50 protein-coding genes are annotated in these 57,671 nt (G+C 53.4%); 31 read left to right on the forward strand and 19 right to left on the reverse strand.

Annotation, left to right across the window (positions count from 1 at the left end; translation table 11 throughout):
• The first annotated feature begins 456 nt into the window (after positions 1-456).
• The 3 genes from IDH45_RS17315 to IDH45_RS17325 are packed head-to-tail and all read left to right on the forward strand — an operon-like array spanning position 457 to position 3,531.
• Positions 457-1,410, forward strand: coding sequence for a D-alanyl-D-alanine carboxypeptidase (locus IDH45_RS17315; RefSeq protein ID WP_190929387.1), 954 nt, complete (start codon positions 457-459; stop codon positions 1,408-1,410).
• 28 nt (positions 1,411-1,438) lie between these two features.
• The gene (locus tag IDH45_RS17320; protein WP_190929388.1) at positions 1,439-2,149 is read left to right on the forward strand and encodes an ABC transporter ATP-binding protein; all 711 of its coding nucleotides are present in this window, start codon (positions 1,439-1,441) and stop codon (positions 2,147-2,149) included.
• Complete coding sequence (locus tag IDH45_RS17325) at positions 2,140-3,531, forward strand: ABC transporter permease (protein WP_223836743.1); 1,392 nt, start codon at positions 2,140-2,142, stop codon at positions 3,529-3,531. The genes IDH45_RS17320 and IDH45_RS17325 overlap by 10 nt, the downstream gene beginning before the upstream one ends.
• A 189-nt stretch (positions 3,532-3,720) precedes the next feature.
• On the opposite strand, the gene IDH45_RS17330 is transcribed toward IDH45_RS17325, so the two are convergent.
• The 5 genes from IDH45_RS17330 to IDH45_RS17350 all read right to left on the reverse strand — a co-directional run bounded on the left by IDH45_RS17330 (position 3,721) and on the right by IDH45_RS17350 (position 10,156).
• A complete protein-coding gene (locus tag IDH45_RS17330; RefSeq protein ID WP_223836744.1) occupies positions 3,721-4,887 on the reverse strand; it encodes a YheC/YheD family endospore coat-associated protein in 1,167 nt (388 codons plus the stop codon).
• 91 nt (positions 4,888-4,978) lie between these two features.
• A complete protein-coding gene (locus tag IDH45_RS17335) occupies positions 4,979-6,133 on the reverse strand; it encodes a YheC/YheD family endospore coat-associated protein (RefSeq protein ID WP_317891229.1) in 1,155 nt (384 codons plus the stop codon).
• Positions 6,134-7,504, reverse strand: a complete 1,371-nt coding sequence (locus IDH45_RS17340; RefSeq protein WP_190929390.1) for a YheC/YheD family endospore coat-associated protein — start codon at positions 7,502-7,504, stop codon at positions 6,134-6,136.
• 124 nt (positions 7,505-7,628) lie between these two features.
• Positions 7,629-8,771 (reverse strand): YheC/YheD family endospore coat-associated protein, encoded by a 1,143-nt coding sequence (locus IDH45_RS17345; protein WP_190929391.1) that lies wholly within the window; start codon positions 8,769-8,771, stop codon positions 7,629-7,631.
• Between the two features lie 14 nt (positions 8,772-8,785).
• Entirely contained in the window at positions 8,786-10,156 is a 1,371-nt protein-coding gene (locus IDH45_RS17350; protein ID WP_190929392.1) for a YheC/YheD family endospore coat-associated protein, read from the reverse strand.
• Between the two features lie 295 nt (positions 10,157-10,451).
• Between IDH45_RS17350 and IDH45_RS34100 the strand changes: the two genes are divergently transcribed.
• The 4 genes from IDH45_RS34100 to IDH45_RS35295 all read left to right on the forward strand — a co-directional run bounded on the left by IDH45_RS34100 (position 10,452) and on the right by IDH45_RS35295 (position 13,142).
• Complete coding sequence (locus IDH45_RS34100; RefSeq protein ID WP_223836745.1) at positions 10,452-10,658, forward strand: cytochrome c oxidase subunit 2A; 207 nt, start codon at positions 10,452-10,454, stop codon at positions 10,656-10,658.
• Between the two features lie 22 nt (positions 10,659-10,680).
• Positions 10,681-11,151, forward strand: a complete 471-nt coding sequence (locus tag IDH45_RS17360; RefSeq protein WP_190929393.1) for a cytochrome c oxidase subunit II — start codon at positions 10,681-10,683, stop codon at positions 11,149-11,151.
• An 81-nt stretch (positions 11,152-11,232) separates the two neighbouring features.
• Positions 11,233-12,900, forward strand: a complete 1,668-nt coding sequence (locus tag IDH45_RS17365; protein WP_190929469.1) for a b(o/a)3-type cytochrome-c oxidase subunit 1 — start codon at positions 11,233-11,235, stop codon at positions 12,898-12,900.
• Positions 12,894-13,142: an SDR family oxidoreductase gene (locus tag IDH45_RS35295; RefSeq protein ID WP_397327082.1), complete on the forward strand. Its 249-nt coding sequence runs from the start codon at positions 12,894-12,896 to the stop codon at positions 13,140-13,142. The genes IDH45_RS17365 and IDH45_RS35295 overlap by 7 nt, the downstream gene beginning before the upstream one ends.
• A 683-nt stretch (positions 13,143-13,825) precedes the next feature.
• On the opposite strand, the gene tnpA is transcribed toward IDH45_RS35295, so the two are convergent.
• Positions 13,826-14,026, reverse strand: a complete 201-nt coding sequence (gene tnpA, locus IDH45_RS34105; protein WP_223836746.1) for an IS66 family insertion sequence element accessory protein TnpA — start codon at positions 14,024-14,026, stop codon at positions 13,826-13,828.
• A gap of 71 nt (positions 14,027-14,097) precedes the next feature.
• Here tnpA and IDH45_RS17380 point away from each other — a divergent pair, with 71 nt between their 5' ends.
• Complete coding sequence (locus IDH45_RS17380; RefSeq protein ID WP_190929394.1) at positions 14,098-14,283, forward strand: AraC family transcriptional regulator; 186 nt, start codon at positions 14,098-14,100, stop codon at positions 14,281-14,283.
• Positions 14,284-14,520: 237 nt separating this feature from the next.
• Here IDH45_RS17380 and IDH45_RS17385 read toward each other — a convergent pair whose 3' ends face one another.
• The 3 genes from IDH45_RS17385 to IDH45_RS17395 all read right to left on the reverse strand — a co-directional run bounded on the left by IDH45_RS17385 (position 14,521) and on the right by IDH45_RS17395 (position 18,810).
• Positions 14,521-15,399, reverse strand: a complete 879-nt coding sequence (locus IDH45_RS17385; protein WP_190929395.1) for a sugar phosphate isomerase/epimerase family protein — start codon at positions 15,397-15,399, stop codon at positions 14,521-14,523.
• Positions 15,400-15,522: 123 nt separating this feature from the next.
• Complete coding sequence (locus IDH45_RS17390; protein WP_190929396.1) at positions 15,523-17,274, reverse strand: sensor histidine kinase; 1,752 nt, start codon at positions 17,272-17,274, stop codon at positions 15,523-15,525.
• A 15-nt stretch (positions 17,275-17,289) separates the two neighbouring features.
• Positions 17,290-18,810: a response regulator transcription factor gene (locus tag IDH45_RS17395; protein ID WP_190929397.1), complete on the reverse strand. Its 1,521-nt coding sequence runs from the start codon at positions 18,808-18,810 to the stop codon at positions 17,290-17,292.
• Between the two features lie 220 nt (positions 18,811-19,030).
• Between IDH45_RS17395 and IDH45_RS17400 the strand changes: the two genes are divergently transcribed.
• The 7 genes from IDH45_RS17400 to IDH45_RS35300 all read left to right on the forward strand — a co-directional run bounded on the left by IDH45_RS17400 (position 19,031) and on the right by IDH45_RS35300 (position 26,142).
• Entirely contained in the window at positions 19,031-19,993 is a 963-nt protein-coding gene (locus IDH45_RS17400) for an ABC transporter permease (RefSeq protein ID WP_190929398.1), read from the forward strand.
• A 113-nt stretch (positions 19,994-20,106) separates the two neighbouring features.
• Positions 20,107-20,961 (forward strand): carbohydrate ABC transporter permease, encoded by an 855-nt coding sequence (locus IDH45_RS17405; RefSeq protein ID WP_190929399.1) that lies wholly within the window; start codon positions 20,107-20,109, stop codon positions 20,959-20,961.
• A 38-nt stretch (positions 20,962-20,999) separates the two neighbouring features.
• A complete protein-coding gene (locus tag IDH45_RS17410) occupies positions 21,000-22,487 on the forward strand; it encodes an extracellular solute-binding protein (RefSeq protein ID WP_190929400.1) in 1,488 nt (495 codons plus the stop codon).
• Between the two features lie 83 nt (positions 22,488-22,570).
• Positions 22,571-24,466: a heparinase II/III domain-containing protein gene (locus IDH45_RS35000; RefSeq protein ID WP_190929401.1), complete on the forward strand. Its 1,896-nt coding sequence runs from the start codon at positions 22,571-22,573 to the stop codon at positions 24,464-24,466.
• A gap of 74 nt (positions 24,467-24,540) precedes the next feature.
• The gene (locus IDH45_RS17420) at positions 24,541-25,302 is read left to right on the forward strand and encodes a phytanoyl-CoA dioxygenase family protein (RefSeq protein ID WP_190929402.1); all 762 of its coding nucleotides are present in this window, start codon (positions 24,541-24,543) and stop codon (positions 25,300-25,302) included.
• A gap of 179 nt (positions 25,303-25,481) precedes the next feature.
• Positions 25,482-25,724: a Stf0 sulfotransferase family protein gene (locus IDH45_RS34695; protein WP_263364829.1), complete on the forward strand. Its 243-nt coding sequence runs from the start codon at positions 25,482-25,484 to the stop codon at positions 25,722-25,724.
• Positions 25,725-25,830: 106 nt separating this feature from the next.
• A complete protein-coding gene (locus tag IDH45_RS35300; protein WP_397327083.1) occupies positions 25,831-26,142 on the forward strand; it encodes a Stf0 family sulfotransferase in 312 nt (103 codons plus the stop codon).
• A gap of 330 nt (positions 26,143-26,472) precedes the next feature.
• Here the strand turns inward: IDH45_RS35300 and IDH45_RS17430 are convergent, their stop codons facing one another.
• Complete coding sequence (locus IDH45_RS17430) at positions 26,473-26,952, reverse strand: hypothetical protein (RefSeq protein ID WP_190929403.1); 480 nt, start codon at positions 26,950-26,952, stop codon at positions 26,473-26,475.
• A gap of 522 nt (positions 26,953-27,474) precedes the next feature.
• On the opposite strand from IDH45_RS17430, the gene IDH45_RS17435 reads away from it, so the two are divergent.
• The 4 genes from IDH45_RS17435 (at position 27,475) to IDH45_RS17450 (ending at position 32,674) form a co-directional block, all read left to right on the forward strand.
• Entirely contained in the window at positions 27,475-28,791 is a 1,317-nt protein-coding gene (locus tag IDH45_RS17435; protein ID WP_190929404.1) for an ABC transporter substrate-binding protein, read from the forward strand.
• 51 nt (positions 28,792-28,842) lie between these two features.
• The gene (locus tag IDH45_RS17440) at positions 28,843-30,114 is read left to right on the forward strand and encodes a sialidase family protein (protein WP_190929405.1); all 1,272 of its coding nucleotides are present in this window, start codon (positions 28,843-28,845) and stop codon (positions 30,112-30,114) included.
• A gap of 154 nt (positions 30,115-30,268) precedes the next feature.
• Complete coding sequence (locus IDH45_RS17445) at positions 30,269-32,275, forward strand: glycosyl hydrolase family 28-related protein (RefSeq protein WP_223836747.1); 2,007 nt, start codon at positions 30,269-30,271, stop codon at positions 32,273-32,275.
• Positions 32,276-32,395: 120 nt separating this feature from the next.
• The gene (locus tag IDH45_RS17450) at positions 32,396-32,674 is read left to right on the forward strand and encodes a hypothetical protein (RefSeq protein WP_223836748.1); all 279 of its coding nucleotides are present in this window, start codon (positions 32,396-32,398) and stop codon (positions 32,672-32,674) included.
• Positions 32,675-32,834: 160 nt separating this feature from the next.
• On the opposite strand, the gene IDH45_RS17455 is transcribed toward IDH45_RS17450, so the two are convergent.
• On the reverse strand, positions 32,835-33,071 hold the full coding sequence (locus IDH45_RS17455) for a hypothetical protein (protein ID WP_190929406.1): 237 nt from the start codon (positions 33,069-33,071) through the stop codon (positions 32,835-32,837).
• Positions 33,061-33,273, reverse strand: coding sequence for a hypothetical protein (locus tag IDH45_RS17460; RefSeq protein ID WP_190929407.1), 213 nt, complete (start codon positions 33,271-33,273; stop codon positions 33,061-33,063). The genes IDH45_RS17455 and IDH45_RS17460 overlap by 11 nt, the downstream gene beginning before the upstream one ends.
• 284 nt (positions 33,274-33,557) lie before the next feature.
• On the opposite strand from IDH45_RS17460, the gene IDH45_RS17465 reads away from it, so the two are divergent.
• Positions 33,558-34,889 (forward strand): DRTGG domain-containing protein, encoded by a 1,332-nt coding sequence (locus IDH45_RS17465; RefSeq protein WP_190929408.1) that lies wholly within the window; start codon positions 33,558-33,560, stop codon positions 34,887-34,889.
• Positions 34,890-35,021: 132 nt separating this feature from the next.
• On the opposite strand, the gene IDH45_RS17470 is transcribed toward IDH45_RS17465, so the two are convergent.
• The 3 genes from IDH45_RS17470 to IDH45_RS17480 form a co-directional block, all read right to left on the reverse strand.
• Positions 35,022-35,315, reverse strand: a complete 294-nt coding sequence (locus tag IDH45_RS17470) for a YtpI family protein (protein ID WP_190929409.1) — start codon at positions 35,313-35,315, stop codon at positions 35,022-35,024.
• Between the two features lie 178 nt (positions 35,316-35,493).
• Positions 35,494-36,021: a hypothetical protein gene (locus IDH45_RS17475; RefSeq protein WP_190929410.1), complete on the reverse strand. Its 528-nt coding sequence runs from the start codon at positions 36,019-36,021 to the stop codon at positions 35,494-35,496.
• Positions 36,018-36,350 carry a YtrH family sporulation protein gene (locus IDH45_RS17480; protein ID WP_190929411.1) on the reverse strand — a complete coding sequence of 111 codons (333 nt, stop codon included), beginning with the start codon at positions 36,348-36,350 and terminating at the stop codon, positions 36,018-36,020. The genes IDH45_RS17475 and IDH45_RS17480 overlap by 4 nt, the downstream gene beginning before the upstream one ends.
• Before the next feature lie 151 nt (positions 36,351-36,501).
• Here IDH45_RS17480 and IDH45_RS17485 point away from each other — a divergent pair, with 151 nt between their 5' ends.
• The 7 genes from IDH45_RS17485 to IDH45_RS17515 all read left to right on the forward strand — a co-directional run bounded on the left by IDH45_RS17485 (position 36,502) and on the right by IDH45_RS17515 (position 47,032).
• Entirely contained in the window at positions 36,502-40,167 is a 3,666-nt protein-coding gene (locus tag IDH45_RS17485; RefSeq protein WP_190929412.1) for a DNA polymerase III subunit alpha, read from the forward strand.
• A gap of 1,286 nt (positions 40,168-41,453) precedes the next feature.
• Positions 41,454-41,978, forward strand: a complete 525-nt coding sequence (locus IDH45_RS17490) for a phosphatidylglycerophosphatase A family protein (protein ID WP_190929413.1) — start codon at positions 41,454-41,456, stop codon at positions 41,976-41,978.
• A 98-nt stretch (positions 41,979-42,076) separates the two neighbouring features.
• Complete coding sequence (locus tag IDH45_RS17495) at positions 42,077-42,265, forward strand: glutamate decarboxylase (protein ID WP_138880633.1); 189 nt, start codon at positions 42,077-42,079, stop codon at positions 42,263-42,265.
• Positions 42,266-42,390: 125 nt separating this feature from the next.
• Positions 42,391-43,269, forward strand: coding sequence for an acetyl-CoA carboxylase, carboxyltransferase subunit beta (gene accD, locus IDH45_RS17500; RefSeq protein WP_190929414.1), 879 nt, complete (start codon positions 42,391-42,393; stop codon positions 43,267-43,269).
• Positions 43,262-44,245 (forward strand): acetyl-CoA carboxylase carboxyltransferase subunit alpha, encoded by a 984-nt coding sequence (locus IDH45_RS17505; protein ID WP_190929415.1) that lies wholly within the window; start codon positions 43,262-43,264, stop codon positions 44,243-44,245. The genes accD and IDH45_RS17505 overlap by 8 nt, the downstream gene beginning before the upstream one ends.
• A 48-nt stretch (positions 44,246-44,293) precedes the next feature.
• Positions 44,294-46,048, forward strand: coding sequence for a pyruvate kinase (gene pyk / locus IDH45_RS17510; RefSeq protein ID WP_190929416.1), 1,755 nt, complete (start codon positions 44,294-44,296; stop codon positions 46,046-46,048).
• A gap of 153 nt (positions 46,049-46,201) precedes the next feature.
• Entirely contained in the window at positions 46,202-47,032 is an 831-nt protein-coding gene (locus IDH45_RS17515; protein ID WP_190929417.1) for an HAD family hydrolase, read from the forward strand.
• Here the strand turns inward: IDH45_RS17515 and IDH45_RS17520 are convergent.
• Positions 47,022-49,154, reverse strand: coding sequence for a helix-turn-helix domain-containing protein (locus IDH45_RS17520; RefSeq protein WP_190929418.1), 2,133 nt, complete (start codon positions 49,152-49,154; stop codon positions 47,022-47,024). The genes IDH45_RS17515 and IDH45_RS17520 overlap by 11 nt on opposite strands.
• Before the next feature lie 383 nt (positions 49,155-49,537).
• On the opposite strand from IDH45_RS17520, the gene IDH45_RS17525 reads away from it, so the two are divergent.
• Entirely contained in the window at positions 49,538-50,887 is a 1,350-nt protein-coding gene (locus IDH45_RS17525) for an ABC transporter substrate-binding protein (protein WP_190929419.1), read from the forward strand.
• Between the two features lie 129 nt (positions 50,888-51,016).
• On the opposite strand, the gene IDH45_RS17530 is transcribed toward IDH45_RS17525, so the two are convergent.
• Entirely contained in the window at positions 51,017-51,274 is a 258-nt protein-coding gene (locus IDH45_RS17530) for a zinc ribbon domain-containing protein (protein ID WP_190929420.1), read from the reverse strand.
• Between the two features lie 65 nt (positions 51,275-51,339).
• A complete protein-coding gene (locus IDH45_RS17535; protein WP_190929421.1) occupies positions 51,340-52,293 on the reverse strand; it encodes a helix-turn-helix transcriptional regulator in 954 nt (317 codons plus the stop codon).
• A gap of 144 nt (positions 52,294-52,437) precedes the next feature.
• Here IDH45_RS17535 and IDH45_RS17540 point away from each other — a divergent pair, with 144 nt between their 5' ends.
• From IDH45_RS17540 to ppk1, 3 genes are all read left to right on the forward strand, one after another.
• Positions 52,438-52,944 carry an acyl-CoA thioesterase gene (locus tag IDH45_RS17540; RefSeq protein ID WP_190929422.1) on the forward strand — a complete coding sequence of 169 codons (507 nt, stop codon included), beginning with the start codon at positions 52,438-52,440 and terminating at the stop codon, positions 52,942-52,944.
• Between the two features lie 2 nt (positions 52,945-52,946).
• Positions 52,947-53,342 (forward strand): FxsA family protein, encoded by a 396-nt coding sequence (locus IDH45_RS17545; protein WP_190929423.1) that lies wholly within the window; start codon positions 52,947-52,949, stop codon positions 53,340-53,342.
• A 220-nt stretch (positions 53,343-53,562) separates the two neighbouring features.
• The gene (gene ppk1 / locus IDH45_RS17550) at positions 53,563-55,647 is read left to right on the forward strand and encodes a polyphosphate kinase 1 (protein WP_190929471.1); all 2,085 of its coding nucleotides are present in this window, start codon (positions 53,563-53,565) and stop codon (positions 55,645-55,647) included.
• Here the strand turns inward: ppk1 and IDH45_RS17555 are convergent.
• Positions 55,616-57,145, reverse strand: a complete 1,530-nt coding sequence (locus IDH45_RS17555; protein ID WP_190929424.1) for a Ppx/GppA phosphatase family protein — start codon at positions 57,143-57,145, stop codon at positions 55,616-55,618. The two genes, ppk1 and IDH45_RS17555, sit on opposite strands and share 32 nt — an antisense overlap.
• Positions 57,146-57,671: the final 526 nt, after the last annotated feature.

The following is a 57,671-nucleotide window of genomic DNA, read 5'->3' on the forward strand; positions in this document are numbered from 1 at the left end:
ACTCTTAAAATCAGCGAAAAGGGTGCACCGCCCGCCAACTGGTTGAAATAAGGGGTGCAAACCGCTTCTATTCGCCTCGGCCATGGTGAAATGCCGAAAATAAAGGGTGCCAAAGACCCTTATTTGGCGATTTAACCTGATTTTGGCCATACGCAGTTCGTCTCAGCTAGGCCAGTTATAGACCCCCATACCTATATAACACGTTCAACGAGGCTGCACCTCCTCTTGATGACACGACTTCAACGAGCGGCAGGAGCGAAGCGAAGGTAGCTATTCCCCTCTCGGGGTGGAACGGGTTTGCCTGGCAAAGAATAGACCGGACGTTTTTGGCGTACCTATTTCCCTTCCCATAACGATCTGAAGAGAATGTTAAGGAATATTTAAACCTTTCTTCGTTTTCGATTAAACATTGTCCGTTACACTGGGTAACGATCAAAGCGGAGAGGGAGCTGAAGAATGAAACGTTTAACGGTTGCCGCGCTCGGCATCGCACTGCTAATTCTGGTAGCCGGCAACACGTTCGGCGAGGAATACATGTCCAAGGCTAAACGATGGATGGACCGCACGATCGGCGGCGGAGGAGCGATCCTCGCTTCGGATGGCATTCAGGCCAGCCACGCCCTTGTCATAGATGCGGCAAACGGCAAGACACTCTATTCCAAAAACGAGCGGGAGCGGGCGTATCCGGCAAGCACGACCAAAATCTTAACCGGTTTGCTCGCTCTGGAGCTGGGCAAGCCCGATGAGCTGGTCACGGTCGGGGAGGAGGTCGCACCCGAAGACCCGGAGGAGAGCCGGGCGGGGCTGCGTCCGGGCCAGCGGCTGAAGCTGTTCGATCTGGTGGAGGCGGCGCTGCTGCCGTCCGGCAACGATGCGGCGCGATCGATTGCGGTGTACATCGGGCGGAAAGCGGCAGGTAATCCGAAGCTGGGCATCCGAGAAGCGCAGCTTGAATTCGTCAAGCTGATGAACAAGCGGGCCAAGAAAGCGGGCGCCACTCATTCGAACTTCGTCAACGCTACGGGCTTACACGAGAGGAAACATTATTCCACGGCGCAAGATTTGGCGCTGATCGCCAAAGAAGCGATGAACAACAAGCTGTTCCGGCAGGCGGTTCAGCCGGCCAGCTATACGGCCGCGGTGCAGACGTCCGCGAATCCGTCCGCGAAGCTACAGCTGACGAATACGAATCTGCTGCTTCAGCCGGGGGGAGCCAATTATTTGAAAGAAGCTACCGGCATCAAAACCGGGTTTACCGACCAGGCGGGGTATTGTCTCGTATCTTCCGCTTCCAAGGACGGGAAGCAGGTGATCGTAGTCGTGCTGCAATCAACGAACAAAGATGTGTACCCGGACGCGAGGAAGCTGCTCCAGCAAGGACTGGAGAAAGCAAGCCGGCCGGCCAAATAAAGAGAAAGCAACAGGAGGAGAGGCAGCTATGATCGAAGTGAACGGAGTAAGCCATCAGTTCCGCATCGGCAAAAGAGGCAGCGAGCGCATCGTTCCGGTCCTTCATCAAATCGATATGCGGGTAGGAGAAGGGGAGATTGTGACGATTGTCGGCCGAAGCGGCTCGGGCAAATCGACGCTGCTCAACCTGATCAGCGGTTATATTCGCCCTACGACCGGTGGGATCCGGATCGCCGGACAAGAGGTGACGCGGCTTAGCGAAGGGCAATGGGCGGATTTCCGGCTTGCCCAATTCGGATTTGTATTCCAGAGCTTTCAACTGATTCCAAGCATGACCGCATACGAGAATGTGGAGCTGCCGCTTATTCTGAAGGGGGCGAGCGAGAAGGATCGTAGACGGAAGACGAGGGCGATGCTGGAACGCGTCGGACTCGAGTCGTTCGGGACCCATTATCCGGGCGAGCTGTCAGGCGGTCAGCAGCAGCGGGTCGGCATCGCGCGGGCGCTGATCGCGAATCCTCCGATCCTGCTCGCAGATGAGCCTACCGGCAGTCTGGATTCGGACAACGAACGGTCGCTGCTGGAGCTGATCCGCGAATTGAACCGGGACGAAGGCAAGACGTTTCTGATCATTACGCACGATGACCAGGTGGCTTCGATCGGACACCGCACCTTGACGATTCGCGACGGCCGGCTCGAAAGAGTGCCGCTGCAGGCGACGGGAGGAGGATGGCTGTGAAGTGGAAGGACAGGTTCCGGTTTGTCCGGCAAAATATGAAGAAAAACCGGTCGCGGGTATTTATGACCGTGCTCGCGACGGCGATCGGCTGCTCCTTCCTGATCGTGCTCGCTTCCGTCGGCTTCGGCCTGCAAAAATCGGTCGTCGCGGATATAACGGAGGGCAGACTGCTGACGCAAATTATGGTGCACGGCGTGAAGGAATCCGAGAAATCGTTCCGGCAGATCGGCGATGACGAGATCGGGTATATGGAATCGCAGGACCATGTCAAGGCGGTGACGAGACGATACGGGGTCCAGCAGTCGGCGGAATTCCGGATCGGCGAGCTTCAAGGCCACGGACAGGCGGTTGTCGTCGATATGCCGTCCGAGGCGAAGGCCGGCTTCGAGCTGGCGGAAGGGCGGATGCCGCAACAGGACTTCGAGATTGTCATCGGCTTCAACTTTGCGGAATCGATGCTGACTCCCGAGGAACGGAAGCAGATGGAGGAGCAGCGGCAAGATAACGCGGATGCGGAAGAGCCTGCTGCGGTCAAAGGCGAAAAAACCGTATCCGACAAGGCGAAGTCGTTAATCGGGAAAACGATGAATGTACAGGTGGTGCAGCGGTTCGGCGAGGAAACGAAAAGTTTCGCGGTTCCGGTCACGATCGTCGGGATCGGCAAAGCGCCCTCCCGGGAATGGCTCCAGGATCGTTACGTCTACATCCACGAACGGGTCATGAAGCAGATCGAATCGTTCACACAGACCGCATACGGCGCCATGACGTCGAAAAATCCCGAGGACCCAGCTCCCGAATCGCTCGGACAACCCCGGATATACAACGAAGTCTATGTGTATGCGGACCGTGTGGAGAACGTCAAATCGATCGTCGAGCGGCTTAAGACGGCAAACTATGCGACGTATTCGATCGTTGATCAGCTCGATCAGGTCAACGCGGTGTTCCTCATTATGAAGATCGGCCTCATCCTCGTCGGTACGATCGCCGTATTGATCGCATCGATCGGCATCTACAACACGATGACGATGGCCGTCACCGAACGAACGCCGGATATCGGCGTAATGAAAGCGATCGGCGCTCATCCGAGGACGATCAAAAGCGTGTTTTTGATCGAAAGCGCCTATATCGGAATTATGGGAGCGGCGATCGGGACGGCGGTCGCTTACGCCGTCAGCTTTGCCGTCAATCTGGCGCTGCCCCAGATCGTCCGCGGCCTGCTGGACAGCAATCCGCCGGAAGGTCTGCGCTTCTCCGACATTCCTCCGGCGCTAACACTGATCTGTGTCGCGATCAGCCTGCTCGTCGCCATTCTGTCCGGCGTGCGTCCCGCTGTCCGGGCGACGCGGGTCGATGTGCTGAAGGCGCTGCGGCGCGATATTTAAAACGCCGGCATGCCGGAACGGGACTGTCTCCAAAGTCGCTTGGCGATTTTTCGAACCTTGCCTCGAACCGATGTTCCTCTAGAAAAAGGACCTCAGCCTCCACGTGTTGCAGTGTGGAAGTTGAGGTCTTTTCGTTTGAAGATGGGGACATCCCCGTTTTTATTGCAGTCGCGGCAGCGCCTGACGGATTTATTTGCGTCCTGGGACCGGACCGGAGCGGGCGGAAGAACGCCGCCGCTTTCTCCGCAACGAAGCGGACGAAACCGTGTCCTGCTTATGCAGCCATAGTGCAAACTCGAGCGGGCGAGAGATCGCTTTCTCGTACGTTTCCTTTTCCCCGATCCGGGCAAACACCTCGCGTGCCGGCTTCGGATTGAGCTCGAGCACCCACGGATGGCCGCTCGGATCGATCGCGATATCGATGCCAAGCTCGCACAGCCGGCCGAAATGACCTTCCACCGATTTGGCGATCTCCTCGCCGAGCTCGTAAACGCTGCTGCGGATCGACTCGATCTTCTCCTCCGAATGCATCCTCCGTCGAAGCAGCTCCGTCATCGAGATGGCCTGGCCTCCGCCGTGCAAGTTGGAGGTAATGCTTTTGCGCGGACCGATCCGCCCGGCACAGCCGGTTACTTCCCATTCCCCGCTGCCGTTTTTTTGGATGAGCAGCCGGAAATCATGGACGCGGCCGTCAGGCAATCGGCTTTGGATGCCTTGCTGGATCAAGTAGCGGCCGGCTACATTCCATGAAGCGAGCTTGCCGGGCAACTGCTTCTCGGTAAGCAGCTTAGGCGCCACGATGCGGCGGTTCTGGTCCCGGCCCTGCACGTAGAACTGGCCGTTCGGCTGACGGGATATCCGGAGAATTCCCCGTCCCCCTGTTCCGTTAATCGGTTTCAGGTAAATATGCCGGTGGTTGCGTATGAATTCGGTCAAGTCGCGGTGATCGGCATATTGCTTCGTGGCCGGCAGATGCGGACGGATCCGGCTGGATTTGGCCAAAAATTGATGCATTCCCCACTTGTTCAAGATGGGGCGGTTCAAATAAATAAGCTGGCTGTAAGTAGCCCGGAAGCGGCGGAACTGGCGGAACCGCTCCGTCGGCTGGTACCGGCACCGGTCGTAAATCAGCTGGGGAAACGAGGTCCAGCTGCGCGTCCACTTGCCGGCCGTCGGTTCGAAATGGTGGGCATAGATGCGGTGCTCCTTCGAATCCACATCCTGCGGGGTAAAGACGAAAGCCCGGATGCCCAGCTTTTTGGCCTGTACGATCAGCTTGCGGAAGTAGCTTCGCTCTTCCAGATTCGCCCGATCGCTCAAATATAACGTCATAATGCCGAGTGACGGTTCTGACAAGACGGTTCACCCACTTTGCGAATGTACGGAAGCGGACCTAACCGCCGTTTCTGCGTGCCGGTTGTCCGCTCACCGTAAAGCAGTGTCCGATTTAATTGGATTGGGCGGCGGGGTAACCCCCGCCTGCGCTCGACTTGGCCCGGATGAGAAACAAAGAATAATGAACGATCCTCTCCAGCGATTTTTTGCGGATATGGGGTTCGTCGAACTTCATCGGCTTCGAGTTGGCTTCGAAAAACCAGATCCCGCCGTGGATGTCAACCCCCATATCCATCGACATTTCGCCTAGCATATGTCCTGACTTTTTCTCGACCTGACGCGCGATCGCCAGCGCCGCTCTGCGCGTCCGCTGAATAATTTTTTTGGCTCCGTCGATGCCGAACGTGGAGGCGAGCAGCTTCTCCGGGTCGTCGATCGAGCCGCCGCGCGGCACGTGCGTCGTGATGCTCAGCTTGCCGGCGAGGCGGGCGCCGACCCCCGTCACATCCCATTGACCTTTCGCATTTTTTTGAACGAGAAGGCGAAGATCGAACGGCCGCTTCTTATGGCGGGCCAGGGAGATGCCGCGCTGCGCGATGTATTCCTCCTGTCCGATCTCCTCTTTCATTTTCGCCCACAACTGCGACATCTTCGGATATTTGTAAACGACGCTGCCTTTTGTATCTTGTACGCTCAAGCAGTATTCCAGCTTCCGGCCCAGGCGGTCGCTCATGCGATCCGCCTTCATAATGCCTTTGCCCGCCTTGCCGCCGATCGGCTTTAAGTAAACCGAGGAGTGAAGCTTAAACAAACTGTCGAACTCCTGGAGCGTCGTTACTTTTCGGGTGGTCGGAATATATTTCGCCGTTGTTTTACCTTTGCTCAGCCATTCGAACAACGACCATTTGTTAAAAAAAGCAGGATTGAACATCCGGATGTGCGGATGCCGGACACAGGCCTGGAGCGTCTGCTGCACCTCGGGCAGCGCTTCGTCCTGGCGAAGCGGAATCCGGTTATACAGAACATGGGGCAAGCCGATCGTTTGCGGAGACCACGTTCCTTTCGCCGAATCGAATACGTATCCGATCATCTTCCGGTGCTTCAGCTTTAAATCTTTGACGGTCACGACGCATACGGACACTCCGAGCTCCGAGCCGGTCCGGATAATGTCGATGAAGTTGTTCCGGTTGCCCCGAAACATTTCCGCCGGATCGTCCATCGTCAAAATGCCGATTAGAGGGCGATGGTGCTGTGCAGAAAATTCCACTTACGCTTCCCTCCTAGCCCGAAACCTGCCCAAATACAAGCTATGCTCAAAAATGAGACCGAGAGACGTCTTGCCCTGCGACTTCAAGGAAGGGTGCTTGAAGATGGAACGCCCCGGTTTGGAGTTTGCCTCGAACATCCAGATGCGCTCGTTCTGATCGATCCCGATATCGAATCCGAGCTCGCCGAGCAAGTGGCGGCTGTTTTTCTCGATCGCTTCGGCCAGCTTGATGGCCGTCTGCTTGGCATTTTGCAGAATCGTATCGGCTTTGCTGCCGAATACGCGGTCCAGCACCTGCTCGGGTGTCATTATTTGCCCGCCGTTTTTGACGTGGGTCGTCACACTCCCTTTCCCGGCCTTTTTGGCGCCGATTCCGGCGACTACCCATTCATTTTGACCGTTTTTATGAAGGTGGAAGCGGAAATCGATCGGGCAGCTGTCGATCTCGATCAACCGGATGCCTTGCTGGACGACATAATTGCGCATTCTGCCGCTCCGCGAGTTCAGCAGGTTCATCAGGCCGCCAAACTGGGCGAACCGGTACAGCACATTTTTGCCGTTGCGGCGGAACCGGGCGAAATAGCCGCGCTTCGGATGATACGTCAGCCGGTAAATGCCGATGCCGAGGCTGCCGCCGGTCGGCTTCAAATAGACGAACCGGTGCTTCTCCAACATTTCCTTGACCCGTTCGGACGTCGGATTCAGGTGTGATTCCGGCACATGCTTGAACGCTTCCTTGTCGCCCTCCAGCAAGTTGTACACGTCCCATTTATCGAAGAAGCTCCAGTTGAAGATCGGCGTCCCCCTCCGGACGAACCGCTCCTTGAAGTTTTCGATCGAAAGCGATTTTTCGGCCTTGCGGCTGGACAGCCGGTTGTAGACGACGTCAGGCAGCGGGACCGTCTTGCGGACCCAGCCGTCGCCGGACGGGAAGTAGGCGGTGACGGTTTCGGCCGCCCAGTTGACCCCGGATGGCGTAAATGCGAAAAAAAACGATTTCTGGCTGCCGGGGCCGATGTATTGCTTAAGCAGCGGGGAACGGGAGCCAAACGGCTGCACGACGCTGGCGCTCGATGCGTTCGTCAGGATGCCGACCAGCGGTCCGATCTGAATATCCCGCCCCCCGTGCGAAACGGCCATGCAAGTTCCACTTCGCGGCACGAGGAGCGCGTTTTTGACCGCAACCGGCAAATACAGATGGTTCCCGGTCTTTTTGACGATTTTGATCGGCGCAAGCAGAGACTTGCTTCCCACCTTGAGCGTTACCGGCTTCGTTCCCGTCAGCTGCAGCGACTTCATCAGGGCGGAGCTGACGTACACGGTCTTGTCGGTTCGCGCCGCAAAATGGATTGTACACGTTGTCAAACTCATGAAGTTACCCTCCTAAAAGGTTGCGAGAAGCTTGGGTGGCCATATACCGACAATGGTCGCACCAGGTAAACAGAAGCTGCCGGTTCATAAGCTTCTACATGCAGCGAGTCATTACCGGATGGCGTTATAGGGACGGATCATGACGTTTGCCGGGATTATCGATCAGAAATTTGGCGTACAGGATCGGATTGCGGATCGAGTCGAGTCTCACCTTCTTGTCGGTTAATACGGCGAAGGAGGACCGGCCCGGCTTCGAATTGGCTTCCAGAATCCAGACGTGCCCGGTGGTGTCGACGCCAATATCGACGCCGAGCTCCACGAGACGGCCGTGATACTGCTCGAGCACGTAGGGGATGCGCAGCGCCAGCTCGCGGACGGACGACTCGATCGTCTCGGCGGCCGGCCGGCCGTATTGCTGGCGCAGGAAAGGCAATGCCTCCTCGGCATGGCCGCCGCCGTGCAGGTTGGAGGTAACGCTCCCCGGTGCTCCCCGGCGGACCGCGATGCCGGTCAGTTCCCAACGGCCGGTACGGTTTTTCTGCACGAGCGCCCGGATGTCGAACGCTTCTCCCTCTGTCGTCGTCAGGATCAGGTATTGCTGGATCAAATATTTGCGTCCTCCGGTAAAAGCGGCGATCCAATCCAGCAACCGGCGCTTGGAGCGGAAACCCGAGCGCACCGCTTCGTTGCGGTGGCTGCGTCCGTTCACGGCATAACCGTTCTCCTCCCGGGTCACGCGCAGCACCCCTTTGCCCTGGCTGCCCCCGTGCGGCTTCAGAAACAGCTCCCCCTTCTCCTCCAGCCATCGCTCGATATCGGCGGGGCTCTGCAGCAGCTCCGTCTCGGGGATGTAGGGCGAGAGCGTCTCGTCGCGGATCATCATCTGATGAACGCTCCACTTGCCCTTCAGGCCGTAGCCGAGAAACCGCGTGCCGGGCGTCTGCATCAGGCGGCGGATCGGCTCCCGGAATTCGGCGAACAGCTTCGCGTCCGAGTAAAAGCAGCGGTCGTATACCGTCTCCGGGAGCGGGTATAAACGCTTCTCCCAGCGGCTTCCCGAAGCGTTGTAGCGGTAACCGAGCACGCGTCTGCGCTCCCAGTCGATCCGGTGGGGAAAAAAAACAAAAACGGCCAGCCCCAGTTTCTGACCGAGCAATGAGAGTCGGCGGTAATACTGCTTTTCGGAAAACGGCGGATCGCCCGCCGAGGGACAAACCATAATGCCGACCGTATTGCCGGATATTCGCGTCGCTGTCGTTGCTTTCATCGCTATCACCTTCGCTAAAATCCTGCCAAATAACGGGCGTATTGGACCGTCATCTTGACGGACGGCCGAATGGCGCCTTCGGAGAGCGGCGTTCCGTCATTTTTCGACGGCTTGGAGTTCACTTCGAGCAGCCATACTTTGCCGTGGGAATCCACGGCCAGGTCTACGCCGAGTTCGCCGAAATGTCCCTTGATGTGCGATTCGATTCCTTTGGCGATATCAAGGGCGGCTTTGCGCAGATGAGTGTTAACGGCGCGCTGCTGGGCGGCGCTCAGATTCGTCTTTTGCAAAGCTTCCTTCACCCGGCTGAGCGTCCCGCCTCGGGCCAGATTGGAGACGAAATGATTGCTGCCGGCGATCCGGGCGACCACGGAGGTGACTCCCCACACGCATTGCGGTCCCCGCTGCACGAGTGCGCGGAAGTCGACCGGTCTTCCTCCCGTTTCGATCAGGTGAAGTCCTTGCTGGATCTGGTAGCGGCGCTGCTTCAGCTTGCCGGATAAGGAGGAGAACAGGGCGTCGATGCTCGGGAACGACTGCCGGACCGTGCCGTTCAAGCTCGTAGACTGGCACATGTAAGACTGGCCGGCAAGCCGGCTGATCCGGATGATGCCTTTGCCTAGACTGCCGGTAATCGGCTTGAGGAAGACGATCGGATGGCGGGCCGTCATCGATTTGAGCATCTGGTAGTTTTTGAACAAATGGGATTCCGGCAAATACCGGGTCAGCGACGAATCCTGCTTCAGCGCGTCAAAGACGTCGGTTTTGTCCAAGTACGTTTCGTTGAACACGTAATTTCCGTAACGGGATTTGACTTCTTTCATAAAATGCTGCACGCTCGGCATATTTTCCAGCTTGCGCGTCGTCAGCCGGTTGTACACGACGTCCGGGATCGGAAAGCTGGATTTGCGCCATCTGCCGTAATAGGTCCAGCCCTCCAGGGACTGCTGTCCGGATGAGATGTCGCCGGGAGTAAAAAAGTAAACGAGAGCGCCGTACGTATGGCACGCGTCCACCAGTTCTTTGCAAAACCCCGTATTTGTTCCGAACGGACGATCCGGGGTACCGCTATATACCCGGCTCATCAAAACGCCGATCAGCGGACCAAGCGACAACGTTTTGCTGCTAGCCCTATACGAAACGCCGACATGGGCTCCATGGTGAACGCCCAGCCTGCGGGCCAGCGGCTCGCCGATGCGCAGGCCGTCGAGATGAGAGGCGGAGACGACCTTCACCTGCTGCTTGGAAGCGCCGAACTTAAGCGTGACGGTTCCGCTAGTCGGAATTTTGGATTGACGGACTGCGCGATCCCCGAGAACGATCGTGTGATCCTGAAGCATACCGCCCATGTTTTGCACATGGATTGTCATTTTCGTACTGGTCATGGTGTGTCTCCTTTAGAAGAGCCGTCTTGCGGATTTGATTTGCTTCCATAGACTACTCTCATCATATGAGGACATATATCCCTTGGTGAATGGGTGGACGGCGTTTCGCCCCGGCTGGGCTTGTGGAAAGTTTGCGGAGTTTGTGCATCGCGTCAAGCTGTAACAAATTGTTCACGGCTCCGGGCGGCTGCGAGTGATGCTGGTCACAGTGCGGACTTCCTCCGGGCCGCTACAATAGCAGAGTAAAGCGGGCAACAACAGGCCTTAGAAGCGGTAGGAGAGGAGGCGTTCGGATATGGGGCAATCGACTGCTCAGGAGGATCATAACCGGCAAGCCGTTCCGGCATCGCAATCGGCTTCGCAAGCTTCACAGCCGCAGCAGGACCGGCACTCGAAGTCGGAACCGTCATTAAAAGGAACGTTTGCGGCGGTAATGCTGCTCGGCGGTTTTATCGCTGTAACGTGGCTGGCCGTGTTCGTGTTGTACTTGGCTCGGAATTAACGGGGGGAAAGAGGGAATTGGCATGCATATGCACCGTTTGGAAAAAATTTGGCTGACGTTCGGGTTTTCCATGCTGGTCGTTTTTTTGCTCATATTGGGCGTGATGACGTTCTCGATGGGGATGGCTCCGCCAAGCAGCCATCATCATTCGATAGACCCGACGATGGTGAACGAGACGGCGCCTTTCGACAAGCCTGTATTAAAGAAAGTAGGCGACAACGAATATGAGGCGATCATGACCGCATTCGCTTACGGTTATGCGCCGGGTACGCTGGAAGTTCCGGCAGGGGCGACGGTGCATTTCACGATTACGAGCCCGGACGTCATTCACGGCTTTGAGATTCCGGGGACGAACGTCAATATGATGGTGCTGCCCGGCGAGGTGAACCATACGACGCATACGTTCAAAAAACCGGGAGAATATCTGATTCTGTGCAACGAGTATTGCGGAATCGGCCATGAAATGATGAAAACGACGCTGGTCGTGAAATAAACAGATCCGGCCTGGTCCGGAAAGGATGGCGATCGTATGAATATGGCAACAGACACGCAGGCGGCTCCGGCTGCGGAGCCGATGACAACGCGCGGGAAGGGCGGCGAGAAAGCGGAACGCTTCGACCGTCAGGACGGGGCGCTCGTTCTGGCGCATCTCTTATTCGCCTTCACGGCTCTTCTGCTCGGCGGTATCGCAGGTGTGCTGCAGGGGCTCGTCCGCGGCGGACTGATCGAGTTACCGGCCGGCATCGGATATTATCAGCTGCTGACGGCGCACGGCGTATTGATGGCTTTAATTTTTACCACCTTTTTCATTATCGGTTTTCTGTATTCGGGCATGTCCAAGACGCTGGGCGGCAAGCTGCTCCCGACTTCGCTGCGGATGGGATGGATCGGCTTCGTCCTGATGGTGATCGGCACCGTCATCGGCACGGTCGTCATCCTGCTTAACAAGGCGAGTGTATTGTATACGTTTTATGCGCCGCTGAAAGCTTCCCCGTTTTTCTATATCGCGCTCGCCCTCATTGTAGTCGGCAGCTGGGTCAGCGGGTTCGGGATGTTTTACAACTACCGCTACTGGAAAAAAACGCATAAAGGCAAACTGTCGCCGTTGTTTTCCTTCATGGCGGTCGCGACGATGATTTTGTGGCAGATCGCGACGATCGGAGTCGCGGCGGAAGTGCTGCTGCAGCTGATCCCTTGGTCGTTCGGCTGGGTCGAAACGATCAATGTGCTGCTCAGCCGGACGTTGTTCTGGTATTTCGGCCATCCGCTCGTTTATTTCTGGCTGCTTCCGGCGTATATTTGCTGGTATGTGATCATCCCGAAAGTGATTGGCGGCAAAATATTCAGTGACGCTTTGGCCAGACTGTCCTTTATGCTGTTCATCGTATTTTCGATTCCGGTAGGCTTTCACCATCAGCTGATGGAGCCGGGCATCAGCCCGTTCTGGAAATATTTCCAGGTCGTCCTGACGTTTATGGTTATCGTTCCTTCGCTGATGACCGCTTTCTCGCTGTTCGCTTCGTTCGAGCTGTACGGACGGTCCAAAGGGGGAAAGGGCTTGTTCGGCTGGTTTAAGGAGCTGCCGTGGAAGGATGTCCGGTTTTTCGCTCCGTTTATGGGCATGCTCGTCTTCATTCCGGCGGGAGCGGGCGGCATCATCAATGCAAGCAATCAGATGAACGCGGTCGTGCACAATACGCTGTGGGTAACCGGGCACTTCCATCTGACGGTGGCGACCAGCGTCGCGCTGACTTTCTTCGGCATTACGTATTGGCTCGTTCCGGTCGTGACCGGACGCACGCTGACGCCGCGCATGAACAAGTGGGGGATCGTGCAGACGATTTTGTGGTGTGTCGGCATGTTCTTCATGTCCGGAGCGATGCATACGGTCGGGTTGTTCGGCTCTCCGCGCAGAACGGCTTACACGACTTACGGCGATCATCCGGACGCATTATCGTGGATTCCGTATCATGTCGCGATGGCGGTATCGGGCGTGCTGCTGTTCCTGGCCGTCCTGATCATGATCGGCTGCATCATCGGCATGCTCCGGGCGCCGAAAGGCCACGAGGAGTACCCGATCGGGGAAGTCGCCGAATCGGCGGAGCCTACCCCGGCTTTGCTGGAACGGTGGAGCGTCTGGATTGGCGTCTGCATCGTGCTGATCGTCTTCGCTTATACGATTCCGCTGGTTGGCATGATAGGCAGCGGCGTACCCGGGTCGCCGGGATTTGAGATGTGGTAGTGATACGAAAGCAGGGGCTTTGCCGGTATGTTGCGGCAAAGCTTTTTTTGTTAAAGAGGTTGTTCAAAAAGTCCACTTTTGATCACGAAGGAGATCAGGAAGCCTACTCGACATCGAAGATGGAATTCGGGCAGCCGGAAGAGATCGCCGATGCGGCGCTATTTTTGGCGAGCGACGAGTCCCTCTACGTGACCGGGCACTGTCTCGTCGTGGATGGCGGTCAACTGATCAAGCTATTGTAAGAACCAAGCACCGAACCGTTGAGGGAATATAGTGTCAAAACATTTGACTTTTTGTTGAGGGACAAGAACATGTATGCTAAAAAATCCGCGTAAATCGCGGGTTTTTTCGTTTTAAGGATATAAGTTCTAGTCCTCGGTTCAAACAAGAACTTATATCCTTTGCCGTATTCGGACAAGAAACTATATTTATAGCCGAAGGTCAAATGCTTGGAAACTTCTTGGGGCAGTATTGCTTGATTAAATTTAAGTTCACTACAACACTAAATTCAGGGTGTGAATGTTAAACTATACCCTAGAACTGAACAGGAGTTGTCATGTAACGGAATAACAAGCGTAAGTCGCGGTTAATGTCGAGGGACAAGAACATGAACCCACCACGCAGGTAGTTGCAGGCGAGCATTTCATACCAGTTCAGCTTGGCGTCAGCTCGGCATTCTGCTGCTCCAGTTTAGCAAGTTGGATCGCATATTCTTCTGTTGTAGGGGAGAGTTGACCCGATTTGCAGATCGGTGGCGCCGAAAGCGAGATAGACATGGTGAGTAGCGGAAAGGCTTAACATGACGAGGCTTCCTCCAGGACACGCATGATGTCGCGAAGCAAAAGGGGGTCAAATCCCGGGCGGACGACGATACAGATTTTGCCGACACGAACAATGAGAACAGGTTCCGCGGCAGAATGAGCATCTACGACAGCAAGGGGGCCCAAACCGGCGAGGTGAAAGGTTTTACGGATGAGGATGTTCGATTGGCTTTGTACAGCCAGTATTTTAACTGGTCGATGGAGCATTGATGAGCGGAGCACCAAGCAGCCATCGTCATCCCGCTAGCGCGGAACTCGACGATGCGCTCGGCCCATAGTTGACGGAGCTGTTCTTTCGTTGACATAGAGGCAACCTCCTCGATTGGATTGCCTCTATATTCTCATGATTGGAGGTGCCGTTGAAGGTGGGTTGGGTTTGACGCTTACGGAGCAAGCGAAGCAACATTTGCGGACGACCGATATAAAGTTGAAGGATATGCTGGCACAGGTCGGCTATGTTGATCAGGCGAACTTCAACCGGAAGTTCAAAAGAGCGGAGGGGCTGACGCCGCTGGAATATCGGACGATGCACCGGCAAACCGAATCGATTTTCATTGATTGACGGGTGTTTACTGCCACAATGAACATGCGCTTGAAAGGCGCGAGAGCGTTGTGCTGAATGCAGCAGCTGGTTGTAGAAGCGCCACAAATCAATCGTCGTTCATGTGGATTCGCGGCTGACAGGATAGGCGGAGGGTAGCACAAAAAGAACTCTCCGGACTCGGAGGGTTCTTTTTGCTGTGAAAATCTAAACGCTCGCTTGAACGAGCTTCATCTTGAAAAATGCCAATAAAAAATACTATTGCTTGAATACACCAATCAAGTATCTTCCGATGTCAGCGACGTGAATAGTCATTGTTCTGCGAACCTCTAGGGGGACCGGGTTAGAGAAACCTTGAATCTCGTAAGTGAAGTCACCTTTATAGTCAATTTCTTTTAAGGTACGCATCATTCTATGCCAATCCACATGACCATAAAACGGTGCCAGATGCTCATCTGCATGGCCGTGATTATCAGCGATATGAGTCGATTTAAGTCTGGAGCCGATTAATCGAAGCTCGTCGGCCTGATCTTTTATGCAAAAGCTAATGTTAGCATGTCCGAAGTCCCAGCACACTCCTGCGTTAGATCGTTTAAACGCATCGACCAGCTCGGCAAGATCCTCCCCGTTGCATGCATATTCATACGTTCCATCCCACTGCACCATGTTTTCAAAGGAAAGTCCGAAACCCAGCTTATCTGCCTCTTCGAGAATAGGCCCGTAATAGTCCAAATTTAATTTCAAATAATCTTGTCTGGAATAGTTCTCTTTAAACTCGTGGAGAGGATGAGTAACGGCCCAATCTGCTTTGAGTATGCCTGTACCGACGATGGAGCGCTGCAAAAGCTCTCTTTCCCAACCGTGATCGGTTATTCTAGGATCATTCGGATCGTACATATGCAGATGGGTTTGCGAGAAGGTTACTCCCAGCTCATCCGCAAATTTCTTGAAGGAGACGAGGGAGTCGTACCAGTTATCTTGTGCAACCGGACGACCTGGTCTGCCTTGGTCGCAGAAGTTAAAGTCGAAAACGTTGAAACCTGATTCCAAGCCTATTTCAAGACAACGCTCAGGCGAGATGACTCCGAAATCGTCAAATACTTTGTCCAACAAGTTTGTCGATGTGGATAAACGCATTGCATGATCCTCCTTGTGGTAGAAAAATGGGGTGCGTACCTTGGAAGCTGTCATTGTACACATTTATTATTGAAAAATAATTCATGATCAACAACCTTGAAAATCAATGTACTGTCGTCATAATCATGCATTATTTTCGAAGCCATTTGTCATGCCCCTGCGAATTGGCATATTAATCATTACTCTTGTTCCTTTGCCTGGTTCAGACATTATGGTAAGCCCGTAATTTTCCCCGTAATATAACTGCAGCCGATTGTGTACGCTGGCAATTCCGAAATGTTTTTTGTTGGCGTTAATATCATAATTTCGGATTTTATTCATTAAGGCATCCAGGTTCTCTTCCGTCATTCCATTTCCGTTGTCTTCAACCATACACACAAAGTCCTGGCCTTCCTGATAGCCAGTCACTTTTATTTCTCCCTGTTTACGCCCTTTGAAACCATGCTTGAAGCAGTTTTCAACAAGCGGTTGAAGAATAAAGGAAGGCACCAACTGCTGTTGAACGGCTTCTTCAAATTCGATGGTATACGTGATGAGATCATCCTTAAGGAACGATTCCAGCTTGCAGTAGGAGATCAGCTCAGCCCACATATCCATAACGCAAATAAACTCCCGATTCGCATGAAGCGTGTGATGCAGAAAAGAGGAGAAGTTTTGAATGATGTCGACAGCCTTATCATACTCTTTGAATTTCATCGTCCATATAATAGAGTCCAAAATATTATAAATAAAATGCGGATCTATACTGTTGCGGTATATGCGAAGCTGCGTTTCCTTTTTGTATAGGCTCGCCTTGTAAACCTCATCGATCAAGCGGTCGATACGCCGCACCATATCGTTCAGGCTTTGAAACAAGAACGAGAATTCATCCTTGCGGTTTGTTACAAATTCAACCTTCTCATTATTCTTCTCATAGTTAATTTGGCGATACCTTTTGATCATCGCGGAGAGCTGATAAATTGGAGCGGTAACATGATCCAGTACACGATAGAGGAACACAAGCATCACTAAGGAAAAAACAAAAACGATGAAAAGGAGCACGGATCGCACTTTATATATTCCGGCGAAAACTTCCTTCTCCGGCAGCAATTTCGAATAGTTCCAGCCATACTTATCGGATTCTCCGCTAATGACGATATAGGACTGACCGTCAATGAATAAACGTTCTCCAGTCGGTACGCTCTTGATGATCGGCATGATTGCCGAGGGGTCCGCATTTGCGCTGTTGGCAATTACCTCATTATGCTCGTTGCTAATGATTTGAAGAGAATTGGGGTATACGTTATCCTTCACCAATATTTCCTTAAACGAATATTGCAGCATGTTGACTGAAAGCAGGGCGACAGGATTATCGAAATAGTTCTTCCTTACTTGTCCGGCCAAAGCTACGAGAGAGGCGGAGCCTGTAGCAAGGTCACGGGTATGAATCAAACCAGGATTTTTCAGCTCCTCCGCAGTAAAGCCCTCAACCCAATAGTTGCTATTATGCTTCACAATACTGGAATCGTCGGTAGAAACGATTACTCCGCTGCGAATATCTTTGAAATAAATGGAGTGAACTTTGTAATTAGAAGAAAACAACATGCTTTCAAGCTTCGTCAAAATCATTTTGTAATTAACCTCATGGGGTTCCTTGGATAATTCTTTCGTAATCTCTTTATCGAAGGAAACCGTATAGTAGGCTTGATCCAAATACTTGAACTGATCATCCATCTGCTTAATCGCGAAGTTGATCTCTAGATTTGCGTTATGAATGGCTTGCTCTTGTAGATCGCTTTCAATGATGTTATAGCTTGCAACGCCAGCCACTGTCGTCGCAACGGCAAAAAAAGCAATAATGGCGATAAATGTTTTCCACTTGATTGAATGTAGCATCCGCACTCCTTATGTTTAACCGCTCACGGGTAATCTTTTGCCTTGATACTCTTTCGGTGTCATGCCCGTAAGCTTTTTGAATAGAAAGTGGAAGTTCTTCTGCTCCAGACCGATCCGGGCGCAAACATCGCCAACCTTGGCGTAGGGATTCGCCAGATGCTTCTTGGCCAGCTCTATGCGATACATATTCATATATTCCGTGTAACCAATGTGAATATCTTCTTTAAATGCTTTACTTAAATACACGTAACTCGTATTAAGCTTGCTCGCTATAAATTTCAAATTTAAGCCGACTTCGATGTGCTCCACCGAATAGGACAAAGCCAGTTTGACGATCGGACGTATTTTTTGCAATTGTTTTTTCTTGACCTCGTTGGAAATAGTTCCGAGCACTTCAAGCATGTAACTCTTCAGCTCAGTTAGATTTGTCATCAGCTCGAAATCCGCCAGAATGGCTTCTTGAGTGAAATTTTCCATAACCGAAAGCTCCGACGATAATCGGAAGACGCACTCACTGCATTGATTAATCATGTGGGTAATACTGCTATTTGTATCCCTCCATTTCACCATCATACTCTCGATGTATTCCAATGCTTCAGCATCCCATTCCGCTTCTATGCACTTGATCAAGTAGGAGCAATCGAGATAAATCGTTTTATAGCTTTTTCGCTTCAACTGCAAGTCGTTTTGGATTTGTTCATAAAAGGTGACCAGCCCCAGGTTATGCAAAAAACCGTAACGATAAGCCTGCAGAGCGCTCTCATAGGATTCCTTGATCTGATTTGCATCGCACACGATAATTCCGGCGCCGATACGCACCTTTTTTCTGAATTTAAAGATCTTGTAAAGGCTTTCGAAATAATAGCTGTCTAGAGGCTTGTCGTAGAAAATAACCCCCGTAAGCAGAGCTCCGCATTGCATCAGCATAATCTTCTTGTCTGAATTCGCCACTTCTTCTTTCAATTTGCGCATAGAGATGTGTTCGCCGTATCCCCTAAGCACGAATACGGCGGCTATGTTGTGATCCAACTCGCTTTGCAATACTTCAAACGCTTGTTGAAGCAGGGAATAATCTACCGGTCTGTTCATCAGATAAGCCTCAAGTGTTGAAGAAAGCTCCTGCAAGGCTAGAAGCGAGGCAAGCGCATGCGCCTCCTGGTCTTTTCTGATTTGGCTAATAGCGTTAGAAACTTTATCCAGTAGCTCCTTCTCGTCGACCGGTTTAAGCTGATAAGCGAATACGCCTAATTGAATGGCCTGATGGGCATAGGAAAAACGCTCATAAGCGCTAATAATGATAACTTTGGTCTGAGGCATGCGTTCACAGATATATGCGGATAGCTCCATTCCGGTTCCGTTCTCCATCTCAATATCCGTAATGACGATATGGGCTTTGTTGCGGCTCAGAAATTCTATGGCTGCTTGTCCGGAGTCAAACGCGCCGACTACGCGCGCGTCTAAGGAAGCCCAATCCATAAGATGTACAAGCCCTTCACGAGTTACTTTCTTGTCCTCGACGATGACGATATCGAACATTCTGTACTCCTCCAATCCGAAGGTACCAGGGGGACTCGGTTAATCTAACATCAATTTATCATATGAATGTTAACGCAATGTCAACCGTTGTGTGTTCACGAATGGCTTTCATGAGATCGGTTGATTTTCGGGAGGATACATTAATGTTATGGATTGTGAGCGATGATAGCGGTTTGTTAAGCTTCAAGTGAAAGTTGGGAGAAACAAGACAAGGGAGGAGATGGAAGTTATACGTACAACTAAACTTGAGGCCAACCCGTCCATGCGGCCATCAAGCCCCAAAATAACTACAGTCATTCGGAATATATACAAGCAGCGTCAACTTTTTTACATTTTGATTATTCCGTTGGCTCTATACTTGCTATTCGAATATATTCCAATGCTGAAGCTGCGATGGGCGTTTACCAATTATGGAGAGGTTCCTTTATCCCAAGTCTCCTATATTGGATTCGATAATTTCCGAAGACTCATCGACTCGGCATCTTTTATGAACGCCTTCAAAAATACGATAATCATTAGCTTAATGAAGCTGATTTTTGGTTTCCCTGTTCCTATTCTGATCGCGCTGATGCTCAATGAGATCACGTCAAGGCTATACAAAAAAATCGTGCAAACGATTATTTATTTCCCGCATTTCTTATCATGGGTCGTAATCGGCAGTATTTGGTTTCTTATTCTCGCTCCTCAAAACAGCATTAACTCGCAGTTGGCGACTTTGATGGGCGTGGAGCCAGCTTATTGGTTTGCAAGCAAAGAGCATATTCGCGAATTGCTGGTACTTTCCGATATCTGGGCAGGAGCCGGCTATGCAGCTATTGTTTATTTAGCCGCCATTACGTCCATTGATCCTGCTCTGTACGAAGCGGCTAAAGTAGACGGCGCCGGCAAGTTGTCGCAAATATGGAACATTACGTTGGCATCTATTCGTCCGACGATCGTCATTATGTTGATCTTTGAGCTTGGGAAAATATTGAACATATTCGACCAGGTGCTCATTATGGCTGCTCCTGTCGTCTATGAGACGGCGGACGTCGTTCAAACCTACGCTTATCGGACGGGAATTGGCGAGATGAAGATCGGATACAGTATGGCTGTTAGTATTTTTAAAGCCTCCATCGGCTTTATGCTTGTACTGATTACGAATTCAATCGCCAAAAAAATTAACGATGAAGGCGTATTTTAAAAGGATTAGGATTTGTATCGCACAGCTCATAATGATTTTATAGTTCTCGGTAAACGGTGCCTCGTCCTTAAGACGACAAAGCCGTTGATCCTTGAGACAGGAGGGAGCAAGCAGTGCTGCTGATCAAGCAAACTTTAGAGGAAAGGGCAGTCAAAGCGACTTCCATTATCGTGATGGGCTTATTCGCTTTAAGCGTTCTGCTGCCGATTATGTACGTTGTTCAGCTCACATTCTCGACTTCTTCCGATGCGTCATTCCGCATATTTCCCAGAGGCTTTACTCTGGATCATTATAAATATGTACTGGAAAATAAACTCATTCAGGGGCCGTTTTTAAATTCCTTGTTCGTAACCGCGTGCAGCCTTGTCGTATCGATGGTTTTGACGATTGGAATAGCTTACCCGCTTGCAAGACGGGAGCTTGTAGGGAGAAGGATGCTCAATTTTATTGTTTTGCTTCCGATGCTGCTGAGTCTCGGATTTTTGCCCAAGTATTTGCTAGTCAAGGACTTAGGGATGCTTAACTCGTTTACGGCTTTAGTTTTTCCGGCTGCACTAAACACTTTTAACATTCTGATTATGAGAAATTTTTTAGAGAGCATACCGTCTGAGCTCATTGAGAGTGCGAGAATCGACGGCTGTTCCGAGATCAAAATACTTTTTAAAATCGTACTTCCCTTATCGACTGCCGCGCTGGCAACCATCGGATTATTTTACATGGTAGCTTCGTGGAACAACTATCTGGAGGTCATCCTTTATATTAATGACCCATCCATGCATACGCTGCAGGTTGTCTTGCGCACGCTTGTCATGGAGAACTCTATGGATTCGACCAGCGCGGAACAGACCCTGTTAAGAAACATTCAATACACAACGATTGTCGTAGCGTTAATTCCGGTTATGATTGTTTATCCGTTCATTCAAAAATATTTTGTTAAAGGTGTTTTAGTCGGCTCTGTAAAGGGCTGATCCAAAATAAATACTAAACAAAGAGGTGGAGAAGGAACATGAAAAAAATGAAAACGATGATTGCCTGTGTTTTAGCCGGTTCGATGGTATTGACCGCGTGCAGCTCAGGTTCCAAAAACACCGCCGACAAGTCAGCAGCGGAAAGTGAAGCAGGGAAAAAAAAGCTGGCTTCCATTACGTTTTTGAGCAAAGACTACTACAATACGCCCGAAGTAGCGCAAATGCTGTCGGAACAGTTTAAGAGTAAAACAGGGGTTGGACTGGATATTAAGCATGTTCCGTCAAACAACTGGGAAGATAAAGTCACGGCAACTTTTGTTTCCGGGGACATGCCGGACCTTGCACGCCTGCCCTCCAACCCATATCCGCTAGTAAAGCAGGATTTCCTCGTTCCGCTCGACGATTATATTAACGCAAACCCGAGAGTAAAAGCGATACTCGATGCCAACCCGAATGTCGTTGAGCCGTTTAAATATTTCGGAAAAACGTACGCCTTATCCGTTAACAACCAGAAATTCATGAACTTGTGGCTGCGTACGGATTGGTTACAGAAGCTTGGAGTCGGCCAGCCGAAAACGATGGATGAGTTGATTAACATTTTGACTTTATTCCGGGATCATGATCTGGATCAAAATGGGAAAAAGGATACGATTCCGTTGACTCTCTCCGCTGTATTGAAGGACCAGGAAATGTTCGCCGATTATTTCGGTACACGTAATCAGATTTATATGAAGGACGGAAAAGCTGTCGTTCCGTTCCTCACCCCTAACTACAAAGAATATATGGATTTTATGAGTAAATTATATAAAGATAGATTGATTGATCTGGAGATGCCTACAAATACGAGCTACGGCGCAGTACGAACCAAGTTTATTAACGGTCAAGCCGGTGCTATTATCATGTGGGACGATATTTACGATACGCTTAAGGAAGGTCTGGACAAAAACTTCAAGGGTGCAGATGTTGAATATCTACAGCCCTTTAAAGGGGATAAAGGGGTGTTCGGACTCTCTTACTTTGAGGCAGACTCCCCAATCGGTATTACTAGCGCGAGCAAGCAGCCTAAAGAAACATTTGATACTTTTTTCACCTGGCTGCTGACTGATATGGAAGCCATTATCGCAACTAGCCGTGGAATTAAAGGCTACCACTACGATCTGGTTGAGGGCAAACTTGTTCCGAATTCGGCTAACGGAGGCGTAGGTTTCCGGGGACAATCGTTCCCTCCATTGGACAGAAACTTCAAATATCCGTTTGCATTCGACGAGGAAACTCAAAGGGAATATGAGAACATTGTCGAAATTGCAAAGCTTGGCGATACCTTCATGGATCATGTTGTTACGGATACGCCGTCCAGCGAGTTCTCCCGCTACAGCAACATTGCAAGTGATTTGAAAGCTAAAACTACGGATTTATTCCACAACTATGTAATGGGCAAGATTGATTACGATGGCTATGTGGCAAGCTTTAACAGCTACGCCAAGGAAGTTGACCTTAACGCAGTCGTGCACGAAATCAATAAATAAAAGCGACTGGGGAGGCGAGTGGAAAGATTGGCATCCTCCGGCTGTTCTTTCCATCTTCTCTTCTTTATATCGGAGGTGAAGTGGTGCTTAAACCATTCCTATATGAGACGGAAGGTTCAGGATATACCAAAACAAAAAAAATTCCGGTGCTTCCCTTGAAGCAATTTGATCCATTTTTTCGCTACGGGGATCGAGAGCTTTGGAAATCTGTTAACAGTCAGATTCGAGATCTCATCATGGAGCAGGTTCAACCGTACAAAAGCTTTTCTTATCCGATGCTGAAGGCTACAGACTTTATGGCCTTTTTCAAAAACGGCGATCGGTCGGTCTTTGAAACGCCATATTTTGAACGAAGACACGCTCTGTCCACATTGACTTTAGCCGAGTGTTTTGCAGGCGACGGCTTGTATTTGGAAGATATTATTAATGGCGTCTGGTGTATTTGCGAGGAAAGCTCCTGGGTCGTTTCAGCGCATAACTTTATCTATGAGCCGGAGCCGATTAACGGCGAACGAACGCTGCCGGATATAGACAATAGCGCATTGGATATTTTCGCAAGTGAAACCGGAATGACGCTGGCCATGGTGTATTATCTGCTAAAAGATCAATTGGATCAGATCGAGCCGCTTGTAAGCCGCCGTATTAAGCGAGAGCTCAAACGTCGAATTATCAACCCGTTCCTGACGAGATACGATTATTGGTGGATGGGGTATAGCGACCGGAGGGATATGAACAACTGGAATCCCTGGTGTGTGGTCAACAGCTTGATCAGCATTTTGTTCTGCGAGGAGGACGACGATCTTCGTAAAAGAGGAATCGTTCGCGCCCTGGACATGCTGGATTACTACTTGCAAGGAATTGACGAGGACGGGGGCATTGACGAAGGCGCCACCTATTGGGGGAGATCCTGCGGCATGCTGTTGGAGGGACTAGCTCTCGTTCATTACGCGACCGGCGGCTCCATTGATATTTATCAAGAGCGGAAGCTCCGCAATTTCACCGATTATATCCGGAAAATGTATATCGGCAAGGGTTACGTCGTGAATTTCGCTGACGGAAGCGCAAAATATAACCCTGCAGCCGAAATCATTTATACCGCAGGCAAATATATGAGGGATTCAAAGTTGGAGGATTTCGGAGCCTACTGCTTTAAAGATCAATTGGACAACAACATTTTTCCGCTGCATTCCCTTTCCAGGGCCATGTCTTCCATCGTCCGGTCCGATGACATGGTAGAGAAGGCAATGTCGGTGACATTTGAAAAAGAAACCTTTATTCCAAGCATGGGCATCCTGGTAGCAAGGGAACTCGAAGAACCGGATCGCGGATTATTCCTTTGCGTTAAGGGAGGCAGCAATGGAGACAGCCATAATCATAACGATGTCGGGAACTTTGTCGTGTTCTATAACGCGAGTCCGATCCTCATTGACATCGGTGTTGAGGTATACCGCAGGGAATTTTTCGGCCAGAAACGGTACGATATATGGACCATGCAGTCCCAATATCATAATCTGCCGACCGTTAATGGAATCATGCAGAGCGCGGGAGCCGATTTTTATGCAGAGCAAGTATGCTACAGCTCAACCGAACATTCGGCAAGCTTATCTATGGACATAAGTAAAGCGTATGAAGCAAAAGCTTATGTGAAGGAATACAGGCGTCATGCTTCGTTGGACCGGTTGAACCAAACCGTCGTGATTCATGACCGCTATGAGCTTGAAAAAAATAAAAGCTTGTCGCATCATTTTATTACTCCTTGCGAAGTGAGGCATATCGCAGGAGGCCTATTATTCATATCCGGCAGAGATGCAGTCCAAATGTTAGTTGATACCAACAGTTTTCATATTGCAATTGAAGAGATGCCACTAACTGACATGAAACTCAAGTCGAGTTGGGGGGACAAATTATTCCGGGTTGTACTGAAGCAGAAGCAAGTAGAGCTGTGCGGTGAAGTGATGTTTACATTATTAAAAGTCTGAAAATTCATAGTATTACGTATGATCAGTCGATCGAAGGCTGGGATATAAACGAAACGACATAGGGAGTGTTAGGCATGGATCGATCCATTCAAGAGAATTTAGTGGAATTTAACAAAAACGGATATACCGTAATTAGAGGAGCGCTGCAAGTAAAAGAAGCGGAAGCGTTAAAAAGAGGTGTGCTGGAAGCAATGGACGGACCGGGTGACGGGTACAGGGACGGGCTCCGGACACGCATGTTTGAGAAGGGTGAGCAGTTCCAGCGGCTGATCATGCAGCCTGGCGTCGTCGATTTAGCGGAGGCGGTGCTCGGTCCGAAATGTCATATGTTCGCAATGAACGCGATGAGAACACCCCGAGGCAAGGGCATCGATAATTGGCATGTGGACGAAGAACTGTTCTTCCCGCTTCCGGAAGGTGTTGAATTCGATCCACGGATGCAAATGCCTACATTTCTGATCACGTGCATCTATTATCTAGTAGATGTGACGGAAAAGATGGGACCTACCCAGGTTATTCCCGGAAGTCACCGCAGCGGCCAGGAGCCTGATCCGGAGCACGATTCTCCGTTATACAAGGGACAAGGACCGGTGTCGATTTTGGCCAAGCAGGGCGATTGCCTTATTTTCACAGGACAGTTATGGCACCGGGGTGCGCGCAATGAGAGCGATGAGCCTCGAGTCGTACAGCAAGTAATGTATGGAAAGCGATGGATATCGCAACGTTTCTATCCGTTCGTCAATTATAAGATGCCTCAAGAAATCGTGGAGCGCTGGAAAGAGCACCCGCGAATGAGCCGGTTGTTGGGAATGCACCCAAGAGGGCCATATGGATAATACAAAGAACTTATAGGATGTAATCAATCAGAGGCTGCCGGGAGAACGATCGGCAGCTTCATTTTCGTTCAGCAGGTAGAGTTCAATAAAGGAGATATTTATTACGGAAATTTAACTATTTTGTGAGATGATTTTGGGAAAGAGCTGTTTGGGCCAAAACAATCAGAGAGGGTGGTACGATGAGACCGGCACAAAGCTATACGATTTGGTTTTCACAGCGAACGGGAAGCACCTTACTTAATTATGCACTTTTCTCAACGGGGGTAGCGGGCGATCCGGGCGAGTGGCTGCATTATAGTCAGAGAGATCCAGAAACGATTTCCAAGGAAGTTATGGAGCAGATTTGGAAAGAGGGGACGACCCCGAACGGAGTATTCGGACTAAAAACTTCATTTGATTCCCGCTGGATTGACTCATTCTGAACTATTTTCGATATACCTGCAACTGCCTCCAGGGCTGCGGTATGGAGCGAAGCTTTTCCAAACTGCAACAAGCATATCTTTATGACCCGGAGGAAATAAAGTACGATTGGCGGTTTCCTGGTGGAGAGCGATTGTATCTGGAGAGTGGCACAGAAAGTATGGGGAGAAGCCGCAGGAGCATGAACTTTCGGATAAGTACAAGTTTGACGCTATTAATCATTTGTTCACCGAATGCTCTCTGAGAGAAGCTGCTTTGGAAGAGTTCTTCTCCGAGGCGGGGATTGTTCCGCTAAGGCTTGTGATGCCGACCTGTCTGTACTTCTCGGGCATTGTCATCACAAACGCTATCGCTCGACAAAGTGAACAAAGTCCAAGAACTCATTTGGCTGTGCACCAGCTGTCATGCATGGGTTCATAATTCCGGACTTCCCGTTTGTTGGCGGTACCCCAAGCTTAAAAGTGCAACTCCACTGCTGGTGATAATCATTGCAAAGAAAATATATTCAGAAAAAGAGGAAATAAACGTAGTAGTCGTTTATTTCCTCTTTTTGCTTTTTCAAGGGCTTCAGAAAGTTTGGTTCAATAATGAATGGGGAGGCTGGTGGCCACCGGCTCGAGCTTTCTCATAAAAGCATCCGGGAGACAATCGGGACAATAAACCATCTTTTGAATATTGAAGTTCGGTATCTTCTTTAAAACGCTGTAATCTTCATTTGTCAGAAACTTCCCGCAATTTGGCCCGATACATCTACGGTCCACTTTTTCGTGAGGAGGAGGGGGGTTGAACTCCTCCTGGTACGGGGGCGGATCGTAGATGAGCGAGAGCTGGATTTTTGCCCCAATCATCGTTATGCTGCGCGAGGTCTCGCCATCCCATTACCCACGTATCCAGTGCTTCAATGAAGGCTGCGTTCTTTGCGCGGTCTTCTGCGTTGCTGACACCTTGAGATGTGATTTCCGCAATGGCAGATCCATCCCGAAAATATGACCCGATGTACACACGTACGACTGCCTTCACAAACGAATGTGGAATGTTAATTTCGATTTCACGGATATCTTTGCTCCATATTCCTTCTAAAACCCGCTCCAATCGATCCGTGTAGACCTGATTCGGGATATAGGCACGATTATTGTCGTTTCGAAATTTGACGGTGCCGGCTTCAAACGATTCCTTCAGCTTTTCTATCGATTGGCTGTATTGTTCATCATCCAGAGGTATCCCTCCCAAAGAATTTGGTTAAACCCAAGGGAAAAACGAATTCGGGGATTATTTCAAATTCATTTTGCTATATTGCGAAATGTAATCCTCGAACAGTTTGTACACTTGCTGCGCCAATTTTACACGCGGTGGTAAATCCCGGAGCATGTTTTTAAAATAGTTCAGCCGGAACTTCCGGTGCTCACGTAGCTGCCACTACGCTCCTCATTTCCTAGCTTCATCCCATCTTCTCGGTGCTGAAAACCGGACTTTTTGAACTCGCACTCATCCTAAACATTCTGGCGTTAAAAAGTGGGAGGTTAACCTTAAGAATTGCAATGAAGCGGTACAGGGTAAGCGTTATACTATTCCTAGGAAACGTCGTTCCGTAATAAAGAACGAATGTAAGCGGTACACATTCGGCAATCATGCGCAGGTTGCCGGAGCCGGCAAGTTGCGTTGAACGCCATCGACAGACAGACAGTTGGTTTACAGGCGTGTACGGAGTTGGCAGACGACGCTTTACCATTTTGAATGCAGGGGGATTCTACTATGTCAAAAAGATGGATTACCGGGACAATGGCCGCGCTCGCCGTCCTATCGGCCGTCGGATGCGGCGGGACGAACGGGAAGAGCGGAGGGGAACAAGCAGGCGGGGGGACGAATGCGGCGCCGGCCGACGGCTTCGATGCGACGAAGCCGGTTACCCTGAAGATCGTCGACACCGGTCTGATTACGGACGAAGAATATCAATTGTACGTCGAGGGACCAGTCAAGAAAAAATACCCTAACATTACGCTGGAACTGATCCGCCAGAAATATTCGGTTGACCGTTACGAGCTGCTGCTTGCAAAAGGTGAGAAATTCGACCTGTTGTTCGAGGCGAACCTGCTGTTCGACGATGTGATCGCAGCCAAGCTCGCCGACAATATGGAGCCGATGCTGAAGAAGCATCAGATCGACCTGAACCGGATCGAACAGGTGGCGCTCGATTCGTTCAAGATCGCGAGCGGCGGCCAGCATTTATCGGGCGTTCCTTTCACGAGACATTTCAATGCGCTTTATTACAACAAAGATTTGTTCGACCGGTTCGGCGTTCCTTACCCGAAGGACGGCATGACCTGGGAAGAGACGATCGAGCTGACGCGCAAAATGACCCGCACCGAGGGCGGCGTCGTATATCGCGGATTCGATCCCGATCTGCCGTTCCGCACCGCTTCCGCGATCGGCCAGCCGATCATCGACGAGAAGCATGTATCCACCGTAACCGGCGAGAAGTGGAAGCAAATCTTCCAAATGTACAACACGATATACGAGATCCCCGGTTATAAAGAAAAATTCGTCAATCCGAACAACTTCGGCGAATTTACGAAAGGCAATCTTGCGATGCTGGCCGGTCTGAATATACTCCCGGCGATCTCCAAGGTGGCGGATAAGCTGAACTGGGATATGGTTGCTTATCCGAGCCTGAAGGAAGCGCCGAATACGGGGCATGAGTTCGACGGACACGGCATCGTCGTCACTTCGATCAGCGACAAAAAGGATGCCGCTTACAAGGTGGTCGAAGTGCTGCTGTCCGAAGAAAATCAGCTGCTGATGGCGCGCAACGGCAAGATGCCGATAGTAAAAGCCAAAAATGTACAGGAGGCGTTCGGCCAAGACGTAGCGTTTCTGCAAGGGAAAAACGTGAAAGCCATCTACAAGACGACCCCGGCCCGATCGCATATTCCAACCCCTTACGACAGCAAGGCCCGCACGATCATGAACAAGTACAACAAGGATATATTGACCGGAGCCAAAGATTTGAATACGGCACTGCGGGAGATGGACGAGGAAATAACGAAAATGATCGCCGAAAACAAAAAATAAAAAAACGACTGCCGGATCAGGTTGGATAGCGGCGGGAAAGGATGAAGGTAAATGTCCGATTGGAAAGTCGAAGAGCTCGCGCCGGAAATGGTAAAGGTATACGAGTCGCCCGATCCGAGCACCGTGTTCGCATACAGTCCCGGACTCGCGGTACTGCCGGGCGGCCGTCTTGTCGCCACGCTCGATCTGGGCGGCCCGGGCGTAGCGGCATTGCCGGGCAGCAAGGGCGAGCTTGAGCCAGGCCGGCCGTGGCAGGGCAAAGTGTTTACTTCCGACGATCAAGGCCGCACATGGACGTTTCGGACCGACTTTCCGTTTATTCACGGAAGACCGTTCGTCGCGGGGGACGCGTTATATGTTTTGGGCCACTGCAACGATTTGACGATCATTCGCTCGAACGACCGGGGCGAGACGTGGAGTGCCCCCGTCCGGCTTACGGATGGCGAGAAGTGGCACCAGGCACCGGCGAACGTTCATTATGCCAAAGGCAATGTGTATCTCGTTATGGAGAAAATGACCGATCCGGCCTACAAAGGCTGGGGGGTCAGCGTGCTTGCCCCCGTTCTGATGCGGGCGAGCGCCGGCAGCGACCTGACTCTCCGGTCAAGCTGGACGTTCGCTTCCGAGCTGGGCTTTCGCGACGCGATCGACGAGGACGCGCTGAACGGCTTCGGCGTTCCGTTCTACAAGGTCGAACCGGGCACCGTGGCGCGCATCGCCCCGGGGCGGCCGGCCGTCCGGATCGGCTGGCTGGAGACGAATGTCGTGCAGTTTGCCGATCCGAACCATTATTTTCATGATCCGCAAGGGCGCACGTTCCATCTCTGGATGAGAGCGCATACGGGAGGGACCGGCTTCGCGAATGTGGCCAAAGCGGTGGAGCAGGAGGACGGGACGATCGCGACGATGCTGGAGACCGTTCCTTCCGGAAAGACGATCGCCTTCGTACCGTGTCCCGGCGGCCAGATGAAGTTTCATATCCTATACGATGAGACGACCCGGCTGTACTGGCTGCTCAGCACCCAGACGACGGACAGCATGACGCGGGCGGAGCTGCTTCCGCCGGAGCGCTTCGACCTGCCGTATAACGAGCGGCACCGGCTGCAGCTGCACTTCTCCAGAAACTGCATCGACTGGTGCTTTGCCGGACTGGTCGCGAAAACGGATCACCCGAAGCAGGCCCGGCATTACGCGAGCATGGCTGTCGACGGGGACGATTTGGTTGTGCTGAGCCGCTCCGGCGACGAGCGGGCGGTTACGGCTCATAACGGGAACTTTATTTCGTTTCATCGGATTCGCCAGTTCAGAAAGCTTGTTTACTAGGCATGCTGTATTTTGTACGGCGCGATCAGAAGGAGTTCCGGCGATTTTCAGGCTCATGAAGGGCGTTCGTCAGCAGTTCCCGACAAGAAGCGTACGCCTGAATCGCCGGAAGCCGGCTATAGGACTAGGACAAGATCCAAGGAGGCGTTGAGCGATGAAGAACGAGTCCGGCAGTGAGCGGCAGCCTGTTCGAACAGAACCCGAGGGAACGGGCAAACGTGTCAGCCGCAGGGAGCTTCTGCTCTCCATGGGCGCTGCGGGTATAACTGTCGCGGCGGGCGGCTTGCTGCAAGCGAGCGCAGCTTCGAATCAGACGGTGGAGCAATCATCGTATTCGGTACAGCAAGCGACATACGGCGCCGTAAACGTCAAGGATTTCGGCGCGGCGGGCGACGGGACGAACGACGATACAGCCGCGATTCAGTCGGCGATCGAGGCATGTGCCGGCGAAGGCGGGGGGATCGTCTTCCTGCCCCCGGGCATCTATAACGTGACAGGTACCTTGCAGCTGCACACGGGCGTCACGCTTGAGGGAGCGGGCGTCAGCGCGTGGGACCTGGTCTTTTCCGACCGGCCGAAGCAGCCGGCTCCGACGGAGCTGCGCTTTCTCGGCACCGGGGCGAAAACATACGAGATTGCTTACGCCACCGATATGCTTCCTTCCGGAGGGGTGCTGCACAATCCGCAGACGCTGCCGGATCATGCGGATTCCGTCTACGGGCTGACCAATTTCCGCAACGCCGATGCTGCGGGTAATCTCCCGGCGACGACCCGTACGTTTTCAGTCGGGATCTATGTGCCGAAAGGCTGCGAATTCGCTTCGATCCGAAACTTGCGCCTCGTCCCGAATTTTAACGGCATCAGCGGCTACAACGACAAGCTGACGGCTGCGCTCGGCGACGAATGGGACGTCGGGGTATTTCTGGACAACGCCCAGGATATCCTCATGCACAACGTGCAGATCGTTGGATATTGGCGGATCGCGGCGAAGCTTCAGGCGGCCGGCTCGCTCGGCAATGAGTACAAGAAAGCCGGAGCGGAAAGGAACCGATTCTACGATTGTTTGTTCCAAGGAATGACCGGCGTATGTGTGCGAGGTGGCGATATGTACCGGGTTACAGCGTTCGGCGGATCGGCGGGGCAATATTCGATCGAAATTCCGTGGACTGCAAGCAATCCGTTTCCCGTCCAAGGAACGGTGCGGCTGGCCGGCAGCTACCTCAACTACACCTCGACCAGCGTATCGGGCGACAAACTCACCCTGCACGGCATCGCGAGCAATCCCGAGGAGCTCGGGAATGTCGGGGACGGGCTGCGGTTATCCCCGTTCAGCTCGGGTTTTGCCGGGACGACCTACGTGAACTGTTATATCGCCGGTTTGGAGCACACTTCCAAAAGAGGGGCGCCGCACGGTAGTATCGGACTCGGCGTCTCCAAAAACATCGAAGCCAGCGGCAACCTGCGAGGGTTGAAATTTATCGCCTGCACCGTGCTCGGATTCGAGGATATTTTGCTGCATTTGCACGACTCGGACGACATTCAGTTTATCGGCTGTTATTTCGAGTCTGCCCGCAGGCAGGACGGCGTGCTGGGCGGCGGCCGGCTGATCGCGTCCCCGTACCGGAACGCTGCCGGAGCCAGAGGCGCTTATCCATGCGGCCATACGGAGAACGTGCAGTTTTGGGCGACCGAATTTCACGTATCCGTTGACAAAGCGCCGAAGTTCAAACGTTTGTCAGGCGTCCGCTATACCGACACCGGCTTTTTTGCGCCGCGTTACGTGTTTGACAGCTTCGAGACGTTTCCGCTGTCCGACGAGCGGGACTTTGTAATTCGCGGGCCGAAGGACCAGCGGATCAAGCTGCAAAATGCGAACGGACAGTCGGCACTGGCCGTCACTCCGGGCGGTAACATCGAACTCATCGGCAATCTGCTCGACACGAGCGGCTCCAAGCTGAAAATTTCACCAACCGCCGGAGACGGCGAATTCGCCGGCGGCGTACATCCGAAGACGGATCAGGGAGCAAGCCTCGGAAAGCCGGCCAGGCGCTGGGCGAACGTCCACGTGTCGGACGGTCTGCTGATGACGACGCCGGACGGGACCCACACGTATAAAGTGTATGTCGACAACGCCGGGCAGATTCGGGCCGATCTGCAATAGTCTTCCCCGGTGATTCCGGCACAAGCGAATTTCGTCATCGGGTCCCGCCGGGCGATGGCAGTCATACCTTGCAAGGTTGTCTCATACAATGAAGGGAGTACAACCCAAGGAGAGATTGCCATGAAAGAATGGAAGAGCGTCATCTATATGAGCCTGGCGCTGGGGATGTTGATCTACGCCGTTCCGCGTCTCGATATCGGGGGAGGTTTTACGCTGCCGACCGTATTCGGCATCGTCTGGATCGGATTCGCCCTGATGATCGTGGCGGCGCATCTGCACCGTATCTTAGGAGTGGATGAAGAAACGAAACACGAGCTCGCCCGTGTACGGAATCATAGCCGCCGGCGGCGTCAGATGTGGGTCGACAGCAAGATCCGGGCGCTCGGCACGAAAAAGTAAACAAGCCCTTTCGCAGATTAGCCTGAATCCTCGCAGGCGAAAGGGCCGATCCGGGAAGGGAACCGTCATGGGACCCCGTCCTTGGGCATGGAAAAAGACGCTTTCAAAACCACGGAAGCCGTGGAGATGGAAGCGTCTTTGTCGTATCTGCTTATGGCGGCTAACGAATTGCGGTCGCTTGGCGCATATCGCCGCCCGGACGGCGGGCGATGCCCCTCCACGCAAGATCCGATCCGCCTTTCATCGTAAAGTGGCCGCATGTTCCGATTCCGATGGCGACTTTCCCCTCGGTCGCTTTATAGAAACATAAGCCATTCAACATATCGCCGCCCGTCTGAAAGTAACGGCAGTTATAGCAGCTTGACTTCAAGTGCGGCGATACGCTTCTATAGCTCATCGTCATCATCCTCCATTTCGATCATGGTGTCTTCCGTTATGGTTTGAAATTGTTTCGCCCTCCGTGTAATTTCTCCGGCCATCTGTTGGATTAAGGCCGAATTATTCGTCTTGGTCGCCAGTTCCAGCTCGCTGTGGTAATGATGAAGCACGGTTTGAATCGCAATCTCTAAGTTTTGGCGATCCACCACGACGTTGTCCATGACGGTTCAATCCTCCTGCCGAATGGTATGGGTTCCTCCAATCTAATCATGTATTTCCAGAATAAAGGAAAATAAACGTTGTGAGTAGTGCAGTTGGGAATCTGGAATTATCGTTTACACGCCCGTTTGCTTGTGGTATAATCCTCCAATTTTGCTAGACGTTCCGGAAATCGGATTCCTATAGCGGTTCGGACGAACGCCTACGGTTGTCACGTTATCCGCCGGGTACTATAATAGAAAGTAATACAGAACGGTACAGTTTCGTAGGAATGGGGTATAACAGAATGGATGAGCTGCTTCAAGAGTCGGCCACCAAGCACGAGCAAATTTTAAAATATATCGAATCGCTGGCGATCAATACGAAAATATCGGTACGCAAAATCGCCAAGGAAATGGACGTAAGCGACGGAACCGCATACCGCGCCATCAAGGAAGCGGAAAATCAGGGACTGGTCAGCACGAGAGAGAGGATCGGCACGATCCGCGTCGAGAAAAAGCAGCGCACCAATATCGACAAGCTGACGTTTGCCGAAGTGGTCAATATTGTGGACGGGCAAGTGCTGGGAGGCTCGGCCGGTCTGGAGAAAACGCTCCATAAGTTCGTGATCGGCGCGATGCAGCTCGAAGCAATGGCCCGGTATATCGAGCCGGGCAGCCTGCTCATCGTGGGCAACCGCTACCAGGTGCACCGGTATGCGCTGGAGCACGGCTCGGCCGTCCTGATCACCGGCGGATTCGATACGAACGACGAGGTGAAACGGCTCGCGGACGAGCTCGGACTGCCGCTGATTTCGACCAGCTACGATTCGTTTACCGTTGCTTCCATTATCAACCGTGCGATCTACGACAGGCTGATCAAGAAAAAGATCACGCTGGTCGAGGACATCTTGTCTACACAGCAGCCGCCGCACACGCTCAAAGGCAACAGTACCGTAGCCGACTGGGAGAAGCTGGTGGAGGAGACGGGCCACAGTCGGTTCGCCATCGTGGACGAATGGAACAAGGTCATCGGGATGATCGCCTCCAAGGACGTGCTCGGCGTGCCGAAGGAACAGACGCTGGACAAGCTGATGACCCGCAGTCCGATCACGGTCGTGCCGCAAACTTCGGTTACGTCCGCCGCTCATATGATGGTATGGGAAGGAATCGAGCTGCTGCCGGTCGTCGATCCGAAAGGCAAGCTGCTCTCGGTGATCAGCCGTCAAGATGTGCTGAAGGCGCTGCAGGTGATCCAGAAGCAGCCGCAAATCGGCGAGACGTTCGAGGATCTGATCGTGATGGGCTTCGAGGAGATGCGCGAGGACGGCGGGCAGCTGTCTTATCGCGGGGTCATTACGCCGCAGATGACCGGGCGACTCGGAACCGTATCGGAGGGCGTGCTTACAACGCTGATGACGCAATTTGCCTATCGTTCGTTAAAGACGCACAAGAAAGGCGACTTTGTCCTCGAGCATTTCTCGGCTTATTTCCTGCGTCCCCTCCAGCTAGAAAGCGAAATCGAGATCAGGCCGAAAGTGATCGAGCTGAACCGCAAGCACGGCAAAGTCGACGTCGAGATTTACCTCGGAACGAACCTCGTGTGCAAGGCGATGCTGTCCGCGCAGGCGATCGACTGACAAGCCGCCGCTGCAAACCAGAAGACGCTTCCGGTCCCCGTGTCCATAGAGGGTGAGCCGGAAGCGTCTTTGCGATTAATTATAGAAGTTCTCGCCTACAGACCGGCGCGTCTTGCAGGAATAGGGCAGAGCCTATTCCTTGATCCGGTTGTAGATCCCGTAGTTGCGAATGCCCGCGAACAGGTTGAACAGCCCGAGCAGCAGCATGACGGCGCCGACGACGACGCGGACGGACGAACCGGTGAACAGGAACAGCTGGATGACCGAGATGGAAATGAGCATAAGACCCATGCTGATATTCATTTTGGCGGAATCGGTGCCCCGCGCTTTTCGGGAATGCTGTCTCCGGTAACGGATGCTGAAGAAGACCGAGCCGAGCAATGAAACGGCAAAGACGATCAGAAGGGCTCCTTGAAGCCACTGCATGGTAGACGATACTCCTTTGTCACAAGCTTCTGCAAGGCCAGATCTGTTGCCGCGCATCGCAGAGGCTTTGACGGCGATCCTAAAGCGGCTCCCCGGATGCCGGACGCGCCCGGGTGACCTTGTACTTGCATCTTGTTTTTCTTTCTATCATAGCAGAAACGCCCTGGTTCTACAAAAATCAGCGGAAATGAAACGAGCCGATCGAGCCGAGAGCGGCCGACGTTTTGACGAATACGATCAATTCGGTCTGGACGATCGCAATGCCCGTCGCCTCGAGTTTGTAGCTCTGATCGTTCACCGAATACTGATTCGTGACGATCTCCTGCAGCTTGCGAATTTCCGCGAGACGTTCCGATTCTTTGCCGGAGGTGAAGATCGACAGGCTGTGGCCTTCGTAAAACGGCTCGAGCTTTTTCTGCACCTGCTGCCTCAGTTCCTGCTCGACCAGCGGATCGAGGGTCGATTTCTCCAGCCGTACCGTTATTTTTTTGACTACGGACTGGCTGTGCTTGAATTTGTTCAAGTTTTGGATTTCTTTCTTAAGGTTTTCGTTTTCGTCGAAAAGTTCGGTGTTGCGTTTCACGAGCTGACTGAAGTTGGCCTGATGCATGCTCATATACAAGGCGCTGCCGATGATCATCCCGGAGAAGAGCAAGCCGGCCCCGGCAAGCCAGCGTGCGATTCTCGGATTCGGCTGCCGCTTCACGGCTCGACGCCCCCCTCGCATATCCATTTCACCAGCACCGTTCCGATATGAGCGCCCGCAAAGGCGGCGACAAAGTACATAATCTGCTTGAAAGCCGGCGACAGATGACCTTCCAGAAAGTTGGTCTCGATCACCCGGATCGGATCGATCGTCCCCCCGACGGCCGCCACCATGGCCCATATTTTGATGCGCCCGGCAATATCCAGCATTTTGTAGGATGGAGCCTGCAGCGTCAGCACCGATCCGATGCCGGCCAGCATGCAGGCGCCCAGCACGATGCCGAAGGCAACGAGGAAATCGATCGCCAGATTGGTTACAAATTCCCGCATCCGCAAATCCCCTTTCTTCCGCCTCCGGTCCGATAGATTCGCTTCCGAAAGCTTGGCCGCTCTCTTTTCACTATTGTATGGGAAACCCCTACCGGAATATGCTACAATAAGAGAAGCGAACAAAAGGCGAACACGCAAGGGGGATACGCTGGTGAAAGGGTTTGTGCACTTGCACGCACATAGCGAATACAGTCTGCTGGACGGAGCCTCGCGCATCGAGCGAATGGCGGAGCAAGCGGCACGGCTCGGCATGCCGGCTCTGGCGCTCACCGATCATGGAGTGATGTACGGCGCCATCCCGTTTTACAAAGCTTGCAAAGCAAACGGAATCAAGCCGATTATCGGCTGCGAGGTGTACGTGGCGACCGGTTCGATGCTGACGAAGGCGTCCCGGCAGGAGCAGCCTACGCATCATCTGATCCTGCTCGCCAAAAACGAGACGGGGTACCGCAACCTGATGAAGCTGGTCTCGGACGCTCATCTGCGCGGGTTTCATTACAAGCCCCGCACCGATCTGGAGCAGCTCGCGAAGCACGCCGAAGGACTGGTCTGCTTAAGCGCTTGTCTCGGCAGCGAGATTTCGCAGCATTTGCTGTATGATCGCCGGGAAGAGGCGCTGGCGGCTGCGCTAAGGTTCCGCGGCATGTTCGGCGACGATTTTTACCTGGAAATTCAGGATCACGGCCTGATCGAGCAAAAAAAGGTCATGCAGGCGATGATCGGGCTCAGCCGCGAAACTGGCATCCCGCTGGTCGCGACGAACGATGCCCACTATGTGATGGCTGAAGACCATGTCGCCCAAGACGTGCTTATCTGCATCGGGACGGGCAAGACTCTGGATGATCCCGACCGGCTCAAGTTCCATACGGAGCAAATGTACTTGAAAAGTCCCGAGGAGATGGCGAAGCTGTTCGCCCACGTTCCGGAGGCGCTGGACCATACGATCGACATAGCGGACAAATGCTCGCTGGAGCTGGAGCTCGGACAGCTGATCCTGCCGGAATACCAGCCTGTTCCGGAGGGGATGACTTCCGGGCAATATTTGCGCAAGCTGTGCGAGGAAGGGCTGGCAACGCGGTACCGCGCCTTGTCCAAGTGGGCGGATGCCGGATACAGGGCCAAGCTGGAAGACCGTCTCCTCTACGAGCTCGACGTGATCGGCAATATGGGGTATTCCGATTATTTTCTGATCGTATGGGATTTTATCCGCTTTGCCCACGAGCAGGAGATCGTTACCGGTCCCGGGAGGGGCTCGTCTGCCGGAAGCTTGGTCGCTTACGTGCTCAACATTACCGATGTCGATCCGATCAAGTACGGTCTGCTGTTCGAACGGTTTCTGAACCCCGAGCGCGTCTCGATGCCGGATATCGATATCGACTTCAGCGACGAGCGGCGCGACGAAGTTATCAACTATGTGGTGGACAAATACGGCGTGGAGCATGTCGCCCAGATTATCACCTTCGGAACGATGGCGGCCAAAGCGGCCGTGCGCGACGTCGGGCGGGTTATGAATTTGCCTTATCACGAGGTCGACCGTGCGGCCAAGCTGATCCCGAATCAGCTCGGCATTACGATCGAAGAAGCGCTGAACCAGAGCCAGGAGCTGAAGGATCTGTGCGCCAAACATCCGGGCACGGCCCGGCTCGTCGAGATGGCGATGAAGGTGGAAGGGTTCCCCCGTCATGCGTCCACGCACGCGGCGGGTGTCGTCATCTCGCGCGAGCCGCTGACCAACTATGTACCGCTCCAGGAAGGAACGGAAACCGTCGCGCTGACGCAATATTCGATGGAGAATCTGGAAGCAGTCGGGCTGCTGAAGATGGACTTCCTCGGCTTGCGTTACTTGTCCATTATCGAGCGGACGCTCCGCTGGGTCCGCGAACAGACCGGAGAGAAGATCGATTTCCATGCGGTTTCCTATGAGGATGCGGCAACGTATGAGCTGCTGAGCCGCGGCGATACGACCGGTATTTTCCAGTTTGAATCGGCCGGATGCCGGCGCGTGCTCAAGGAGCTGAAGCCTTCGACCTTCGAGGACATTATCTCCGTAGTCGCTTTATACCGTCCGGGACCCATGGAATTTATACCCAAATACATTCAGGGCAAGCACGGCCTGATCCGTGTGGAATACCCGCATCCGGAGCTGGAGCCGATCTTGCGCGATACGTACGGCATTATCGTCTACCAGGAGCAGATCATGCAGATCGCCTCCAAGATGGCGGGCTTCCGGCTTGGAGAGGCGGATGAGCTGCGCCGGGCGGTCAGCAAGAAGAAGCGGGAGGTGCTCGATGAGGAACGGGCACATTTCGTCGCCGGAAGCTTGAAGGAAGGATACTCGGAAGCGGAAGCCAACAAGGTATACGATATGATTGTCCGGTTTGCCAATTACGGCTTTCCGCGCGCGCATGCGACCGCCTACGGGGTGCTGGCGTTCCAGACTGCCTACTTGAAGGCGCATTATCCGGTGACGTTCATGGCGTCGATGCTCGCCTCGGTGATGGGCAGCCATCGCAAGGTCGCCGAATACGTCGACGAATGCCGCAAGATGGGCATCGAGGTGCTGCCTCCGGACGTCTGCGAGAGCGGCATCCAGTTTACGCCGGTGAACGGTGCGATCCGCTTCGGGCTGGCCGCTATCAAAAACGTCGGTACGCACGCGATGGAGACGATTATCCGCGAGCGCGGGGACCGGCCTTACGAGAGTTTGCTCGACTTTTGCCGGAGAGTCGATTTGCGTGTCTGTAACAAGCGGGTGATCGAATCGCTCATTCAGGGCGGGGCGATGGATTCGCTGCCCGGCCACCGCGCCCAGCATATCGCCGTGCTCGACGAGACCGTGGAGGCGGCGCAGAAGTGGAAGAAGGAGCGGGAAGATTTGCAGCTCCATCTGTTCGGGTTTACGGAGGAAACGAACTGGACGGTCGATCTGCCGGACGTCCGGCCGTATTCGCAGATGCAGAAGCTGGAGTTTGAGCGCGAGCTGCTCGGCTTGTATTTGTCGGGACACCCACTGGACGCGTACGAGGAGCTGATCGCGGAGGTGGACGCCGATCTGCTGCACGAGCTGCCGGAATACGAGGACAATGCGGAGGTGCTCGTAGCGGGCATGGTACTGTCCGCTAAGCCGCACCTGACCAAGAAAGGGCAACCGATGGGGTTTGCCGAGCTGGAGAACCGGATCGCCAAGGTGGAGGTTGTCCTGTTCCCGGAAGTGTGGAAGAAGGCGTCCACGCTTATGCAAAAAGGGAATGCGCTGTTCATGAAGGCGCGGCTCCAGCATCACGACGAGGACGTCAAGCTGATCGCAGACCGCGTCGTGCCGTTGGAGGCGCCCGATGCGTCGCAGCAGGCCCGGGCGCTGAAGCGCCAACCGGGCGGCTCGCGAAGCGGAGTCGCTGCTTCGCGCGGCGGCGAAGCGAGACGCGAGAGCGCGCCAGCGCCAGCAGTAGCGGAAGCGAGGAACGCGGCCGGGAGCGTGAGAGCGGAGCGATCGGGTGAGGGAGCCGCCGGAGGCGAAGAGCCGGCACAAGTGCGTGTGCAAACGCCGCAGGCGAAGCAGCCCGAACCTGCACGCAGCGCGCCCGGGCGGACGCAGCGGCTGTTCGTCAAAATAACCGCGGACCGCGAGCAGCCGCAGCGGCTGAGCGGGCTGCAAAGCTTGCTGCAGCGGCACGCAGGAGCGATGCCGGTCGTGCTTTTCTACGAACGCGAACAGCGCCTGCTTGCGCTGAACGAGGCGTACAATGTAAAGCCGTCGCCGGATCTGATCAAGGAAATCGGCGATATCATGGGACCCGACTCCGCTCGTGTCAAATAGCTGTAAGGCGGATGCCGATTGACGAAGATTGACGGTGCAGCAGCCGGTTGCATGGACAGACGGGCATTCGTCAAGCAGAGCCATACCGTCCCCGTCCGCAGGGCAATTCGAGAGGGGAGAACTTAGCCTGCGAGCAAGAATAAAGGCGGCTCAATAGACCAAAGCCTGTTCCAACCTAGCCCAACAATCTATCGCGGATTCGGACCGATAGAAGTCATAGAAGCATGCGTCTCCATATTTCTATGGAAGCGGATGCTTCTTTGCTTTGTTTCTGGGAAGGATAGCAGCCCTAGCTATGCCGGTGTATAAGGAGGAGCCTGCTGCTATTGAGGACACGATCCCGGGTTGCTGGAAGTGTGTGCTTTCGTTTAATGTGACATGGGAGCACAACAATTCACTGGTATGATGAGGGTTTTAACTAATATTTTCTATTAATCCTTCTTACAGGTGGGCATTTGCGCCGAACCTAACTGGAAGCTCAAAATAAGAGTTGCTAGCACCTCTTATTTTGCTCCGAATCGCCTCGCTTCTCAAAATAAGAGCTTTTTACCCCTCTTATTTTGCGGATTTCCTTTGATTTCGCTCGAAAAGCTTAGAATAAGAGCTCCCAAAAGCTCTTAATATTGTAAAAATGAACGGAGTCCGCCCATTAAGAGTCACAAACCACCCTTATCAGTTGGATTTGACCATCCTTCTCCCGCCACCCCGCTCTCGCACCAACCGTCGCTTTACCAACCACCGTCCTGCCCTCAGCCAATAGCCACTGACTAATTACCCACCACCATCCCGCCACCCGTCAATAGCCAGCCATTTAACCGTCCACCATCCTGCCCTGCGCCAATAGCCACTGACTAGCTCCCCACCGCCGTCCCGCTTCCCGCCAATAGCCATCCGCTTAACCGCCCACTATCGGTCCTGCGCCAACTAGTCACCGCCATCCGGCCCCCGTCTCCTCTCCATCCATCGCCTATCGTCTAATTGATCTCCACGCGCTTTCCGTCCCGCCGCCCGCCGCCCGTAAGGCCAATTAAACGCCCTTTCGTGTCCCCAACAATCCGCTCCCAAAAAAACGCAAAAAACGGACAACTTATCCCGAACATTCCTCGGCCGGTCTGCATACATTTAGTAAAACCCGGACGGGTGACCGGGCCCTTACCGTCCTATTTCCGATAGGCGTCGCATGGCTGAGGTGGAGGTAGGGCGGACCGCTCGCACCCTGGCAACCCGGCGCAAGAAGCTCGGCCACGCTTAGTGAATCCATATCCATATACCAGGAGGAAATGCCTATGTCCAACCGTTTGGCTTTGCATATGCTTGCCGAAAGAGGCGTCACGCTCCGGCAGGTCGCGGAGATCGTCCACAAGCTCCAACTGCCGTACAACGACGAGCTGACGGTGGAAGAGTGCGAGGAAAGCGTCATGGCCGTACTCAGTAAACGGGAAGTGCAGTATACGCTGTACACTGGAATCGCACTGGACATTCTGGCGGAGAAAGGGCTGCTGCCACAGCCGCTGCAGGAAATTATGGAAAACGACGAGTCGCTCTACGGCGTCGATGAGACGCTCGCCCTGGGCATCGTGCACGTATACGGGATGATCGGGCTGACCAGTTTCGGCTATTTGGACAAGGAAAAAACAGGCGTCATCCGTTCGCTCAACAACCACGCCACAGAGATCCACGTCTTCCTCGACGATCTGGTCGCCGGGCTGGCTGCCGCGGCGTCGGCCAGGATCGCGCATCAGAACAAAAACGCCAAGCAATATGACAGCGAGGACTCCGGCGATCAAAAGAACGAGGACCCGGCGCCATGATTCGACACCAGTTTCCTTGCGGGTAAAAGACGGAATATGGTATCATGGTTGCAATGTACACGAGAGGCGTTTCGGTAGTCAGGGAGGTTTTCAGTAGCATGTGGACGGTCATCTATATCGCTCCGACCGCGAAAATCGCAGAGCGAATCAAACAAAAACTGACGGATGAAGGGTTTTTGGTACAAGTTCGCCCTGTTAGCCTATCGAAGCATCAATTCGAAATTCTCGTTCCTGAGGGCGAGCTGGAAGAAGTCCAGGAAGTGTTGAACGCAATTTTGCACGGATGAGGTACACCCGAAGCGGCACGATAGAGGCGACTGCGCTCGCCCGGGCATGCGTCCGTTCCAGCCTCGGGCATGCGCCGGTCTGCAGCGCCGAATACGGATGACAACGGTTTTGGAGAGGTGTAAATGTGGCAATAAAAGATTTTTTCCAGAAGAAACGCAAGTACGCTACCATCCCGTCGGAACAATCGAAGCGTGAAATACCGGAAGGCATCATGAGCAAATGCCCCAAATGCGGCACAATTCAGTACAGCAAGGAATTGGGCAAAAACTTGAAGGTTTGCACATCATGCGATTATCATAACAAGCTGAGTGCCTTTGAACGAATTGAGATTACGATGGACGACGGCCGTTTTTTCGAATTCGACCGCGATATGATTTCCGAAGACCCGTTGGAATTCCCCGACTACGTCAACAAGCTGACCCGGTCGATGGAGTCGACGGGCCTTCGTGATGCAGTCGTTACCGGCGAAGGGACGATCGGAGGTTATCCGGTTATCGTGGCGGTGATGACCGCCGACTTTTTCCTCGGCACGCTCGGCTCCGTAGTCGGAGAAAAGATTACGAGAGCGATCGAAACCGCGATCCAGAAAAAGTATCCGCTGATCATCTTCTCGACTTCAGGGGGAGCACGGACGCAAGAAAGCATCCTCAGCCTGATGCAGATGGCCAAGACGAGCGCGGCGCTCGCCAAGCTTGACGATGCCGGAGGCCTATATATTTCGATCATAACCGAGCCGACCTACGGCGGAGTGTCCGCCAGCTTCGCCATGCTTGGCGACATTATCATTGCCGAGCCGGGAGCCCGCTTCGGCTTTGCCGGACGGATCGTGATTGAAGAGACGATTCGCCAGAAGCTGCCGGAAGGATTTCAGACGGCGGAATTTAACCATAAGCACGGACAACTGGACAAAGTCATTCATCGCAAGGAACTCCGCTCCTCGTTGATCAAGCTGCTGGAGCTGCATACCGTTAAACCGACCAAGGAGGCAAGTGCGAATGGCTAATGAGCTGCCCTTTGAACGTAAACTTGCCGAATTGAAAAGCAAGATCGACGATCTGCGTAAGTTCGGTGAAGAGAAACAAATCGACTTCTCCGACGAAATCGCCAAGCTGGAAGCTCGTTACGTCCAGCACGAAGAAGAGTTGTACCATAACTTGACCGCCGGGCAGAAGATGGCGATCGCGCGCCACCCGTCGCGTCCGACGACGCTGGACTTCATTCAATACCTTTGTACCGATTTTATCGAGATGCACGGAGACCGGATGTTCGCGGACGATCTGGCGATTGTCGGAGGGATTGCGAAGTTTCAGGGCGTTCCCGTTACCGTAATCGGCCACCAGAAAGGCAAAGATACGAAGGACAACATCGCCCGCAACTTCGGCAGCCCGCATCCGGAAGGATACCGCAAGGCGCTCCGGCTGATGAAGCAAGCGGACAAGTTCCGCAGGCCGATCATTACGTTTTTGGATACGAAGGGCGCTTTTCCCGGGGCTACGGCCGAGGAGCGAGGCGTCGGCGAATCGATCGCCCGCAATCTGCTGGAGATGGCAAGGCTTCGCGTACCGGTCGTCGTCGTCGTGATCGGCGAAGGCGGCAGCGGTGGCGCGCTGGCGCTGGGCGTCGGCAACCGCGTTCTGATGCTGGAACACGCAATTTACTCCGTGCTGTCGCCGGAGGGGGCAGCGTCGATCCTGTTCAAGGACGCTTCCAGAGCGGCGGAGATGGCGGAGGCGATGAAAATTACGGCCGACGATCTGCTTCAACTCGAGGCGATCGATGAAATTATCAAGGAGCCGCGCGGAGGCGCTCACCGGAATCCGGAGGAGCAGGCCGAAAGCGTGAAAGCCGCAATATGGAACCATCTGCAGCAGTTGATGAAGATGAACGAAGACGAACTCGTCTCCGATCGTTATGAGAAATTCCGCAAGATCGGCAAGTTTACGTATATGCACGAAGCAGTGGAGCAAGTTGATCATTAGGCCCCGCACTTCCCGTTAATCCGAAATCTCAGGAGGAACATAACCATCATGCGCAAAACGAAAATTGTATGTACCATCGGACCTTCCAGTGAATCTTTGCCCGCGCTGAAGCAGCTTATTTCGGCGGGAATGAACGTGGCCAGGCTCAACTTCTCCCACGGCGATTTCGAGGAGCACGGCAACCGGATCAAGAACATCCGCCAAGCGTGCCTCGAGCTGAACAAAACTGTAGCGATTCTGCTTGATACGAAAGGACCGGAGATTCGTACCGGCAAGCTGAAGGACGACTCCTATGAGCTGATGCAGGATGAGTCCATCACGCTCACGACTGAGGAAATCATCGGCGATAACAAACGCATTTCCGTCACGTATAAAGATTTGCCACGCGACGTTCATGTCGGCTCGACGATTCTGATTGACGACGGCCTGATCGGACTGACCGTCGTCGATATTCGCGGCAGCGAGATCGAGTGCCGCATCGTCAACGGGGGCACGATCAAAAGCAAAAAGGGCGTAAACGTACCGGGCGTCCGCATCTCGCTTCCCGGCATTACCGAGAAGGATGCGAACGACATCATTTTCGGGATTCAGCAAGGCGTTGACTTCATCGCAGCCTCGTTCGTGCGCAAAGCGTCCGACGTGCTGGAGATTCGTCAGCTGCTGGAAGAACATAGCGCGAACCATATCCAGATTATCTCCAAGATTGAGAACCAGGAAGGCGTTCAAAACCTGGATGAAATTCTCGAAGTATCCGACGGCCTGATGGTCGCCCGCGGCGACCTCGGCGTGGAGATTCCGGCTGAAGAAGTTCCGCTCGTTCAGAAGCGGATGATCAAAAAATGTAACTTTGTCGGTAAGCCGGTCATCACGGCAACGCAAATGCTCGACTCGATGCAGCGCAATCCGCGCCCGACGCGTGCGGAGGCGAGTGACGTAGCGAACGCGATCTTCGACGGTACGGATGCGATCATGCTGTCGGGTGAGACGGCGGCAGGCAAATATCCGGTCGAATCGGTGCAGACGATGTCTCGGATCGCCGAGCGTGCGGAGTCGGCATTGGAATACCGTGAAATTTTCATTCGTCAGAGTACGGCGCAGCAAACGACGATTACGGAAGCGATCAGCCAGTCGGTCGCCAGCTCCGCTCTGGATCTGGACGCCAAAGCGATCATTACGCCTACCGAGAGCGGGTATACGGCACGTATGGTGTCCAAGTACCGTCCGAAATCGCCGATCATCGCGGTTACGCCTAACGAGCAAGTCATGCGCCGCCTGAGCCTCATCTGGGGTGTGCTGCCGACCCACGGCGAAGAAGCGCGCAATACGGACGAAATGTTCCAGCTCGCCGTAGACAATGCGATGAAGGCCGGACATATCCGTCTCGGTGATCTCGTTATCATTACGGCAGGCGTTCCTGTAGGCCGTTCCGGCACGACCAACCTGATGAAGGTGCACCATGTCGGCGAGATGATCGCCAAAGGGCAAGGCATCGGAAGCCAGCCGGCGACAGGTAAAGTCGTCGTAGCGCGCACCGCTCAGGAAGCTTTGGATAAAGTCGTGGAAGGCTCGATTCTGGTCACCGTCGCCACGGACAAAGACTATATTCCGGCATTCCAGAAGGCGTCGGCTGTCATTACGGAAACCGGCGGCATTACTTCGCATGCGGCAGTAGTCGGTTTGAGCCTGGGGATTCCGGTGATCGTCGGTGTCGACGAAGCGACTTCGCTGCTTAAGGACGACATGGAAGTGTCCGTTTATGCGGAAGTGGGCGTCATTTACTCCGGACAAGCTAAAGTGCTGTAAAGCGATGAACATACAGAAGGGCCCGAATCTGCGGATACGGGTCCTTCTTGTCCGTCGTCTCTATTCCTGCAAGTCAAGGATCGGGATAGGCCGGGTGAGGACGGTGCCCGGCTCCTAAATGGGCGAAAATGAAAAGTTTCGGGGGGAGTTTGGATGAGAACGTTATACATATCGGATTTGGACGGGACACTGCTCAACGGCGAGCAACGGCTATCGGAGGAAACGATCCGGACGGTAAACGAATGGATTGCGGCAGGAGGCCACTTCTCCGTAGCGACGGCGCGCTCGTGGGATTCTGCGGGCCACATCCTGGCTCCGCTCGACCTGAAGCTGCCGGTTGTGCTGATTAACGGGGTGTTTCTGTACGATCCGGCAGAGCGCCGTTATCTCCACGCCAATCTACTCGACCGCCAAGTTGCTATGGAAATCATCGAGACCGAGGAACGCCTGGGACTGAATCCGATCGTATACACCGTCGACGGCAACGGGCAATTTAAAATATATTACAAAGGCCTGTTTAATCCGAGCGAAACGAACTATGTCACAGACCGTCTCCGGATAGGTGACGAGCGGTTCCGGCTCGTGACCGAGCACGACATTCCGGCCGACGAACAGATCATGGAAGTGAATGCGATCGGGACAGAGGCTGAGCTGTTGGAAATGTACCGGTTGTTCAGCTCGCGCAGCAGGGAGGTGTTGTGCCACTTCGGCCCGGACATCTACACGCCGGGATACCATTGGCTCGAAATGAATCATCCCCGGGCCAACAAGCGGGACGGCGTCGCGCAGCTTAAGCAGCTGCTGCAGGCGGATCGGATCGTCTGCTTCGGCGACAACCTGAACGATCTGCCGATGTTCGAGATCGCCGACGAGAAGTATGCGATGGGCAACGCCCATCCGCTACTGATCGAGAAGGCGACGGCCCGGCTCGCGACCAATGTGGAGCATGGAGTCGCCCGCTATTTGCAGACGCTCACTCCTTAAGGGCCAGCCTGTACGAATTGCGGTACTGCATTGGCGTGACGCCGTATCTGCTCTTGAATTTCGTACAGAAATAAGGGACGTTGCCATACCCGACCTGGCCGGCTATTCCCGTAACCGAGCCCGCATCGCTTCTCAGCAGCTCGCAAGCCCGTTCCATCCTCGCATGGGTCATATAGTCCAGGAAGGATACGCCGTGCACTTCTTTGAACTGTCTGGACAAATAAGCGGTCGACAAGCCGGCCATGTCGGACAGCCGGTCCAGCGAAATATCTTCACTTAGATGATCGTCGATGTAAGCTTTAAGTTTGTGGAAGATGTCGTCCTGGGCGGCGTTTTCTTTCAAGTGGCGCTGTATAAAACTCCCGGTCTGTGCGCACAGTTCGCGAATCTGCCGGATTGTATCCGCAAAGGTTTCCCGCCGCAGGTCTTGAAACAGAAGAGACGGCGGGAACATTCTTTCCCGCGAATTCAAGTCGATCATCACCTTGGACACAACCATCATGATTTGCATCAGGCAAAACTCGACGGCTTCGAGAGACCACCTGTCACGTCTTAGTGTATCGACAAATTCGTCCAGACATTGTTCGGCAGAGACGACGTCTCCGGCTCGAAGCGCATTTTCGAGAGGCTCATAGTTCATGGCCGGGATGCCGGAGCGCAAACGAATCTCATCGTAATCGACGATCGGATGGAACTCTTCCATAAATAAGTATCTCAAAGCTAATAGGGCTTGCTCGTAAGACTTGGGAATGTCGTCCGCATAGCTGACGATGCCGCCGACTCCGGCGGCGAAGGAAGCGCCTTTCGCCGAATCCGGTTGCAGTATCCGATCAAGCAGCTCCTTAAGCAGATTTTTCGTCTCTATCCGTTCATCCAGCTCAATAAACAGAAGCAAACTCAGTTCGGTTCCGTTTTTCTCAATGATTTCGTGGGCAAATGGGGGCGCTAGTTTGCGCCATTTCGTTTTCCACCCCTTCACGCTCTCCCGATATACTTTCACGTTAACGACCAAATAGCAGCAATCCTTCTGAAGCCGCACAGGCAGTTCATTCTCGGCAAGACTGCCGCTGAGCAGTGCCGCAAGCTTCTTGTCGTCGAGCTGCCCGGACAACTGCTTCACGGTATGGTTTAAGCCGGTCAGTACCTGCTCGATCATTTTGAATTCGTTATGCTGATGATCGGGCAGGAGAGCGCTATTCGTCTCGCGCAGCTTATGGAGCATTTGCCGGACCGGCCGGTACGTTTTGATCGTCAAATAATAGGTGAACAGCATAACAAGCAGCAGCACGGCCGAACTGACCAGCAATACTTCTGGATTCATCCAATACGAGAACAAGGAAAGGGACTGCACAGGCCGGATGGAGGCGAATGTCCATTCATGGCCGGAAGCGGAGACGTAGCCGCCGATTACGCTGAACAGCAAACCGTCCTGCCTGCCGGCACCGGATGGAAGACGGGCCAGCTTAGCCCGGTAATCCTCCAGTTCCGTCCCGCTTACATTGCTGGTAGCTGCGGCAAAATTCCGGCTGCGGTCGATCATCATCAGCTTCTCATCGTCCGAGCTTTGCAGGGAGTCCAGCAGGCTGTTTGCATGCGACTTGTAAATGTCGATGAACATATATCCGCTGATGTCGCCGCCATGCGCCTGGATCGGGAACGTATAAATATAAGTGAGCAGCTCGTCGGCCGAGTTTTCGCCATAGGAGACGGTAAGGGGCAGCCAGACGCCGGTAGCCGTATGCCCTTGGTCCAGCTCCGTTAACAGCTCGTACTTGGGGGAATGGGGAGCGACCTTATAATAAGCGTATGGATCGACCATCAAATTCAGGTTTTTGAAGTAAACGGATACGTTCTCCGTACCCGGATTGGCCAGCATCATCGCCTTTAGATTGCTCGCAACCTGATAAATTCGATAAATGTTATGCCCGTTTTCTTTGTAAAACGAAGTAAAGGCATCGTCATTCCCGCTAGCCGTATCCATTGTCGTTAATATATCACTGATGAAAGCGTTTTTATAAATGGCCGGATAAAGCTCTTCCATATAGGTTTTCACTTGATTAAGCCGGGTGCGGCTGTCCTGTTCCTGCGTCCTCTCCTCCGCCTGCCTCGCTTTATTGTACAAAATCGCCCCACACAAGCAGGTTAGGAGTAAGGTTATGATCGAGTAGGAAAGGAAGAGGCGGCGAAAATATACCGAATGAAAGATAGGATAAACACTCCGCTTCATTGTCGCCTGTCCCCTCCGTCCATTTCCGTAAAATCGAACCTATCGTATCATGGGCAGGTGTTGCTGTAAATAGCTGGAGAATGGTGTGCGCAGCAGACCCTATCAACTCCAATCCCTTGCGGCTCAACGGATTATGAAAGGCGGAGCAAAGATTTGAATAACACCGGATCAAGATTCCGAAACGAATCGCAAAAACTTGAAATCCCAGAGCAAAGCCTTTTGTGGAATAATGAAGGCGCATTCATCACATGCATTCCATAAAGGAGGCGTTTTTGTTGTTGGGACGGTTTCGACGTAAAACAGTTTTGCTGCTAGGCGCTTTAACGATTGTCGCGTCCGGCTGCGGAGGGGCAGGAGGAACAGGAAGCGGGACAGATAGAGCGGTTGAAGGGGGAACGAATGCAAAGGAACCGGTAAAGGAAAAGAGGGAGCCGATCGAGCTGGTGTTTAAGGATGCGACCTTCGGCTGGTCCGTGGATGACTTTATGAAAGACTACGGTGCGGCTATAGAGCAGAAATTTCCGCATATCCAAGTATCGTTCATCCCATACCCGAAGCCGGCCATTGCCGAATTGTTCGCTTCGAAAACCAAGTTTGATATCGTCATCTCCTCCTTATTGATGTTTAACGATAACATGCTGGAGAACGGACTGCAGTACGATTTAACGCCGCTGATCAAAAAGCACAAATATAATCTCGACCGGCTGGAGCCTACTGCGCTTGCCCTGGCCAAGCAATTGGCGAACGGAGGCATATACGGTCTGCCTGTCGCCGGCGCGGCCTCGACGATCGTATACAACAAGGCGCTGTTCGATAAATTCGGCGTATCGTACCCGAAGGACGGTATGACCTGGGACGAGTTTTATGAGCTGTCCAGAAAAATGTCGCGGATCGAGGGGGATGTACGGTACCACGGGTCGCTCGTATACCCGAACTTTATGCTGTATCGCAATCCATTCTCCCTAAGTCTGATCAATGCGAACACGGAGAAAGCCGATTTTAGCAGCAGCAAATGGAAAGAATATATGGAGACGATGCTCGGAATCTACCGGCTTCCGAATAACCATTTGGATAAGAGAAACCAGTTCGGCGGCCAAGTCGGGAAAGAATTGTTCGAGAAGGATCAAGTCGTGGCGATGTATCTGAATGCTTCGGGAACCGGAATCCGCGAGCTGACCTTTAAAAATATGGACTATGATTTCGTGCAATTTCCGGCATTCAAAGATGCGCCGGGTCTCGGTCCGCAGCCGTATCCGTTATATTTTTACTTGTCCGCGGCGTCCGAGCTGAAAGAGGAAGCGTTTGAGGTGCTCACTTATTTGACCTCGGACGAGTTTCAACTGGAGAACTCGAAGAAGGGGATTTTGACGGCGCTTAATAATAAGGACATTCAGATGGCGTTCGCTCAAAATTATCCGGAATTCAAAAACAAAAATATAAAGGCGATTCTTCCAGCCAAGCTGGCTCCGTCGGCTTACCGCAGCAAATATGACGGCATCGCGAGAGGGGAGCTGGAGCAAGCCTTCATCTCCGCGGCGATGGGCGAGAAAGACATCAATACGGCGATGCGGGAAGCGGAAGATTCGGCGAACAAGAAGATCGATCAGGTTAAAGCACAGAAGAAGTAATGAAGTAACGAAACGTAAAAGCAGAAGGGCATCTATTGATTAGATCGGCGAAACCGCGCGATCCCCGGCCTCCAATCCACAGCTCGTCCCTGATCGGGATGTAATGGATGGACAGCCGGGGATTGCCGGTCACGCCCATCTCTTCAGCTTCGGGATGAACCGGTTCAGCATGTCCCGGGCTTCCTGCTCGGACATCTTCTGGCCGGCGACCACATGCGGTACGCACACCTCAATCATCGATTGGACGGAAGCGTCCGGGTCGGTGAAAGCCCCTTCCTGATAACAATACGTGCAGTACTCCTCATTTGCGCTTCCGTCGGCGTTAGAACCTAGGCTTTCAGCGGTAGTAAGCGGCATCGAGCAGCTTTGGCAAAACTTCGCATCCATCTTTTATTGCCTCCTTTTCATTGAGAATGAATACAGTATACTTCAGCAACCCTGACAAGAGTCTGTCATGGTTTTTGGTATGGACTGTATAGCGACACCATTTCCTTCGCCCGATCCCGAATTAAAAGCCGGACCCGCTCGGGCTCCAGTACCTCGACTTTGCTGCCGAAGCTGAGCAGGAAGCCGTAGATCCATTCATCCTCCGGATACGTCTGCGTGACCAGCAGGAAGCCGTCTGTATCCGTCTCCAGCCGTTCGACGCCGAACAACTCCTCGACCCTCGTCCGCATATCCGGCGGAAACCGTAGCTTCAGGGTGACCGGCTTCGAGTTCATCTCCCACATCCGCCCCCAGTCCGCTTCCTCCGCCGGAGGATGATCCCGCCGTTCGAACCGGTTGCCGGTAACGGCCAGACCGGACATCCTCGACAGCCGGAACAGCCGGTAGTCGTTACGGAGCGGGCAGTAGGCGTACAAGTACCACGAGGCGCTCTTCAGCAGCAGCGTCATCGGCTCGACTTCCCGGGTCGTCGGCTCCCCGTTAACCGAAGAGTAACCGAACTTGACGGTACGATCCTCCTGCAGCGACTCGCGAATTAAGGCCACCTTGTGCTTCATAACGCCATCGGAGCCCCATGGATTCATATCGATCACGAGCCGGTCCTGCCAGAAGCGGACCGATTCTTTCTCCGTATCACCCAGCAGGCTCGTATACTTCTCAATCGTCGCGCCGTACCGGGTATCGTCCAGCGCCCGGCTCATTCCTTTCAGCGCCGTCAGGACCGAAGAGATCTCGTCAAAAGTCAGCGCCGTGCGTTCGAGCCGGTATCCGTCCATCATCTCGAAGCCGCCGGTTACTCCCTGATAGGAAACAAGCGGGAAACCGGCTTGGCATAACGTCTCGATATCGCGGTAAATCGTCCGGACCGATACCTCCATTTTCTCCGCGAGTTCCGCTGCGGATATTCGTTTCCGGTTCACGATGAGCATCAAAATGGCAAGCAGCCGTTCGAGGCGCATAAGTGTCGTCCTTTCCGCATCATGCCGCATATTCGGACAAAGCTTATCATGTCTCCGAGTTTGCTGTCTACCGGGCGGACCGTTTGAGGAAAGAGAAGCGGTTTAGTACAATAGAAGCATCAGGTTAGGGAACGGGGGACAACGATGACACAAAAGCAGCAGCAGCAGGAGTCGGGACGGTGGCACGGTTACGAGATCCGGGTGCGTTACGGCGAGACGGACCGGATGGGGGTTGTGTATCATCCCAATTACGCCACATGGTTCGAGGTTGGCCGTACGGAGCTCATTCGCGAGCGGGGGCTGCCCTATAGCCGGATCGAAGAGCTCGGCCTTTATTTGCCGGTGATCGAGCTGGAATCGAAGTTCCGTCTGCCGGCGAAATATGACGACCGGATTGCGATTTATACCCGAATCCGTTCATACAATCACTTAACGGTTCATTTCGAATCGCAGATCCGCCGGCTCGAGGAGGGGGGAGCGGTGTCTTCCGATGGGGAACAAGAAGCGGCCGAACGGAATGGCCGTCCAGCTCCTGCAGGCGAGCTGCTGGTCACCGGAGCCACCCGCCACGTATGGCTGAGCCGGGACTGGAAGCCCGTAAGGATCGACAGAGAAGCGCCGGAGCTGTACCGGCTGCTCGGGGAGGAATAACGATGGGGAAAGTGCTGCTGCTGGTATTTATTATCATCCCGGCTCTGGAGATCTGGGCGATAATCGAGGTGGGACAGCGGATCGGCGGCTGGCAGACGTTCGGCCTGATTTTGCTGACAGGTTTCGCCGGCGCTTATTTGGCCAGGAAGGAAGGGAGCAAAGTATGGGCTCAGGTCCAGCGCCAAATGTCGGTCGGGCAAATGCCCGGGGATGCAATTCTGGACGGCGTCTGCGTGCTGGTCGGCGGCCTGCTGCTGCTCTCTCCCGGATTTCTCACCGACATTGCCGGGATTATCCTGCTTATTCCGTTCACCCGGCCGTTTTTCCGCAATATGCTCTCCGCTTGGCTTCGTAACAAAATCGCTAACGGTCAAAACTACTTCTTTTTCCGGCGCTGAGCGGGGGATGGAGACGCGGGAGTTTCACACCGCCTCGGCCCGGCCCCCGTTACGGGTTTTTGCTGTCCGATTTGCCGAACGATCGGGCTTACCGGTTTTCGACATTTTACACGGACCCCCGAACATTTTACAAAAGTTTAACATCCGCTTAACATTCTCCGGCGATAATAAAAGACAAGCAACTATTTCCGTTACGGAGGAATCCCAAGTGGCGAAGCCGATGCAGGAGCTGAAACATTCCGTCTCCCATTATATTAACCGAGATTTGAGCTGGATCGAATTCAACCGCCGCGTGCTGGAAGAGGCGCAGGACCCGGCGACGCCGCTGCTGGAAAGAATTAAATTTTTGTCGATCGTATCGACGAATCTGGACGAATTCATGAGCGTAAGGGTCGCAGGCATTACCGATCAGTTAAAGGCGGGTTATACGAAAAAGGATTTTACCGGCTATACGCCGGAAGGGCTGCTGCGCCGCATTATGAAGCGGACCGGCAAAATGGTGCTGGAGCAGTACAAGACGCACCGCGAGCTGACGAGGGCGCTGACGAAGGAAGGACTTATTTTTACCGCTTATGAGGATTTGACCGTAAATCAGAAAAAACAGATGGACGTTTACTTCCACGACTACGTCTTCCCGGTACTGACTCCGATGGCCGTCGACCAGAGCCGTCCGTTTCCGCTGGTCCGCAATTTGTCTCTGTATCTGGCTGTGACGCTGCAGCGGGAAGGTGACGAACCGGAGGAGGAGCCTTACTTCGCCATCGTTCAGGTCCCGTCGAACTTGCCGCGGTATGTTAAAGTTCCGGCGAGATCCAACAGTGTGAAACAGGAGTTTGTGCTGCTGGAAGATTTAATGGAGGAGCATATCCATACGATGTTCGCCGGTTATACGCCGGTGGCCGTCGATCCGTTCCGCCTGACCCGCAACGCCGACCTGACGCTTGACGAGGAAGGGGCGGAAGATCTGCTCGAGGAGATCGAGAAGGAACTGAGACGAAGACGCTGGGGGTCTCCGGTCCGGCTGGAAGTGCAGAAAGGATTTCATCCGTATGCGCTCGAGATGCTGAGAGAAGAGTTCGAAATCGGCGACAACGTGTTCGAGATCGACGGCCCGATCGACCTCAGCTATTTGATGAAGATGTCGCTGTCGCTGCCCGGGTTCGAGCATCTCCGCTTTCCGAAGCTGGAGCCGGTATACCCCAGAGAATTTGACGAAACCGACGACTTTTTCGAGGTGCTGCGCGATAAGGATGTGCTCGTCTATCATCCGTACGAATCGTTTGACGCGGTAGGCGACTTTATCGAGCAGGCGGCCAACGATCCCGACGTGATGGCGATCAAAATGACGCTGTACCGGGTGAGCGGCAATTCGTCGATCGTAAAAGCGCTCGCCACGGCCGCCGAGGGCGGCAAGCAGGTGACGGTGATCGTGGAGCTGAAAGCGCGCTTTGACGAAGAGCGCAATATCGCCTGGGCCAGACAGCTGGAGCAGGCGGGCTGTCACGTCGTATACGGCCTCGTCGGGCTGAAGACGCATGCCAAGATTACACTCGTCGTCAGGCAGGAGCCGGAAGGGCTGCGCCGGTACGTGCACGTCGGTACGGGCAACTATAACGATAATACGGCCCGGCTGTATACGGACATCGGTTTGTTCACGTCCCATCCGGTTATCGGGGAAGACGCCTCCGTTCTGTTCAACGAAATGACGGGGTATTCGGCTCCCCACGACTGGCAGGCGTTCGGCGTAGCTCCTGCCGACATGAAGTCCAAATTGTTCGAGCTGATCGAGCGCGAGGCGGAGCATGCGGCGGCCGGCAAGCCGGCCCGGATTATCGCCAAGATGAACTCGTTGTCGCATCAGGAGATGGTAGATAAGCTGTACGACGCGTCTCGGGCCGGCGTGCCGATCGATCTGATCATCCGGGGCGTCTGCTGCCTGCGCCCGAACGTGACCGGCCTTAGCGAATCGATTACCGTCCGCAGCATCGTGGACCGGTTTCTCGAGCATTCGCGGATTTTCTACTTCGAGAACGGCGGCGAGCCCCAAGTATGGCTGTCCAGCGCGGACTGGATGACCCGCAATCTGACGCGCCGCATCGAGCTGATGTGCCCGGTGTTCGACCCGGGGCTGAAGGAGATGCTGATTCACATTTTGCACATCAGCCTGTCGGACAACGTCAAGGCGAGAATCTTGAGGTCGAGCGGCCAGTACGAAAGGGAGCCGAATGAGACGATGACCCCGTTCCGCAGCCAGTTCGAAGCTTTAGATATCGTCACCTGGAAAAAGTGGCAGGCGTCATTCTAATCCGCAGCCCCCAGCCTTTCTTGAATTCGCCGGCGGCGCGCTCCACTTCCCTGAGTTCGATCGCGGGGTCATGACGGCTCGTCCAGCTAATAGCCAGGTCCTGCTTGACGACGTTCGCGCGGATCTCCTGAAGCGGCTGGGTCTCGCTCCGGTCGAGCGAGATCGCAAGCTGGAGCAGCGAGCCGAGCCGGTAGACGAGGTCCGCGTCGGTATCGCCGAGCAGATCTTTGTAGGGCAGCATCATGCTGCGCGCCTTGCTTTTGGACTTGTAGGAGGCGATCAGCGCGCACAGCACCGTCTCCCGGTGGGACAAGCCGTCGAGCCGGGAATGGACCATCAAGTAAAACGTATGCTTGTTGTAGTTATAGAAGTGAACCGTAACGCCGATCCGGTACAGCATGGCCGCGGTTTGCAGCAGGTCCAGCGCTCTGCGGCCGAAGACGGTTTCCAGCGACAAATCCTCGAACAGTTTGGCAGCCAGCCTGGCGACCTGCTCGACATGGGGACGGAATACGGCAGGGTGCAAAGCGAGCAGGTTGCCGACGCTATCGGCCAGCACGTCCGCTACGACCGGTTTGTCGGGAAAAGCGGTCTCGTAAAACACCCCGTCGCGAAGGCCCGCCCCGCTGACGATGCAGCGGCTGGCCCGGATGTGCGAGAACAAAGTATGCAGGATGATCAATCCGGGCACGATAATGTCGGCGCGGTCGCCGGACAGCCCTTCCACCTTGGTCCGCTGCTGCACGTCAAGCGAGGAAAGCCAATCCGACAGTTCATTCATGCCTTCTTTGCCGATCTCGTACATATGGGATTGCGTGAACGCATATTTTTTCTTCTTTTGATCGATTTTACACAAGGAACGAATCGTTCCGCCCAAGCCGATCAGCGGCAGGTCGGGATGGCCGGACAGCCATTTCTCATCCTTGACCGAAGCGAGCACCATATCACGGATGCGCTTCAGGTCGTCCTTGCTGGCATTGCCCTGATCCGTATAGGTTTTGGCCGTGTTCACGGCGCCGAACGGAAGGGAGACGCTCCGGATCAGCGTCCGGTTGCGGAACAGCGAGATTTCGGTGCTGCCGCCGCCGATGTCGATCAGAAATCCGTCCTTGACGTCAATCGAATTGATCATGCCGATAAATCCGAGACGGGCTTCCTCTTCGCCGGACAAGATTTCGATCGGGATACCGGTCAGCAGGTGGAGCTGCTCAGCGGCCTGGCGGCCGTTGGTGGCGTTGCGGATCGCGGCTGTCGCCACAGCGCGCACCGTCTCCGCGGCATGGACGTGACACAGCATGCGGAATTCTTTCAAAATGCGGGCAAGCCGCTCGATGTCTGCTTGCGCGATCGAGCCGTCGGGGAGAATGGCAGCGCTGAGACGCGCCGATTCCTTGCTTTCGTCAATCGCTCTGTATGCTTCTTCCCCGACCCGCTCGTACAGGACGAGGCGGACCGAGTTGGATCCGATATCGATGATGCCTACGCGTTCGCTTCTCATGGTATAGGTGTGCGCCTCCCGGTTGCGAGATATAGAACTATTTTATCAAAAAATAGTTGACTGCGCTGAATACCTTATCTCACATTTTACCCACATCATGGACTTGGCATGATTTAATGGACTGCCGTGTGATTAAAATATTATGAACCATACTCTAGCCCGGCAGGTGATAGGATGTATCCTGTTCGAATGTGAAGCAATCCGGAGATAGCACATGTTTATAACGCCGATAATGAAGTTTTATCCCCGTTTTGTTTCTTTATCGACCCAAATCATTTATTATATTACTTGATAGTTTTCCATGTCCGCGATTTTTATCACCTATATTTATAAGTGCGAGTTCAAAAAGTCCGATTTTCAGCACCGAGAAGATGGGATGAAGCTAGGAAATGAGGAGCGGAGCGTAGTGTAAGCTTTCGTGAGCACCGGAAGTTCCGGCTGAATTCCATATTCGATGTCGAGCAGGCTTCCTGTATCTGCTTCGTGATCAAAAGTGGACTTTTTGAACAACCTCTATAAATCGATA

The sequence above is a fragment of the Paenibacillus oceani genome, assembly GCF_014705615.1.
In the GTDB taxonomy this organism is placed as follows: Bacteria; Bacillota; Bacilli; order Paenibacillales; family NBRC-103111; genus Paenibacillus_AB; species Paenibacillus_AB oceani.

Excerpts from the sequence above, each read along its gene's own strand:
- IDH45_RS17315 (WP_190929387.1), top strand. The coding sequence starts at position 457 with ATGAAACGTTTAACGGTTGCCGCGCTCGGCATCGCACTGCTAATTCTG.
- IDH45_RS17320 (WP_190929388.1), top strand. The coding sequence starts at position 1,439 with ATGATCGAAGTGAACGGAGTAAGCCATCAGTTCCGCATCGGCAAAAGA.
- IDH45_RS17325 (WP_223836743.1), top strand. The coding sequence starts at position 2,140 with ATGGCTGTGAAGTGGAAGGACAGGTTCCGGTTTGTCCGGCAAAATATG.
- IDH45_RS17340 (WP_190929390.1), bottom strand. The coding sequence starts at position 7,504 with ATGAGTTTGACAACGTGTACAATCCATTTTGCGGCGCGAACCGACAAG.
- IDH45_RS17345 (WP_190929391.1), bottom strand. The coding sequence starts at position 8,771 with ATGAAAGCAACGACAGCGACGCGAATATCCGGCAATACGGTCGGCATT.
- IDH45_RS17350 (WP_190929392.1), bottom strand. The coding sequence starts at position 10,156 with ATGACCAGTACGAAAATGACAATCCATGTGCAAAACATGGGCGGTATG.
- IDH45_RS34100 (WP_223836745.1), top strand. The coding sequence starts at position 10,452 with ATGGGGCAATCGACTGCTCAGGAGGATCATAACCGGCAAGCCGTTCCG.
- IDH45_RS17360 (WP_190929393.1), top strand. The coding sequence starts at position 10,681 with ATGCATATGCACCGTTTGGAAAAAATTTGGCTGACGTTCGGGTTTTCC.
- IDH45_RS17365 (WP_190929469.1), top strand. The coding sequence starts at position 11,233 with ATGACAACGCGCGGGAAGGGCGGCGAGAAAGCGGAACGCTTCGACCGT.
- tnpA (WP_223836746.1), bottom strand. The coding sequence starts at position 14,026 with ATGTCAACGAAAGAACAGCTCCGTCAACTATGGGCCGAGCGCATCGTC.
- IDH45_RS17385 (WP_190929395.1), bottom strand. The coding sequence starts at position 15,399 with ATGCGTTTATCCACATCGACAAACTTGTTGGACAAAGTATTTGACGAT.
- IDH45_RS17390 (WP_190929396.1), bottom strand. The coding sequence starts at position 17,274 with ATGCTACATTCAATCAAGTGGAAAACATTTATCGCCATTATTGCTTTT.
- IDH45_RS17395 (WP_190929397.1), bottom strand. The coding sequence starts at position 18,810 with ATGTTCGATATCGTCATCGTCGAGGACAAGAAAGTAACTCGTGAAGGG.
- IDH45_RS17400 (WP_190929398.1), top strand. The coding sequence starts at position 19,031 with ATGGAAGTTATACGTACAACTAAACTTGAGGCCAACCCGTCCATGCGG.
- IDH45_RS17410 (WP_190929400.1), top strand. The coding sequence starts at position 21,000 with ATGAAAAAAATGAAAACGATGATTGCCTGTGTTTTAGCCGGTTCGATG.
- IDH45_RS17420 (WP_190929402.1), top strand. The coding sequence starts at position 24,541 with ATGGATCGATCCATTCAAGAGAATTTAGTGGAATTTAACAAAAACGGA.
- IDH45_RS34695 (WP_263364829.1), top strand. The coding sequence starts at position 25,482 with ATGAGACCGGCACAAAGCTATACGATTTGGTTTTCACAGCGAACGGGA.
- IDH45_RS17435 (WP_190929404.1), top strand. The coding sequence starts at position 27,475 with ATGTCAAAAAGATGGATTACCGGGACAATGGCCGCGCTCGCCGTCCTA.
- IDH45_RS17440 (WP_190929405.1), top strand. The coding sequence starts at position 28,843 with ATGTCCGATTGGAAAGTCGAAGAGCTCGCGCCGGAAATGGTAAAGGTA.
- IDH45_RS17445 (WP_223836747.1), top strand. The coding sequence starts at position 30,269 with ATGAAGAACGAGTCCGGCAGTGAGCGGCAGCCTGTTCGAACAGAACCC.
- IDH45_RS17450 (WP_223836748.1), top strand. The coding sequence starts at position 32,396 with ATGAAAGAATGGAAGAGCGTCATCTATATGAGCCTGGCGCTGGGGATG.
- IDH45_RS17455 (WP_190929406.1), bottom strand. The coding sequence starts at position 33,071 with ATGAGCTATAGAAGCGTATCGCCGCACTTGAAGTCAAGCTGCTATAAC.
- IDH45_RS17460 (WP_190929407.1), bottom strand. The coding sequence starts at position 33,273 with ATGGACAACGTCGTGGTGGATCGCCAAAACTTAGAGATTGCGATTCAA.
- IDH45_RS17465 (WP_190929408.1), top strand. The coding sequence starts at position 33,558 with ATGGATGAGCTGCTTCAAGAGTCGGCCACCAAGCACGAGCAAATTTTA.
- IDH45_RS17470 (WP_190929409.1), bottom strand. The coding sequence starts at position 35,315 with ATGCAGTGGCTTCAAGGAGCCCTTCTGATCGTCTTTGCCGTTTCATTG.
- IDH45_RS17480 (WP_190929411.1), bottom strand. The coding sequence starts at position 36,350 with ATGCGGGAATTTGTAACCAATCTGGCGATCGATTTCCTCGTTGCCTTC.
- IDH45_RS17490 (WP_190929413.1), top strand. The coding sequence starts at position 41,454 with ATGTCCAACCGTTTGGCTTTGCATATGCTTGCCGAAAGAGGCGTCACG.
- IDH45_RS17495 (WP_138880633.1), top strand. The coding sequence starts at position 42,077 with ATGTGGACGGTCATCTATATCGCTCCGACCGCGAAAATCGCAGAGCGA.
- IDH45_RS17505 (WP_190929415.1), top strand. The coding sequence starts at position 43,262 with ATGGCTAATGAGCTGCCCTTTGAACGTAAACTTGCCGAATTGAAAAGC.
- pyk (WP_190929416.1), top strand. The coding sequence starts at position 44,294 with ATGCGCAAAACGAAAATTGTATGTACCATCGGACCTTCCAGTGAATCT.
- IDH45_RS17515 (WP_190929417.1), top strand. The coding sequence starts at position 46,202 with ATGAGAACGTTATACATATCGGATTTGGACGGGACACTGCTCAACGGC.
- IDH45_RS17530 (WP_190929420.1), bottom strand. The coding sequence starts at position 51,274 with ATGGATGCGAAGTTTTGCCAAAGCTGCTCGATGCCGCTTACTACCGCT.
- IDH45_RS17535 (WP_190929421.1), bottom strand. The coding sequence starts at position 52,293 with ATGCGCCTCGAACGGCTGCTTGCCATTTTGATGCTCATCGTGAACCGG.
- IDH45_RS17540 (WP_190929422.1), top strand. The coding sequence starts at position 52,438 with ATGACACAAAAGCAGCAGCAGCAGGAGTCGGGACGGTGGCACGGTTAC.
- IDH45_RS17545 (WP_190929423.1), top strand. The coding sequence starts at position 52,947 with ATGGGGAAAGTGCTGCTGCTGGTATTTATTATCATCCCGGCTCTGGAG.
- ppk1 (WP_190929471.1), top strand. The coding sequence starts at position 53,563 with ATGCAGGAGCTGAAACATTCCGTCTCCCATTATATTAACCGAGATTTG.
- IDH45_RS17555 (WP_190929424.1), bottom strand. The coding sequence starts at position 57,145 with ATGAGAAGCGAACGCGTAGGCATCATCGATATCGGATCCAACTCGGTC.